The sequence below is a fragment of the Vibrio ulleungensis genome, assembly GCF_016900875.1.
GTDB lineage: Bacteria > Pseudomonadota > Gammaproteobacteria > Enterobacterales > Vibrionaceae > Vibrio > Vibrio ulleungensis.
This window is the reverse complement of the sequence record NZ_JAFEUM010000001.1, coordinates 506,589-564,259: the sequence shown is the minus strand read 5'-3', so window position 1 is coordinate 564,259 and position 57,671 is coordinate 506,589. Positions and strand designations below refer to the sequence as shown.

The 57,671-nt window shown below is 43.8% G+C and carries 52 protein-coding genes and 2 pseudogenes (2 of these 54 cut by a window edge); 18 read left to right on the top strand and 36 right to left on the bottom strand.

Going from position 1 to position 57,671, the window contains the following annotated elements; all coding sequences use genetic code 11:
* Both JQC93_RS02690 and JQC93_RS02685 read right to left on the bottom strand, forming a co-directional pair.
* On the bottom strand, window positions 1-125 hold the 5' portion of the coding sequence (locus JQC93_RS02690; RefSeq protein ID WP_205156913.1) for a malate synthase G. It extends 2,065 nt beyond the left edge of the window; only the first 125 of its 2,190 coding nucleotides appear in the window; its start codon is at window positions 123-125; its stop codon lies off the left edge, out of view.
* A 114-nt stretch (window positions 126-239) separates the two neighbouring features.
* Window positions 240-1,196: a LysR family transcriptional regulator gene (locus JQC93_RS02685; RefSeq protein ID WP_205156912.1), complete on the bottom strand. Its 957-nt coding sequence runs from the start codon at window positions 1,194-1,196 to the stop codon at window positions 240-242.
* A gap of 181 nt (window positions 1,197-1,377) precedes the next feature.
* On the opposite strand from JQC93_RS02685, the gene JQC93_RS02680 reads away from it, so the two are divergent.
* Together JQC93_RS02680 and JQC93_RS02675 are read left to right on the top strand one after the other, a co-directional pair.
* A complete protein-coding gene (locus JQC93_RS02680; RefSeq protein ID WP_205156911.1) occupies window positions 1,378-2,973 on the top strand; it encodes an isocitrate lyase in 1,596 nt (531 codons plus the stop codon).
* A gap of 138 nt (window positions 2,974-3,111) precedes the next feature.
* Complete coding sequence (locus tag JQC93_RS02675) at window positions 3,112-3,693, top strand: hypothetical protein (protein ID WP_205156910.1); 582 nt, start codon at window positions 3,112-3,114, stop codon at window positions 3,691-3,693.
* Here the strand turns inward: JQC93_RS02675 and JQC93_RS02670 are convergent.
* The 9 genes and pseudogenes from JQC93_RS02670 to JQC93_RS02630 form a co-directional block, all read right to left on the bottom strand.
* Window positions 3,690-5,060 (bottom strand): MATE family efflux transporter, encoded by a 1,371-nt coding sequence (locus JQC93_RS02670; protein ID WP_205156909.1) that lies wholly within the window; start codon window positions 5,058-5,060, stop codon window positions 3,690-3,692. The genes JQC93_RS02675 and JQC93_RS02670 overlap by 4 nt on opposite strands.
* Before the next feature lie 215 nt (window positions 5,061-5,275).
* Window positions 5,276-5,377: pseudogene (locus JQC93_RS02665) on the bottom strand (GNAT family N-acetyltransferase); the annotation flags it as partial.
* 268 nt (window positions 5,378-5,645) lie between these two features.
* Window positions 5,646-5,801, bottom strand: a complete 156-nt coding sequence (locus tag JQC93_RS02660; RefSeq protein WP_205156908.1) for a hypothetical protein — start codon at window positions 5,799-5,801, stop codon at window positions 5,646-5,648.
* A 450-nt stretch (window positions 5,802-6,251) separates the two neighbouring features.
* On the bottom strand, window positions 6,252-7,613 hold the full coding sequence (locus JQC93_RS02655; protein WP_205156907.1) for a serine hydrolase domain-containing protein: 1,362 nt from the start codon (window positions 7,611-7,613) through the stop codon (window positions 6,252-6,254).
* Between the two features lie 72 nt (window positions 7,614-7,685).
* Window positions 7,686-8,843: a DcaP family trimeric outer membrane transporter gene (locus tag JQC93_RS02650; RefSeq protein WP_236009253.1), complete on the bottom strand. Its 1,158-nt coding sequence runs from the start codon at window positions 8,841-8,843 to the stop codon at window positions 7,686-7,688.
* Between the two features lie 127 nt (window positions 8,844-8,970).
* On the bottom strand, window positions 8,971-10,341 hold the full coding sequence (locus JQC93_RS02645) for a serine hydrolase domain-containing protein (protein WP_205156906.1): 1,371 nt from the start codon (window positions 10,339-10,341) through the stop codon (window positions 8,971-8,973).
* A gap of 51 nt (window positions 10,342-10,392) precedes the next feature.
* Window positions 10,393-11,133: a hypothetical protein gene (locus JQC93_RS02640; RefSeq protein WP_205156905.1), complete on the bottom strand. Its 741-nt coding sequence runs from the start codon at window positions 11,131-11,133 to the stop codon at window positions 10,393-10,395.
* Window positions 11,134-11,386: 253 nt separating this feature from the next.
* Window positions 11,387-12,367, bottom strand: a complete 981-nt coding sequence (locus tag JQC93_RS02635; RefSeq protein ID WP_205156904.1) for a helix-turn-helix domain-containing protein — start codon at window positions 12,365-12,367, stop codon at window positions 11,387-11,389.
* A 477-nt stretch (window positions 12,368-12,844) separates the two neighbouring features.
* Complete coding sequence (locus tag JQC93_RS02630) at window positions 12,845-14,599, bottom strand: alkyl sulfatase dimerization domain-containing protein (protein WP_205156903.1); 1,755 nt, start codon at window positions 14,597-14,599, stop codon at window positions 12,845-12,847.
* 482 nt (window positions 14,600-15,081) lie between these two features.
* On the opposite strand from JQC93_RS02630, the gene JQC93_RS02625 reads away from it, so the two are divergent.
* The 7 genes from JQC93_RS02625 to JQC93_RS02595 all read left to right on the top strand — a co-directional run bounded on the left by JQC93_RS02625 (window position 15,082) and on the right by JQC93_RS02595 (window position 21,721).
* On the top strand, window positions 15,082-15,459 hold the full coding sequence (locus tag JQC93_RS02625) for a magnesium transporter (RefSeq protein ID WP_408068580.1): 378 nt from the start codon (window positions 15,082-15,084) through the stop codon (window positions 15,457-15,459).
* Window positions 15,456-16,487: an HlyD family secretion protein gene (locus JQC93_RS02620; protein ID WP_205156902.1), complete on the top strand. Its 1,032-nt coding sequence runs from the start codon at window positions 15,456-15,458 to the stop codon at window positions 16,485-16,487. The genes JQC93_RS02625 and JQC93_RS02620 overlap by 4 nt, the downstream gene beginning before the upstream one ends.
* Window positions 16,488-16,718: 231 nt before the next feature.
* Window positions 16,719-17,810 carry a calcium:proton antiporter gene (locus JQC93_RS02615; protein ID WP_205156901.1) on the top strand — a complete coding sequence of 364 codons (1,092 nt, stop codon included), beginning with the start codon at window positions 16,719-16,721 and terminating at the stop codon, window positions 17,808-17,810.
* Between the two features lie 63 nt (window positions 17,811-17,873).
* Window positions 17,874-18,530, top strand: coding sequence for a DedA family protein (locus tag JQC93_RS02610; protein ID WP_205156900.1), 657 nt, complete (start codon window positions 17,874-17,876; stop codon window positions 18,528-18,530).
* Window positions 18,531-18,564: 34 nt separating this feature from the next.
* Window positions 18,565-19,956: a magnesium transporter gene (locus JQC93_RS02605; RefSeq protein ID WP_205156899.1), complete on the top strand. Its 1,392-nt coding sequence runs from the start codon at window positions 18,565-18,567 to the stop codon at window positions 19,954-19,956.
* A gap of 23 nt (window positions 19,957-19,979) precedes the next feature.
* Window positions 19,980-20,630, top strand: a complete 651-nt coding sequence (locus JQC93_RS02600; RefSeq protein WP_205156898.1) for a MarC family NAAT transporter — start codon at window positions 19,980-19,982, stop codon at window positions 20,628-20,630.
* Between the two features lie 158 nt (window positions 20,631-20,788).
* Window positions 20,789-21,721 carry a LysR family transcriptional regulator gene (locus JQC93_RS02595; RefSeq protein ID WP_205156897.1) on the top strand — a complete coding sequence of 311 codons (933 nt, stop codon included), beginning with the start codon at window positions 20,789-20,791 and terminating at the stop codon, window positions 21,719-21,721.
* Between the two features lie 6 nt (window positions 21,722-21,727).
* Here JQC93_RS02595 and JQC93_RS02590 read toward each other — a convergent pair whose 3' ends face one another.
* The 6 genes from JQC93_RS02590 to JQC93_RS20365 form a co-directional block, all read right to left on the bottom strand.
* A complete protein-coding gene (locus tag JQC93_RS02590; protein WP_205156896.1) occupies window positions 21,728-23,401 on the bottom strand; it encodes a mechanosensitive ion channel family protein in 1,674 nt (557 codons plus the stop codon).
* A gap of 182 nt (window positions 23,402-23,583) precedes the next feature.
* Complete coding sequence (locus tag JQC93_RS02585) at window positions 23,584-23,736, bottom strand: hypothetical protein (RefSeq protein WP_205156895.1); 153 nt, start codon at window positions 23,734-23,736, stop codon at window positions 23,584-23,586.
* Between the two features lie 43 nt (window positions 23,737-23,779).
* A complete protein-coding gene (locus JQC93_RS02580) occupies window positions 23,780-24,820 on the bottom strand; it encodes an alpha/beta hydrolase (protein ID WP_205156894.1) in 1,041 nt (346 codons plus the stop codon).
* Between the two features lie 380 nt (window positions 24,821-25,200).
* The gene (gene secF / locus JQC93_RS02575) at window positions 25,201-26,148 is read right to left on the bottom strand and encodes a protein translocase subunit SecF (protein ID WP_205156893.1); all 948 of its coding nucleotides are present in this window, start codon (window positions 26,146-26,148) and stop codon (window positions 25,201-25,203) included.
* The gene (gene secD / locus JQC93_RS02570) at window positions 26,141-27,904 is read right to left on the bottom strand and encodes a protein translocase subunit SecD (protein ID WP_205156892.1); all 1,764 of its coding nucleotides are present in this window, start codon (window positions 27,902-27,904) and stop codon (window positions 26,141-26,143) included. Before secD ends, secF begins: the two co-directional genes overlap by 8 nt.
* A gap of 2 nt (window positions 27,905-27,906) precedes the next feature.
* Window positions 27,907-28,029: a hypothetical protein gene (locus tag JQC93_RS20365; protein ID WP_268980138.1), complete on the bottom strand. Its 123-nt coding sequence runs from the start codon at window positions 28,027-28,029 to the stop codon at window positions 27,907-27,909.
* Window positions 28,030-28,232: 203 nt separating this feature from the next.
* Between JQC93_RS20365 and JQC93_RS02565 the strand changes: the two genes are divergently transcribed.
* A complete protein-coding gene (locus JQC93_RS02565) occupies window positions 28,233-28,577 on the top strand; it encodes a hypothetical protein (RefSeq protein ID WP_205156891.1) in 345 nt (114 codons plus the stop codon).
* A 75-nt stretch (window positions 28,578-28,652) separates the two neighbouring features.
* A complete protein-coding gene (locus JQC93_RS02560; protein WP_205156890.1) occupies window positions 28,653-29,603 on the top strand; it encodes an SDR family NAD(P)-dependent oxidoreductase in 951 nt (316 codons plus the stop codon).
* Between the two features lie 145 nt (window positions 29,604-29,748).
* Here JQC93_RS02560 and JQC93_RS02555 read toward each other — a convergent pair whose 3' ends face one another.
* Window positions 29,749-30,087, bottom strand: a complete 339-nt coding sequence (locus JQC93_RS02555; protein ID WP_205156889.1) for a 4a-hydroxytetrahydrobiopterin dehydratase — start codon at window positions 30,085-30,087, stop codon at window positions 29,749-29,751.
* Window positions 30,077-30,871: a phenylalanine 4-monooxygenase gene (gene phhA / locus JQC93_RS02550; RefSeq protein ID WP_205156888.1), complete on the bottom strand. Its 795-nt coding sequence runs from the start codon at window positions 30,869-30,871 to the stop codon at window positions 30,077-30,079. The genes JQC93_RS02555 and phhA overlap by 11 nt, the downstream gene beginning before the upstream one ends.
* A gap of 200 nt (window positions 30,872-31,071) precedes the next feature.
* Here phhA and JQC93_RS02545 point away from each other — a divergent pair, with 200 nt between their 5' ends.
* The 3 genes from JQC93_RS02545 (at window position 31,072) to JQC93_RS02535 (ending at window position 34,611) form a co-directional block, all read left to right on the top strand.
* Window positions 31,072-33,093, top strand: a complete 2,022-nt coding sequence (locus JQC93_RS02545; RefSeq protein WP_205156887.1) for an acetoacetate--CoA ligase — start codon at window positions 31,072-31,074, stop codon at window positions 33,091-33,093.
* A 108-nt stretch (window positions 33,094-33,201) separates the two neighbouring features.
* A complete protein-coding gene (locus JQC93_RS02540) occupies window positions 33,202-34,014 on the top strand; it encodes a helix-turn-helix domain-containing protein (RefSeq protein WP_205156886.1) in 813 nt (270 codons plus the stop codon).
* Window positions 34,015-34,221: 207 nt separating this feature from the next.
* The gene (locus JQC93_RS02535; RefSeq protein ID WP_205156885.1) at window positions 34,222-34,611 is read left to right on the top strand and encodes a VOC family protein; all 390 of its coding nucleotides are present in this window, start codon (window positions 34,222-34,224) and stop codon (window positions 34,609-34,611) included.
* 238 nt (window positions 34,612-34,849) lie between these two features.
* Here JQC93_RS02535 and maiA read toward each other — a convergent pair whose 3' ends face one another.
* The 5 genes from maiA to JQC93_RS02510 form a co-directional block, all read right to left on the bottom strand.
* Window positions 34,850-35,518, bottom strand: coding sequence for a maleylacetoacetate isomerase (gene maiA, locus JQC93_RS02530; protein WP_205156884.1), 669 nt, complete (start codon window positions 35,516-35,518; stop codon window positions 34,850-34,852).
* 1 nt (window position 35,519) lies between these two features.
* The gene (locus JQC93_RS02525; RefSeq protein ID WP_205156883.1) at window positions 35,520-36,560 is read right to left on the bottom strand and encodes a fumarylacetoacetate hydrolase family protein; all 1,041 of its coding nucleotides are present in this window, start codon (window positions 36,558-36,560) and stop codon (window positions 35,520-35,522) included.
* The gene (locus tag JQC93_RS02520; RefSeq protein ID WP_205156882.1) at window positions 36,557-37,714 is read right to left on the bottom strand and encodes a homogentisate 1,2-dioxygenase; all 1,158 of its coding nucleotides are present in this window, start codon (window positions 37,712-37,714) and stop codon (window positions 36,557-36,559) included. The genes JQC93_RS02525 and JQC93_RS02520 overlap by 4 nt, the downstream gene beginning before the upstream one ends.
* Window positions 37,707-38,780 (bottom strand): 4-hydroxyphenylpyruvate dioxygenase, encoded by a 1,074-nt coding sequence (hppD, locus tag JQC93_RS02515; protein ID WP_205156881.1) that lies wholly within the window; start codon window positions 38,778-38,780, stop codon window positions 37,707-37,709. Before hppD ends, JQC93_RS02520 begins: the two co-directional genes overlap by 8 nt.
* Before the next feature lie 460 nt (window positions 38,781-39,240).
* Window positions 39,241-40,128: a LysR family transcriptional regulator gene (locus JQC93_RS02510; RefSeq protein WP_205156880.1), complete on the bottom strand. Its 888-nt coding sequence runs from the start codon at window positions 40,126-40,128 to the stop codon at window positions 39,241-39,243.
* Window positions 40,129-40,325: 197 nt separating this feature from the next.
* Here JQC93_RS02510 and JQC93_RS02505 point away from each other — a divergent pair, with 197 nt between their 5' ends.
* The 3 genes and pseudogenes from JQC93_RS02505 to JQC93_RS02495 all read left to right on the top strand — a co-directional run.
* Window positions 40,326-41,396, top strand: a complete 1,071-nt coding sequence (locus JQC93_RS02505; protein WP_205156879.1) for a linear amide C-N hydrolase — start codon at window positions 40,326-40,328, stop codon at window positions 41,394-41,396.
* A 1,147-nt stretch (window positions 41,397-42,543) separates the two neighbouring features.
* On the top strand, window positions 42,544-43,134 hold the full coding sequence (locus JQC93_RS02500; protein WP_205156878.1) for a hypothetical protein: 591 nt from the start codon (window positions 42,544-42,546) through the stop codon (window positions 43,132-43,134).
* A gap of 82 nt (window positions 43,135-43,216) precedes the next feature.
* A pseudogene (locus JQC93_RS02495) lies at window positions 43,217-43,540 on the top strand (PTS fructose transporter subunit IIC); the annotation flags it as partial.
* 259 nt (window positions 43,541-43,799) lie between these two features.
* Here the strand turns inward: JQC93_RS02495 and JQC93_RS02490 are convergent.
* On the bottom strand, window positions 43,800-44,732 hold the full coding sequence (locus JQC93_RS02490; protein ID WP_205156877.1) for an alpha/beta fold hydrolase: 933 nt from the start codon (window positions 44,730-44,732) through the stop codon (window positions 43,800-43,802).
* A gap of 134 nt (window positions 44,733-44,866) precedes the next feature.
* Here JQC93_RS02490 and JQC93_RS02485 point away from each other — a divergent pair, with 134 nt between their 5' ends.
* Window positions 44,867-45,601: a helix-turn-helix transcriptional regulator gene (locus tag JQC93_RS02485; RefSeq protein ID WP_205156876.1), complete on the top strand. Its 735-nt coding sequence runs from the start codon at window positions 44,867-44,869 to the stop codon at window positions 45,599-45,601.
* Window positions 45,602-45,658: 57 nt separating this feature from the next.
* Here JQC93_RS02485 and JQC93_RS20360 read toward each other — a convergent pair whose 3' ends face one another.
* From JQC93_RS20360 to hpfG, 11 genes are all read right to left on the bottom strand, one after another.
* A complete protein-coding gene (locus tag JQC93_RS20360) occupies window positions 45,659-45,781 on the bottom strand; it encodes a hypothetical protein (RefSeq protein ID WP_268980137.1) in 123 nt (40 codons plus the stop codon).
* Window positions 45,782-45,840: 59 nt separating this feature from the next.
* Window positions 45,841-46,098, bottom strand: a complete 258-nt coding sequence (locus tag JQC93_RS02480) for a hypothetical protein (protein ID WP_205156875.1) — start codon at window positions 46,096-46,098, stop codon at window positions 45,841-45,843.
* Between the two features lie 232 nt (window positions 46,099-46,330).
* Complete coding sequence (gene tnaA / locus JQC93_RS02475; RefSeq protein WP_205156874.1) at window positions 46,331-47,746, bottom strand: tryptophanase; 1,416 nt, start codon at window positions 47,744-47,746, stop codon at window positions 46,331-46,333.
* 507 nt (window positions 47,747-48,253) lie between these two features.
* Complete coding sequence (locus tag JQC93_RS02470) at window positions 48,254-48,970, bottom strand: class I SAM-dependent DNA methyltransferase (RefSeq protein WP_205156873.1); 717 nt, start codon at window positions 48,968-48,970, stop codon at window positions 48,254-48,256.
* Window positions 48,971-49,094: 124 nt separating this feature from the next.
* Window positions 49,095-50,033 (bottom strand): LysR family transcriptional regulator, encoded by a 939-nt coding sequence (locus JQC93_RS02465; protein ID WP_205156872.1) that lies wholly within the window; start codon window positions 50,031-50,033, stop codon window positions 49,095-49,097.
* 98 nt (window positions 50,034-50,131) lie between these two features.
* The gene (locus JQC93_RS02460) at window positions 50,132-51,619 is read right to left on the bottom strand and encodes a DUF1254 domain-containing protein (RefSeq protein WP_205156871.1); all 1,488 of its coding nucleotides are present in this window, start codon (window positions 51,617-51,619) and stop codon (window positions 50,132-50,134) included.
* Window positions 51,620-52,106: 487 nt separating this feature from the next.
* Window positions 52,107-52,544 (bottom strand): N-acetyltransferase, encoded by a 438-nt coding sequence (locus JQC93_RS02455; protein ID WP_205156870.1) that lies wholly within the window; start codon window positions 52,542-52,544, stop codon window positions 52,107-52,109.
* A 77-nt stretch (window positions 52,545-52,621) separates the two neighbouring features.
* Window positions 52,622-53,473: a helix-turn-helix domain-containing protein gene (locus tag JQC93_RS02450; protein ID WP_205156869.1), complete on the bottom strand. Its 852-nt coding sequence runs from the start codon at window positions 53,471-53,473 to the stop codon at window positions 52,622-52,624.
* Between the two features lie 104 nt (window positions 53,474-53,577).
* Window positions 53,578-54,402, bottom strand: a complete 825-nt coding sequence (locus JQC93_RS02445; RefSeq protein WP_205156868.1) for a GNAT family N-acetyltransferase — start codon at window positions 54,400-54,402, stop codon at window positions 53,578-53,580.
* A 258-nt stretch (window positions 54,403-54,660) separates the two neighbouring features.
* A complete protein-coding gene (hpfH, locus tag JQC93_RS02440) occupies window positions 54,661-55,614 on the bottom strand; it encodes a (2S)-3-sulfopropanediol dehydratase activating enzyme (protein WP_205156867.1) in 954 nt (317 codons plus the stop codon).
* 200 nt (window positions 55,615-55,814) lie between these two features.
* A protein-coding gene (hpfG, locus tag JQC93_RS02435; RefSeq protein ID WP_205156866.1) for a (2S)-3-sulfopropanediol dehydratase crosses the window boundary here: on the bottom strand, window positions 55,815-57,671 show its 3' portion. The gene runs 675 nt beyond the window's last position; the window shows 1,857 of its 2,532 coding nt (coding positions 676-2,532); its start codon lies off the right edge, out of view — the gene reads right to left on this strand; it ends in the stop codon at window positions 55,815-55,817.

Below are 57,671 nucleotides of genomic sequence, written 5' to 3'. Positions count from 1 at the left end.
ATTGACTCGAAGGATTGCCAAAACTCATCGGCATTAATGCCCGTCCCAGGAATTGCATGTTGATTAACTAAGTCAAAGAGGGTGCTATCGATGCTCAAGCTTCCCTGTTGAATTCGATTGCTCATAGAATCTCTCTTTTATAATCAAAAACTGTTCTAAAACTGTACAAAAGGCACCAAAATTAATCCAATTTATGCAATTTATATTCGTCATTCATAAAATAAATGGCTATAAATTGGTTACATTTCAACCACTCCGCTTTCAATTTCATTCGCTACGGTTTTAATTAATTGCCGCATCCATTGGTGATCGGGGTTACTTTGCAGCAGCGGACTCCAAGCCATCTTCACCTCAAAGGGCTCAATAGCAAAAGGCGCAGGTTTGATTAACAGCTTGGGATTGTTTCGCTGTGATTGAGCGGCTTTACTAGGAATGGTCAAAATAAGGTTAGGTTGCTGGGCAAACAATACGGCCGACAAATAGTGACGGGTAAACACCGTGATGTTTCGAGTTTTGCCAATGCGCATCAGTGCCTCATCGATCCAGCCGAGTTTTTGAACCTCACTCGGGTTGACCCCAACACCTGTCCCCATACCTGTTTTACTTACCCAGATATGCTGCGCTTTTAAGTAAGACCTAAGATCAAATTGCTCGGCAATTGGGTTGTCTTTACTAAATAGACACGAGAAGCCGTCGTGCCAAAGGCTGACTTGGTGGAAAGACATCGGAATATCGTCAAAGCGGTTAATAATGATGTCGACTGTGCCCTGCTCTACATCCTGATAGCTCACATCACTGGGGGTCATGATGTCGAGACGGATCTTGGGCGCGACCTGACTTAAACGTTGCAATAACGGCTGGATCAAAGTCGACTCAGCGTAGTCACTAGCCATGATCCGGAACACTCTGTTGCTATTTTCTGCATCAAATTCGTGGGTAGGTTGCAGCGCTTTTTCAACATTTGCCAGCACATTTCGGATCACTGGCTGCAGCTTCAAAGCGCGCTCTGTTGGCATCATTCCTTCGCTGGTTCTTACTAGCAATGGGTCTTCAAATAGATCCCTTAACCGTTTGAGTCCATTACTCATTGCCGGCTGAGTGATCCCCAAATGGTTGGCCGCTTGGGTGACATTTCGCATTCTTAGCAAGGTGTCTAAATACACAAGAAGATTAAGGTCAATACGACTAATATTCATATAAAAAATACCGAGTATAAAAACTATAAATTTAATAAATTATCACATAGCTGCTTATACTTTGTCCAAGGTTAGATGTTTCTACGAAGAGAGAACACTCACCGCCAGCTTACAGGAATAGTAAGCAGGAACGCCCAAGAAACTTATAAGAAAGTACCCTACAAAACTAAAGGACGAGTCTATGTCGCAAATCAATCAAGATATCGAAATGATCGAAGTAGCCAAGCGCGCCGCTGGTGCCCCTTGGGACGCAATCAACCCCGAATCTGCTGCTCGAATGCGTGCACAAAACAAATTCAAGACTGGTTTGGATATTGCGCAATACACCGCAGACATTATGCGTGCAGATATGGACGCTTTTGATAAAGATAAGACTCAGTACACCCAATCTTTGGGCTGCTGGCACGGTTTTATCGGCCAACAAAAGCTGATTTCGATTAAAAAGCACTTTGGCGGTAAAACCGACCGTCGTTACCTATACCTGTCTGGTTGGATGGTTGCGGCGCTTCGCTCAGATTTTGGTCCTCTTCCCGACCAGTCTATGCACGAGAAAACCTCGGTTGCAGGCTTGGTTGAAGAGCTATACACCTTCTTGCGCCAAGCGGATGCTCGCGAACTAGGTGGCTTGTTCCGTGCTCTTGATGCGGCTCGCGAAGCCGGTGACGTCAGTCTGCAAGATTCCATTCAAGATCAGATCGACAATCATGTGACCCATGTTGTGCCAATTATTGCCGATATCGATGCTGGATTTGGTAACGCAGAAGCGACTTACCTCATGGCTAAGCAGATGATTGAAGCCGGTGCTTGCTGTCTACAAATCGAAAACCAAGTAGCCGACGAGAAACAGTGTGGGCACCAAGATGGTAAAGTGACAGTCCCTCACGCCGATTTCCACGCCAAACTTCGCGCACTTCGTTACGCCTTCTTAGAGCTGGGCATCGACAACGGTATTATTGTTGCTCGTACCGACTCGCAAGGCGCAGGTTTGACCAAAGAGATTGCGGTGGTTAAAGAGCCAGGCGATCAGGGTGATGTATATAACTCTTACCTAGACGTTGAAGAGATTGATGTAGCAGATATGGCGGAAGGCGACGTATGCTTTAACCGCGACGGTAAACTGGTTCGTCCTAAGCGTCTACCATCAGGCTTGTACCAATTCCGTGAAGGCACGGGGGAAGATCGCTGTGTATTTGACTGTATTGAAGCCATCAATGCTGGCGCAGACCTTTTGTGGATTGAAACCGAAAAACCACACATTGGCCAGATTAAAGAGATGATGGACGGTGTACGTGAAGTTCACCCAGATGCGAAGCTGGTGTACAACAACTCACCTTCATTTAACTGGACCTTAAACTTCCGTCAGCAAACCTATGATGCAATGGTTGAAGCGGGCGAAGACGTATCAGCGTACGATCGTGACAATCTAATGAGCGCAGAGTACGACGAAACTGAGTTGTCTACACGTGCCGATGACCGCATCCGCACATTCCAAGCCGACGCATCACGTGAGGCGAATATTTTCCACCACTTGATAACACTACCGACTTACCACACGGCGGCGCTGTCTACCGACAACCTAGCCAAAGAGTACTTCGGTGACCAAGGCATGTTGGGTTACGTGGCAAACGTTCAGCGTAAAGAGATCCGTCAGGGAATCGCCTGTGTGAAACACCAAAATATGTCGGGCTCTGACATTGGTGATGATCACAAAGAGTACTTTGCCGGTGAGAACGCGCTTAAGGCCGCTGGTGAGAAAAACACCTCGAACCAGTTCTAATACCAATAATCGGATAATGAAAAGCGGCAGAGATGTCGCTTTTTTATCCTCCAACCTTTTGTACGATGAGCCTACTCATTGTTCTATTATAAAAAACGCTGAGAACGATCCTTCACTTCCTGTTTGTAGAGGCCGCTTATGACCACTCTTCCGATGTACTTACAAGATGCAAAACACCTTCTCACCGAGCATGGCTTCACCACCTCAGATGTCTGGTACCACGGTACTACATCTGCATTAGTGCCTTCCATCATGCAATCGGGGTTAAAGCGCTCTGGTGACGAGGCGTTAACCGACGCGGCCCAAAAAACAATGGCTACCATAGGCAACACCTTTACCCCCACCCAAGAGCCCGTATTTCTTACCCAAAGCAAAGAGTTAGCGTATTACTGGGCGACACAGACAGTGCGCGATCGCAGCGTTCGCTTTGAAGGCAGCGAAGAGCCTATTGTATTGGAGGTAACTCTCCCAGCAGAATCTCTTGCGAAAGTTAAGCCAGATGTCGGTGCGATGAGTCTATTAATGATGGACAGTGGCGAGCACTTTATGGCGCACCTAGCGGGCATTTACCAGCAGTGCGACTTCCCTACCCCCGACATCGACCTAAGAAGTGCCGATAGAATGGAGTATCTAAACAAATTAGGCATGGCGTACATCGACCAAGACATTGATCCACAATTTGTCTGCCAGTTACGAGAAACCGTGAGCGAACAGGCTTAACTAGTAGTTTGTGTGGCCGTTGATGCTTCAGTAGTGATTGGCGCTATTGGTGTAGCAGAAAATTGCTGTAATTTGAGCCACGCATAACCACCCGCCAAAACATTCGCTGTTGCCGCGCAGATAACTGTATTTACAACATCGCCGGTGGAGGTGCCAACCCATATCGCAGGCACATACAGCGCAAATAATCTCACCACAGACACCAGCAGCGCGCGTTTGGGCTTACCCAGTGCATTAAACGACGACACCACCAGCATACATAACCCTAATGGTCCGTAGCTAAATGGGATCACCCACAATACAGTGCTAAACCAACCCTGTATTGTTGGGTCATTGTTTATTAATGGAATGAGCAGTGACGAGCCAAAGCCCACAATTACCGCGGCTGAAAAATGAAACAGCAATAAGAACTTGCTTGTCGTGGCGAGCATTTCGTTGATTTTACTGTGCTCTCCTTGCCCTAAATAGCGCCCAATGATCGGTGGCACCGCCATGGTTAACGCCAAAGTGAACACCAACAAAAAGCCCTCAATACGAGCAAGTAAGCTCCAAAATGCAATCGCGTCAGTCCCCAAACTGGAAACAAACACCATGCACAAAAATGCGCTGACTGACGGTAAGGCTTGATTCATCGTGGTGGTCACGGTTAATGCAGCCAGTTGTTTGGCGTGATGTATCGCCTTGAGTGCTCGGCCAATTGGGCTGAACCAATGCTTTTTCCCAGAACTTAGCAGCATATACAAAGTACACGACAAGTAGCCTATGCTAGTGGCTAAAGCGGCCCCTATGATCCCCAAATCCAATCCAAAGATCAGAATCGGATCCAATACCAGGTTCATCAAACTGGCGTAAAGAAACATTTTTCCTGTGGACTTAGAATCTTCGTTGGCCCGAAACACACAAGACACTAGGTACAACGCCGCCACAGAGGTTGCGCTAAACAACCAAAACGGCCAGTAGCGGTTAAAAATAGATTGCAGAACAACATAGTGTTCGCGAGACGCTTCTCCAGAAAGAAATGCATCCAACAAAGGCGCTTTAAGGAGGTACAACACCACACTCAATAGCGCGATAAATATCGTCCCTCCGACTACAGAAAGCGTTGCGATGTTACTGGCTCTAACAGAGTCTTGTGCCCCACTCGCCTGAGAAATGAGCGATGTAGCCGCCACCCCCAGCCCCACTTGGACCCCAATAAACGCAGCTTGGAACGGCAAGGTAATACCATGGATCGCCAATTCATCCACACCAAGCCGACCAATAAAGATTGAGTCCACCAACTGCACCATCATCGTGGCAAATAGCCCAACCGTTAATGGCAAGGTTCGTTGGATAACCAGTCGTAGTGAGGGTGAAATAACAGGCATTAAGGCAGACCTTCTCGAGTATGAATGAGCAAGTGATAACTTGACAGGCTGAGAGTATAACGAGATTAAAACTATTGATAATTAGGCGCGTGGTTGAATCAGTTTTAAGTTTTGCTAGATAATCAGGCAGTATCAATGCTCGCCTATACGGAAACGCCCAAAGTTATTAGCTTTGGGCGTTTCTTCTAACCAACTTGGTTACGACAAACCGAGCTTTAAAGTGTCATATGCAGAATTGGAAAAGGTTTTCCCATATCATCAAGTGGTGAGCGCGAAACAACTTTGAACCCCATATGCTCGTAGAAGCCCACGGCCTCTTATTGAATATTCGCATGGTCGTTGGCTCACCATTATTAAGAAGAAGCTCAACTCTCGAAAATCGAAAATATGCGATGTCCTGTGGCAGGCCGTACTTAGAGTAATCAAAACTAATGACTATAGAATCGTCACTCAATTGTGATGCTCTCACCAAAGATAGGTCATAGCTATTTGCATAGTTTCTAAGACGATACTCTGTTTTGGTAAACCTCTCTATTTCTGCGATAACATTCGCACCACCAACTAATTGTTCAGGACAATACCGATTTAAAGGTCAATATTGACCTTTAAATCGGTATCTTTTACTAGGAACACCGTTGACTCACGAACCTCTTCTCCGAATTGCCAACGGCGACTGGCATGCTCGACTAAGTGCTCGCCTTGTAATAAGGAAGTCATGGCAAGCTTGGGGGATGCTTTCATCGATTCCACAATGAGAAAATACTTCTTTCCCAGTGACTACTTCACGATCAAACACTTTGTTGTTCGTTGAACTAGCAGCGAATGACATATTGGAGAGGAAAAATAACGGGAAGAGCACAAGTGCACTCAATTTACTAAGGGTATTCATATCACATTGAACCTTAGTCTTTGGCAATATTCGAGACCTTTTGACTACAACCATTTTCTTAACTCGCAAACTCTCCTCTGTTCACGACAAAATTGACCAATCGAAAACCACACTGCGTTAGAAGCAACTAGGACACTAAACACACTCTCTCGGCGACTCCCTAGCAAACAGCATTGTTAGTTTTGGTAAGTTCTAAACAAGGTGGCTCACCTCGGAGAGCCACCTCACTGGGTACTAGGCATGCAGCACTATGATTAATACCATTGGTATAGCATTTGATCTATCAGTTCTGTCGCCGATCTTTATTTGATCGCTTGGACAATTGCTCTAGCCATCGACTCTTCTTGGTTTTCACCATCACCCGTTGAGAACCACGCAACAACGGTGTCTGTTGAAGGTGAAATATAAACACCTTGGCCACCGACTCCAGCTTTATACATGTCGCCTTCGGAAGTTACTGCATCCCACTGATAGCGGTTACTGATGTTACCTGCATCGTCTGCAAAGTTTTTAGTCAGTTTTTTACCTAAGTAGCCATCAGGGTACTGATCGAGGTATTTACGGTCGTGGATCTTCGCCATAATTTCATCAGAAACGATTTCTTCGCCCGCAATTTGCTCAACGCTTGGGGTAAATGCCATACCAAATCGAGCTAGGTCACGAAGAGTAGAGTTCACACCCATAAAACCAAGAGTATTACCTGCTGGGCTGCTCACGTAGTAAGCGTCGTGCTCCATACCTAGCTTGCTCCAGATGCGCTCTGCAAAAAGCTCTGACAATGGTTTGCCAGACACATGCTCTACAATGCGGTTGATTACAAACGTGTTAATAGAGTTGTATTCAAACAGTTGATGGCCCGGAGTTTTGCGCTCCATTGAAGTCAAAACATCTACCCAGCTTTCGTCACGGCCGCGCACGTCAGGTGCCATGCTTACCATGTCGGTTGCGGCCCAACGGAACCAGATTTGGTCAGGGTTTGTACGTGAATCTGGTGTCGGCTCATCGTGCTCTGTGCCGTTTAGGCCAGAAGCCATATCCAAAGATTCTTCAACCTTTACTGTATCCCAAACCGAACCTTTTAACTCTGGAAGGTAGTGGCTGACAGGTTTTTGTACATCAATTTTGCCTTCTTGTTCAAGCATCGCCAGAACCGTAGAGCCTGTTACTTTTGATACTGACATCCACAAATGTTTGTCTTGTGGGCGCATAGTTTTGTAACGCTCAAATACGATTTTGCCATCTTTAACCACGACCATTGCGTCAATCGGTTTGGTTTCAAAGTGCTCATCTACTGAGATTTCCTTTTCAGAGCGGTAGTTCATGTATTTAACATCGTTGATGTCTGCATTGATCGCATAAGGAAGTTCAGAAACTTCACCACTACGTGGCACTTGAACCGTTGGGTAAAACTTAGACATGTTTACCCAAGCAAACTCAGTTTCAGCAGAAGGAAACTGAATTTTCACTTTGTTTTCAGGTTGATTAAAGAACGCGCTAATGGCGTTAATTTCGTCGACCGTGCGTGACGTACTTAGTTCGCTTGTCTGTGCTAATGTTGGACCATTTGGGTTGATTTCAGTTTCTGCAAACACAGCTGAAGAAAATACCAACGCACTGCCTAGTGCGATTGCTGATGATAATTTATTTAGGTTAAAAGTTTTCATAATTGCTCCTATGAGGAGAGACGCCCATTTTCATAACATCTCATTTCTCATGTTGGTTAATTAAATAGATGCTTAAAATTGATAATCGATTGCGAAGATCAAACGGTGGTTATCACGACTATCTGATATCGAACGATCGTAAGTGGTGTAGTTGTATTCTACCCCTAACACGAGGTTTTCACGTGCCGTCCACTTCAGGTTTGCCAAGGCAAATTCAGTTTGCGTGAATGTATCTGCTTGCCATTCAAATTCATCGGCTTGCCATACCCCATAGCTAAACGTCGACTTAAGAGTGTCTGTCCACGAATGGCCTATCGCACCCCACAGCGATTGCGATTCACGAAGATGGAACTCGCCTGTTTCTTGAGTAAAGAGTGGTCCAGTTTGGCTAGTACCCAACACATATCGGTCATTGCCGCGACTGTTGTAATACGCCAATTGGAAATGATCTTTTTCGTTGAGCTTGATGCCACCAGATAGATGGACAGCCCAACCATTGTCACTATAGGTATCATTGCTACGCACATCTTTAGTCGTAATGTGATTCACGACGCCAGACAATCTAAGCCAATAGTGATCGGTGTTTTGCTGAACACCCACAATGAAATCAGGATAATCTGAGGTATTGTCGAGCACAGTGTCTGTGTCTTCAGTTGTGACACGATTTGAGCCGCTTTCTAATGCCACATCATAACGAAACGTTCCAAATGACTGTGACCAACGAACCATTGGTTGACGGGTAAAGACCACCCCGCTCAATGTTGGCTCTAACAATGAATCTGGGAAACGGTTCAGATCCATCAATGTCGACCATGTTTGGCCAACAAGCAGTGAGCCATTGCCGATTCGCCAATTTACATAGGCTTCGCGCATGCGCAGATCCATTTTGCCGCTATTCGTGCCATTGAAGTCGAAAGACACGAAGGATTTAAGTGACTCATCGCCTTCAAGTTCAGTTTGGGTCCCAAAGTTCAGGCGCGTCAGTGTTGTATCAATCGCGATGTTTGCGTCATCACTTTTGCCCAGTAGTCCATTTGGAAGGTTGTTATTCCCCATACCGGACACATCACTATCCGCAATCAGCGCTCCAACAATCTTGCCTGAAAGGTCCATACTAGTGCGATCTGTCACCTCAAAAGAGTTTGCCAACGCAGAAGTCGAAAGACCGACTGACGCAGTGATTCCCATCGCTATGAGACTCTTTTTAAGCATCGGATTTTGTTGATTCATACCATGACACTCGATAAAAATAGGTTTTGCGAGATGTACGAGGCCCTTCTTCGTTTTTGTGAAGAAACTCATTACATCGATTAAAAGTGTTTTTAGATGCCCTCCCCGAATGAGGAGGGCTTACAAGTTATTTGTCAGCGAGCTGTTTAGCTGCTTCGCGTAGGTAACCTGGAACCAAGTCTGGTGTTAGGTAGACCGGAGAGGTAGAGAAGGCTACACCCACAACATCACGTGCTGGGTCGACATAGATGCTTTGATATAGGTTGCCATGTTTAAACAGCGCACCATCTTCCCAAGCCGCATCCCATTGGTGCGTATTGTAGATTGGCATATCTTTACCAAATGACGCTTTAACCCATGAGTGGTCCGTAAAATCACCCGCCATGTAAGCCTCGTGGTTACCTCCTTTTTGCATTTTCTCAAGCACTTCGTTTGAAACAACTTGCTCTTTAGCAACTTTGTCCCAGCTAGGAGTAAATAGCAGACCGTAACGAGCTAAATCGTCTAAACGGCTATTCACGGTACCGTATGCCATAGCGTGACCGGCTGGTGTCACATTAATTTGTGCAGATGCGCGAGCACCAATTTTAGACCAAATACGCTCTTCAAATACCTCGGTATATGGTTGCTGTGTGATGTTTTCAATCGCAACACCAAGCACTTTGGTAACTGTTGAGCTGTAGCGTGCCACTTCACCAGATGGTTCTCCTTCAAGAGGAAGTACATCGCGCAGTACTTTCATCTCGTCTTCAATCACACCATCAGCATTAACAACATTGAAGTCGGCTGACAGCATACGTTGGAATACCGAGCGTGGATTTAGGGTATTTTCTGCGTTTTCACTGATGTCCAAACCAGAAGCCATGTTCATCGCATCAAGCATGATGACATTATCCCACTCAGTACCTTTTAACTCAGGTACGTACTCAGTGACCGACTTAGACATATCAACCTTGCCTTCCACTTCTAGCATGGTTAACAGTGTACCCACTGATGATTTTGCTACTGACGCCCAGATGTGAGAGTCTTCTGGGTTCATGCCAGGAAACGCTTCATAGACCACTTCACCACCTTTCAGGATCATGATGCCTTGTACGCGTGTTTTCTCATCGTGAATGTATTGTTCCATTGAAACCGACTCGCTGCCGTCACCCATAGTAAAGGTAAGATCGTTAAGAGAATCGTTGATGTTGCGTTTTAAAACACTTACTTCACCGTGCGGCATCGCCAATTCTGCTGGCAAGAACTTCGTCATGTTCAGAGTGTAGTAAAGAGCGTGGTCACCCCCCATCTGCATGTGGAAGTTACCAAAAGCGGCATTGGCTTCATCAATAAACGTTTTGTCAAATCCTTCTTTAACTTGAGTAACAGGGATGTTTGGTTTTGCACCTGGTACAGCCAGCGCTTTCTCAAGTGGTGACTCTGCTACTGCTGCACCCGCAGTAAGCGTAGTTGCAACAAGAAGTGCGATGTTACGTAGTTTAAATGTAGTTTTCATAATAGTTACCCGTCTAAATTTGATTAAGCTTAACGCTGATATCAGGCTGAATTAGAAGTAAAATTTGTAGTTTGCCCATACCACGGTGTCGTTGACTTTTTCATCAACGAAACTGTTTTTGACCGTTGTGTTTGTGTTGGTGATTTTGATTTGGCCCCAACGCGTTTTGTCGTTACTTAGCGGTGTCGACATTAGGAAGTTGGTATTCAAAACAGACATATCGACATCACCTGACAGGTAGTTGTACTCAGGGTACAAGCCGAAATACGTGCCGTCGTCGCCAGCGGTATAGAACATGTATAGAGCAGCTGAACCACCGACTGCTTTTTCGTCAGTGATGTTAGCCATAGCTTTCACGTCATCAGAGAACTCACCACCTAGCACGCCAACACGAGGGAAAATGTTTAGACCTTTCACACCGGAGTTAATGGCCAAAGTCACACCCGGAGACGCTGAGGTAAAGAGAGCGTTGTCCAATACATCCAATGACGCTGCCACTTTGGGTACAAATGAGTTTTGCGTGGTCATCACGTGGAAGTACTGAAGACGACTGTCAGTGTAGTTGCCTTGATTATCGATGGCTGCTTCCACAGTCATCATGCCAGTCTGGCCATTGTCAAACGTCATGTCACCAGAGATAGAAGCTTTAAAGCCACCTTTATTGCTCATACCTACGTATGCTGACGTGTTTGTCTCGGTTAGATCTGAAGGATCAGGTGCTTTTTCTGCTGCAAAAGCGGGTAGTGATGTTGCTAGAGCAAGCAGTACCGCGATTGATTTCGTATTTGTCATCGTCAAATCTCATAGTTATCGATGTAAGTAATACAAAATCCGTTTGTAAGACCTTCAGCAGAAAGCACTGCGCTTTATGACTGAAGCTAAAGTTCCTTTCGATGACGGCTATATTAAGTGACTTGACAACATTTACAGAGGTCATTTACGGACATTAAACAGGTCACAAAAGGACATTAACTGATGATTTTAGGTAAGTGGTAAAAGATGAAAGGGAGAGTCTCAAGTTGAAAATGGGGATGTGGGCGCTGAGTTATCCACTTGCACCCTCTCTGAAGGCTAGTCTCAATTGGGCGGGCGTGCTTCCACTCATCGTCTTAATTGCACGGTTGAAATTTGAGACATCTTTGTAACCCATTTGATAGGCGATGTTGCTCACGGGTTCGTCAGTGTCGCGAATCAGCTGTTCACTGCGTTCAAGTACCGCACTCTTTTTAATCTCTTTGAATGAGGTGTCGTGATCTTTGAAATAGCGATAGAGAGTTTTACTTGTCACACCAAATAAAGCGGCTAGCCAATCCAAGGTAAAGTGTGGCAAATGACAGTAGCTCTCAGCGAGTAGACGAACTTCACTAATATCTCTGGACTTCAATGAGCGGTTGGTCATGGCTTCAAGTGCATCTACGCCCGTCAGTTCCATACTCATGAACGGTTGTCCATAGCGAATATTGGTATCCGGCAGTAGAATATCACCGTACTTTTTGCCTTGATGTTCTTCTGTTAGAGCGTTCAAGCGTGATGGCACCCAGTCTTGACCTAGCCACTGGCGACATATCTGAAGTAACAGTGCTACACGAAACCACTCATTAATTTGCGAGCCGGGGTAAGATGGCTTAAGTGCGCCGCGATGGCACCAACACCACGCACCTGAAATCTGTTCGAGCCAGTAATTATTCTGTCGACTCCAGCGGTGTTCATTGGTCATTAAGGATTGCAAAATCGCCTTAAACGATTGCTCCTTAGCAATAACCCCCCACCGCCCCTCAACAACACTTTTGCCAACTGTTTTGCCAACCACGAGAGGCATCTCTGTATCGCAAAAAGCCGACATTTTATTAAGAAACAAGCAATAACTTGTTACTGGGATCCATGCTTCAGCTTTGGGCTTATCAGTAGGTAGATCGAACTCTTCCGCAACTCCTCGCCACTGAATACCGTGACTTTCGAAGTAAGGAATGAAATACCACATAGATTCAGCAGACGTCAGAATTAAGTTGTCATGTAATCGGCGCATTTTTCATTTTAACAGTGTTGTTGTCTTCCTATTAGAATAGTCTACGAATGCATTGGGTTTCAATCATGCAACTGTGCCTATATACAGATATGTGTTTAATCCAAATATGAGTTCGCGCAATTGGCTTGCAGTTGTACACAACTTGAGCATACTCAGTCTGCTGGGCAATACATCTTGACTAGAAACCGTGAACAATGAAAGTGCTGAGCTCATGGCACCAACTTGTCCCATAAATCTGCAAAAGCCTGCTGACCGATAATTTTTATTAACGTTTTCTGTGTTCTAAACACACAATGGGGCATAAATGAGCTAGAGTTAAGCGGGCTAGAACGTCTCTGGACAGAGGTTTGTTAGGGTAATTAATTAAATTAGGAAGGTGCAGATTAGGATTAGTATGAGAAAACCTCTAATCTAGTGGTCAAATTTGGTTGACCACTAGATGGAGACTCTTATCTTATCAATTTCAGATTTCTATCACTAGAGACTCAGTACTTCATCAAATATTACTAAAGTAGAGTTCAGTTTACTGAATTGTGTGTTGCCTAATACAACGTCACTCCATTCTTCGTGCGATAACTCTACGGTTACACCTTCGTTAAGTTTCGAACCAACTTGGATAATTCCATTGCGTAATTCAATACTAAATACAGCATCACTATCTGTCATTTTCAGATTGAACATTGAGTGTAACCCTTCAGCTTTACGCGTATCAACGAGGTAGCGAATGTACTCGACATTAGATTCAATGGGTGAATTCGCGAGTTTTTCTTTATCCATTGCTCCCATCATTTGGCTTAAAGTTGCAAAGTTTTCAATTTCTAGTTCTCCTAACGATAGTTTCCCTTCATGGAGTAAAGCTTCTGATATATAAAACCCACGTGCATTTGCAGAGCTAGTACGCTGCCCCAGAGCGCGGGCCGCTTCAGCGCGAAGCTGTTTTATTGCAGCATTATCTGATTCCACTTCTAATAATTGGGAAGTTAGGTAGAGTGACCACTGCCAACCTTCTATGGTTTGTTTACTATTTGAAGATTGCACCATCTTGGTTGCTTCTTCGACACCTCCAATACTATCGATATACATGGTTGCAAATTCATTGGTACGGAGCGGGTTAATATCGTAAACGTCCCAACCATTCCATCCAACAATGCCGTTATAGACTTGTTTTACATGACTTTCTACTTGTCCATAGGTTTCTTTATCCTTTCTTATGTCTAGCGGCATATACACAAATTCAGCCGCTCCTTGTGCGTCCTTTCCTAAACTAATAGCCCTAATGGTTTGGTCGTGAATTAACTGCATAGAATCACGGAAACCATGGATCGAAGTTAATGCATCTTCCCTAGTAGTATTTGCCCCACCATGAATATCAACGTGATAGTTAAAATCGTATTCTAGAAGCAAATCAGCCGCATCAACTAGGCGAATAGGATCACGGTATCGATCACCTCGTAAGGTATACAAATTAAAAATACTACTGCCACCGTTGATAGCATTTGTCACCATCAAGCTTTTCTCGGGAAAGTAATACGCCACGCTATCGGTCACATCAGTTGGGCTTGGTAACACAATTACTTCCGTGCCTGCTATCTGGTGAGTCTCAATCTCATTATGAGTAAACGTGATATCTGGTGACAAGTAGCCCTTTTCACCAGACAGCTTGTCTAAAGAGAAGCCCAATTGATTTGGAAAAGCGTCTGGACCACTTTCAGGATGAAGCATACCAAACTGAATCATCGCTCTAGCATTAAAGTTGCCTGCTAGTGGACTCACACCGTTGTCGGCGAACAAATGTTTTTCCATCCATTCATGAGCATAGACTTTAGTCTCTTCGCCCTGCCATGCTGCTGAACCAAAAACATAGTGAGAGTGAGTGTACAAAATCGCTTGTACGTCTAGTGTTTCATTTAGCACATTCTCCAGTGCTGCACGCTGTTCTTTGGCAACAGTAACACTGTCGCCAGTATCAACAATAATCCAACCTTCCGGTGCGTGGACAGCAATGATATTACCAATTCCCCACCCTCCAATTCGATAAACACCCTCAGTTATTTGCGTAACGGACTTTTTGTCCACGTTCCACTCTTTATCAACGTTCGCCGCAGGTGTAGTCGTTATAACTCCATTTTTCATCAATATAGGTTCATAGTTTAAAGATAGGTTGTATTGGTCTGCCACTGCAAAAAAAGAAGTTGTGAGTAATAAACTGCTGCCAAAGAGTTTTCTGTACATATTTAAAGCCTTCTGTGTTGGACATGACATCATTTAAGTCGTGTTTTGTTGTGTTAGTTAAATCCATTTATCCAACTTAAGTCGATGAATTAGAGAAAGTCATATGTGCTAATTCATACTGCCCAATACTGCAAAAACAATCGTCAAATATGCATTTCTCTAATTCATAGCTTTAAAACTTTCACGTCATTACTTTACTCATTAAATGGCTCCCAAGGAGTTGGCTGCTTTCTCACTTATTCGTTGATGGACTCAGACGAATTATGTGTCGATCTACGGCTAAAGCTAACATCGCACCCAAATTTAGCCTTAATTTACTGAGGTACTAGGTTATGCCTAAAACACATAGGTTTAAAAAAACAGCACCGCGGAGAAAATGGTTTTCTGCTGAGTTTCATTTTTATGCAAAGCGGCTCTTCACAGGGTCAATATTCGCATCCCTTTTGCTCTTTCTTTCCTACATTCTTTCCAAACTAGGTCGTGTGCATGGCACAGATTTACCTGAAGAGCATTTTATAAATGGCTACCCTTCTATCATTCAACTCATTGACTCACAGTACTTTCTAGGGGCCATTGCCTGTGCAACTATTTTGATCACCATTTATGTCTTATCTCTATTTTGGAAACTGCATGAAATAGCGGTTCATAAAGCTCAATCAATGGCTTCTGCGCATACTCAAATAGTATTCGCTCTATCTTTGTGTGGTCTTTTTATTGACAAAATGTGGTGGGTACTCGCAATCATTGTTGCCTTCACGCGCTGGGACTTAGTGTCACGCTCTTTCTCTCAGATTATTAGCACTGGTATTAACCCGAATAAAGAGCCGCAGGGTCATACTCAACCGGAGCCAAAATTATGAAAGAGATCATGCTCCCCTACATGTTAATTTGCTGGTTATTGGTAAAAACAGGCGTTGTAAGTTGGACGCTACGTAATGCTGTAGCCATGGTGGGTATAGGGTTGGTTTTAAGCTCGATCTTATTTTCTGCACATCGTTTTTTCTCGCCAGCCGATTTAACAAATAGTACTACGGTAAAAGCCCCCCATGCGGTTTTAAGCCCATTAGTCGGACAGGAGGTGCAGGAAGTCATGATTCATCACAACCAATTGGTTACAAAAGGTGATTTACTTTACTCGCTTAAATCCAAGGATACTGGGGCTCAAATACAAGGTTTAAACGCACAAAAATCCGCTGCTGAAGCAGAAATCGTCGCGTTAAGACATCAAATTAAAAATGATGAAAGAACGCTAGAACGATTAAACAAATTGAGTCAGTTTGCCAATGAATCACAAAGAGATGACGTGCGAACACGCATTGATTCAAACATAGCAAAAGTGGCTTCCGTATTTGCTCAAATAAAGTCCATTGAAGCTCAAATTGTAACCGCTGAGTGGCAGAATGATCGTCGCGAAATTCGAGCTCCGTTTGATGGACAAGTGTCAACGGTTAATATTACTGAAGGCACTCGTGTAGGTAATATGCACCTGTATGATATCAACAAAAAATTCGTTGAAATGCGCATCGCAGACCAGACGTATAAGAGAATTAAACCAGGGCAATTTGCGGAGTTTTATGTCAATGCTTACCCTGGTGAGATATTCAGAGGTCGAGTACATAGCGTTACGCCGGGTACTGGTGAAGCGCACCTTTCTGTTGTGAATGGCGACCAGCATGTAAGGCAGCACATGGTGAACAATTCAACTAATCACGGGCGAACAGTGATTATAGAATTTGATGAACCCGAGGGGTATGCGATTCCGATCGGCTCGACAGGCTCGGGATGGATATCCGCAGAAAAGCCACACTCTTTGTTAGGTTTTATGGACATTATTGGCGCCGCTACAGTTAGGATTAATGCTTACAAGGCGTTCTTGTTCGCCATTTGACCATTTCAATTAGCTCAGTCCCCATTTCAAAGGGGGCTGAGTTTCTACCGCTTCAAAACTAAATTTTTGCAATTAAGCGAATTCCAAATATGCATTTCTCTAATTCATAGCGCCTAATAACGATGAACTTTATCGTTGTTACATAAACAGCAACTAAGGGATAAGTCGCTACGTTCACCCACACTCTCGATAACGGATATTAGCGAGCAGTGGGCAAATTAGAGGCTCATCATGCTCAAATCATTCAAGCAAGAATACAAAATGCTCATTGGTATCTTAGCCATTCTATTTTTTAAGTTAGTTGGTGATAATTTACTTGCAAGCGGAATGTCGACCGTTTCGTATGTGATCCTCACCGGCGTACTTTTCTATGTTGTCATGACAGCGATTTTTTCTGTTGTTCGTCACTCTGACGCCTTAGCCATTAAACTTGGCGACCCCATGGGCACGTTGATTCTTACTCTATCAGTGGTATTACTAGAAGTGATTATGGTCTCTTCCGTTATGTTAACGGGAGATTCTAACCCAGTACTTGCGCGCGATACGATGTTTGCCGTGGTCATGGCAGTGCTCAATGGTTTTGTGGGTATTACACTTCTTATTGGTGGGCTTAAATATCATACTCAAACGTACAACTTAGATGGTATCAAAGCCTATTTAGTTGCCATCATCCCTCTAGCAATGCTTTGTCTAGTGCTACCTAACTTCACCAGTACTGACGCATTCGGCAACATGTCTTTATCTATGACTTGGACATTGGTTATTGCCTCTGTGGCACTGTATGCCGTGTTTTTGTTTGTCCAAACTCGAAGCCATACTCACTTTTTCATTGATTCTGAAAACAAAGATGATCATGAGCACCATGGGCCACTACAAAGTAATCTGTTCCATACCATTATGCTTGTGGCTTACTTACTTGTCGTTATTTTGTTGGCTAAAAGTCTAGCTCTACCTATCAACGATGGTATTACCGAAATGGGTGCACCTGCTGCACTGGGTGGGTTAATTGTTGCCCTAATTATCCTTGCTCCTGAAGCCGTTGGTGCGATAAAAGCTGCAATTACCAATCAACTCCAACGAGCGATGAACCTGTTCTTCGGGTCTGTTCTAGCGACAATCGCACTTACGGTTCCTGCTGTACTGTTAATTTCTGATGTGATGAATGAACCTATTCAACTGGGGCTTGCTCCTGCAGAGATGGTACTTCTTGTTGCCACACTAATGATGACAAGTGTCAGCTTTAGTAGTGGTCGAACAAACTCACTTAATGGCGCTACTCACCTTATCTTGTTCTTCGCTTACATCATCTTGATGTTTGATTAACCAGCCTTACTACGTGTCCAAGTTTATCAACTAAACCTGAGCATCCAAAAATGGAGTTTCATTATGCAAGAAATCCTTTCAGCCATATGGGTTCAAGACTTTAATGCATTGTTACAAGTAAATTCACTTCATATCTTACTTTTACTATTAGGCATAGTTCTATTTCTAGAGTCTAGTTTCGTGTTTCTTCCATTACCTGGCGACGGGCTGGTTCTTTTCGTTGGCGGATTAATCGGTATAGGTGCAATTGAGTTTTCTCATGCTCTGATTCTATTGTCATCTGCGGCATTTACCGGGTCGATAGTTGCTTACCTACAAGGACGTTGGTTACAAGGCACCTCTTTTATCAAACGGACAGAAAGAACCTTACCTGACGATGCTTTAGCAAAAACAAAGCGATTGCTTTCTAAATATGGATTTCTCGCATTGTTTGTCTCTCGATTTATTCCATTCGTCAGGGTTTTAACACCAATGCTGATGGGAATATCTAAATTGAATCTACTACGAACCGTCGTGACGAGTTTAACCAGCGCAATTACATGGGTGCTGACGCTACTCCTTACAGGGAAGTATTTAATGAGACACCCCTTTATTGCAGATCATCAAGACATGATCACGAAGTGGTTTTTAATCGGTAGTTTCTTACTCATGCTCAGCGCATTCATTGCTCTGTTCATTCGATTTTTCCGTGCGAAGAACAATCCACAGCATCTTGCATAGCCTTTATAACAATCACGAAAATATCGAGAGATTTATGATTTTACTCAATACGAATGACAGCCCAAACAGTGCTGAAAGCCTCTATTCAGAAGTGATAAGTTACCTAGAAGAGATGGACATACAACAGTTGATTCAGTGTATTAAAACGGCTGATATGATGTCTATTTCGCCTGTCCTGAGGCAATTGACAGAACACGAACGAATACTTACGTTTGGCATTTTAGCAAACGTAGAACCTCAGCTTGCAGCGAATTTACTGGATCATTATAGCGACTCTGAAATACGCTCACTATTGGCTCATCTACCGAAAACAACCACTCAGGACATATTCAGGTTTCTACGCTCTGCAGATAGACGCATGATTATCAGACACTTTTCACAAGAGCAAGGAGAGTATTTAAATTCCGCTTTTCCAGAAGTGTGGATTGAAGAAGAAAAAGCCTCACTCAATTACGATGTTAACAGCGCAGGTGGAATCTGCAAAAATGAAATTCTCAAACTCAGCAGAGCGGCGACCGTATCGCATATTACGGGTATTCTCGCTGATGACGAACAAAATTATGAGCATCAAGAATGGCGTTATATCTACTTACATAATGAAGATGGAAGCTATTTGGGTGCAATAAAACTCAAAGATATCTTTAGCTTACCTTATGGTAGTTATGTCAAAGATTACCTAGATGAAACCGTACCAGTAGCAACCGCTGATATAAGTTTGTTTTCACTTAAGAGTATTCTCGATACAACTCCTCATTCGATTATTCCAGTCGTTGATCAAGATGGATTTCAAATCGGAATTGTTGGGTTTAAACAGCTCAATGAAGCGTTATATCGAGAGTCAAAAACACAGCTGCTCGAGCAATCAGGTGTATTTGGTGGTGATGAATTTCGTACCATGCCGACTGTAAAGCGGAATATTCGGCGTTTGACCTTTCTGTTGCCCTCTGTAGTTCTCAGTTATGCCGCAGTATCGATAATTGCACAATTTGAATCTATTATTTCTCAATTCGCGTTACTGGCTGCCATATTACCTTTAGTCGCTAATTTATCTGGTGCAGCTGGCAATCAGGCTGTTGCGGTGTCTATTCGAGAGCTGTCAGTTGGCAGCCTTACACCAAAAGATGTCCTTTATGTCATCTTAAAAGAGCTTCCCATCGGCATTATAAACGGTGTCATCATCGGGGCCGTGTTATCCATTTTATCGTTCATTACATATGGTAGCGAACTAATAACTTTGCCTATTTTAGTGAGCTTTGCCTACGTAATTTCATCCACATTTGCTGTTGTTATTGGTGGTGCATTACCACTCACTCTTAAGCGCCTAAATTTAGACCCCGCAATGCTTTCAAGCCCACTACTCACCACTTTAACTGATGCAATGTCATTCTTCAGCGTACTTTACTTAGCCCAACTGTTTTTACTTTAAATAACTTATATATTGGAACCCTTATGAACATAGAAATGTTACTTACCTATTTAAGCCTTACGGTGCTTGGCTTGTTGCCTATTATGAACCCACCAGCCGCAGCCACAGTGTTACTGGGGTTAAGTAAAGGTAAGGACAAAAGCTACATTGTACGACAAGCGAAAACCGTTGGTCTTTACCTGTTTGTTGCGCTTTGCATCACCTTTTTCATCGGCTCTTCGGTACTCGAGCTATTTAGCATTTCCATACCGAGTTTGCGACTAGGCGGTGGCATCATTATTGTCGCAATTGGCTTTAATATGCTATTCCCTAAGAATGAAGAGAGCAGCTCTACACCAAAACAAGATTCTATTGCTCTGGTGCCACTAACCATTCCTTCATTATGCGGTCCAGGTACCATGGCTCTTATTATCAGTTTAGCTGCTGAGCTGGCTATACACGGAGATGAACTGCATATGCCAAGTGTTTACAGCGGTGTGATAGCAGGATTCGCCGTTGTTGCTACTGTTGCCGCGTTTACGTTAAGCATGGCCTACCCTCTTCTCAAGGCTCTTGGACAAAATGGCATTAATGCATTTACTCGTATTATGGGCTTTTTATTGATTTGCATGGGGGTGCAGTTTTTCACAGTCGGCATCACTGAGATTGTCCAAGAAATCAGTCTCATAATTTAGTTAACTGCAATACCAGTTTTTGTTTTCCTACCAAGTTACTTTTCAAATTCAACAACTTTTAGCGTCACATAGCTAAAAGTTGTTGAACAATCTACCAATTCACATAACCTAGTAAACAGAGTAATCGAGTTAGCATTATCTATGCCTAAGGACGAACAGTGAGAGAACTTCGTGATTTAGATTTAAATCTACTAAAAATCCTGCAAGCTGTTGTAGAAACGCGCAACACACATTTGGCTGCAGAAAAGTTAGGGATCTCTCAAACCAGCGTTAGCCGTGGAATGGCAAAACTTAGAGATACATTTGGCGATCAGTTGTTTATTCGAAAAGCTCATGGCGTAGAACCTTCTGAACTCGCTGAAAAACTCGCTGAAGCGGCTGATGAGATGATTAACCCCATCATCAAAGTTGTTGAATCATATAAAAATTTCGACCCACTGACATTTGATGGTGAAATTTCAATTGCGATGAATATTTTTATTCTTGAGCTATATGGCGAGGGTATTTTTACCGCTTTAAGAGAAAGCCTTCCTAACGCGAAATTTAAAATGACTTACTGGCAAGAACAAAGTTTACCAGACATGTTAAACGGACAAATTGATTACATGTTACAAATTGCCGGTCTGCCTATCCCTCAAGATATTTACCAACATAAACTAAAAGAAGTAGAGCTTTGTCTGATTGCACGAAGTGAACATCCTGTTTTAAGTAAAAGTAGTAACTGGGAAGACATTAATACTTTGCCAATCGCTAGAATCTTAATTGATGGGTTAAACAGTAAACGTTCTGCAATTGAAGAGCTTTACCGAATCAAGGGCTATAGTGCCAATATCGCTCTAACTACACACAGCTTGTCGGTATTGCTAAATAAACTAAAAAACTCCGATGCCATGATGTTTGGAAGCAGTTACATAGTTGAATGGGATGCAGACCTTCAAAGCTATCCACTGCCTCTTCTACCGAAAGAAGCTCGCCAAATTCAAATTGACGGCGGTTACCTGCAATCCAAAAGAGGTTTTCCATTAAACCAACTGCTCCATCAAATTATACAAAGCCATTTTGATTCTATTTCTCAGCCGCAATTTGATTAGAGTGTGTCAACTTATCGATTTTTGCCGAACTGCTGAAGTGGTCGTTGGGTACAAAATGGTATCCTTGATATCATATTTGTATTCAGCGCTAAAATCTGGGAATGGGAAATTTTGATCGCTATGCCACTGTTCTACAGTTTGGCTAGCATTAAGTATGTGCTCTGCACTTGGTTGAGTGCTTGTATCCATTAATTGGTATTGAGTTGAATGGGCTATTTTTGCACCAACATTAGAGACTTGATTAATTGCACTAAAGAGTATGTCTTCTTGTACTGCCATAAACTCTTCATTATCACGGCACCTGATGTAGGCCATAATATTGATATTAATCGAGTACTCCCCCAACCCCATTAGCCTAACCCTAACAGGATCCGACTCTATCATCGGATGCTGTAATAAAGCTCGGCGAATATTGACGATAACTACCCGCAGTTGATCGAGCGTTACTTCAGATCGCAACCGGAGAACATGTTCCATACGACGTTTATCACGCCGCTCTAAATTGTCAATTTCCATATTGGCAAACTCTGAATTAGGGATAGTTATGAGCGAGCGCTCTAAAGTACGAATTCGCGTTGAGCGCAATCCGATACTTTCAATGATGCCGAGCTTGTCTCCATAGCGGCAAAGTTCGCCTATTTTGATGCCACCGTCCGCGTATAGAGTCAGTCCGTTGATAACATTTTCAAGTAACGGCCTAATTGCAAGCGCTACAGCTAAACCACCCACACCTAAGCCAGCCACTATAGGTGAGATAGAAAACCCCATATATCCAATGACATAAATACCTAGAACCGCGATAGTTAATCCACCAAAGATTCTCGCTAATACTGTGATTAACGATGAATCAACGTGTTTACCATTGTGTTTTTTAAACGCATAAATTTCTGCAAGATAGTTGAAAGTCGCCATAATGAGCAGCGATAACGAAATGAACTGAGCCAATAGAAAAAGCGTGGTAAAGATTTGATATACACTTCCTGTTATCCAAATACCATCATCGATAAGTTTTCTTGCAAGTCTTAGTATCCCGACGACACCGATTAACGAGAACATTCGGCCCGTTCTCCACGTCAGTCCTTTGCTTTCCCATCGGCTATTCCAACGCCTACCCAATACAAAACTTATTTTTATCAGTATTCGGCAAAGAATAATTACACTCAGTACAGCAAACCATTGCCATAAGGGCAACGGACCATATAGTTGGTTCATAAATGCTGGAAGAGATGCAACAAAAGTCTTTGAGAACAAAGGGCCTGGGCTTCTCAAAAAGTCTTGATAATAATCTATGCGGTTATCGTTATAGTAAGGCAATACCGACATTGAGCGATACCACCTAGGTAGGCTTTGAAGTGTCGTTGCGCTAAATAGAAATTGGTCGGCTTTATCCCCAAACTCTTGACGAGCAATAACGATATCGGTGTTAGCAAATCTCCACTGGCGCAATTCGTTTTGGTTAACTTCGCTCAATTTGGGGGCATTTGCATGTACTGAGTCGCTAAGCCTATCGAGTACTTCTCGCAACAATATCGTCTTTTCCATGATCACGACAGTGCGGCTTCGATTAGGCACCAACGAAAGATCAAGTGTTCTAATTACTTGTGCATAGGCATGTTGCGCTTGGGGTAAATGTAATTGTTCTTTTTCCCAATATTCAATCAGTAACTCTGAGTTGATCATAAAACTTTCTAAGGTTTTATGGGGGCTAGATGTATTCGCTAATCTTAATTTTCCGTCAGCGAGTGTAAAACTACTGGCCAGCAGCAAAGCAATACATGAACATGTTATTAAAATTCGTCGTAACAAACCGTAGCTCCTAACCAGTACCAAGTGGGTGAATTCATCGTGTCGTGTTGGTAAACCTATTTATCTTTAGGGGGACTTTCTAGTGTATCCACAGGAATTGGATTTGCTGAGTAGCCATGGTCTTGCAAAGATTGGTGCCATGAGTAGTGTTGACTAACAAGATTGAGTGTAATGATACGCTGATAAGTTGACGTTACGAACTTGCGCATGTTGACCTCCAAGAAGAAAGAAGTCACATCCCTGTGACCAAAATTAATTGATGTATTTATTAAAGAATGATTCGATTTCTTTTATTGCATCGTCTGATTCTGGCACATCACTGAGCAAGCTATTCAAATAGTCTCCGTGTGATTGACCATCATAAATATGGAGCTGTGCATCGACGTCTGCCGCTCTTAATAGTCTGTGCATTCGTACTGTGTCACTAAGTAACAGGTCACGAGTGCCTGAAATCAGAATAGTTGGTGGGAAGCTGTCAATCTCTGCGTATATTGGAGAAATTAAGGGGTTATCTAGATTTTCACCAGCAGAGTACACCTCAAATGCACCGTTGATCAAACCTTCGCGTTGTCCAAGGGGATCGAGCCCCTTCAGGGTATGCCATGTATCTGACGTCTCTTTTAGATCGACCGCTGGAGTTCCAACAAAGAGCGCACCTGGCGTTGGCAAACCAAGTTCTTGAATTTTAAGTGTGGTTGCTAGTGTTAAATTTCCGCCTGCTGACGTACCAAATATTGCTGTAGACTCAGGAGCTTGAGTCTTAGTTAGCTCTTTCCAGACTGCAACTGTATCGTCAATAGCAGCAGGGAAAGGATGCAATGGTGGTTGACGATAATCGACAGATATCACTTGAGCCCCTAACCCGTTGGCTAACCAAATCGCTTCGCGTAGTGCTGAATCTGCTCCTCCAAAAACAAACGCGCCACCATGAATATGAATTAACCATTTATCTTTATATTCAGGAGAGATCGTTTCTGGTGTAACAAAAAACGTATCCACCCCCGCGTATTGCTTTGCTTCATAGGTTACATTCAGGCGCTCAAGTGCTGCATGCGCCATCTCATTTCCTGATGCATCAAATGCCTGTTGAATGGCATGCCACTCTTGATTGTTAGTCGGAGTAGGTAGCGCTGGTGGTATTTGTCGATTTTCTATTATCTGCGCTAACTCAGCTGAGATACCTGTTGGTGTTGGTATATTTTTTTCTACAACGGAAAGGTTTGCAAATGCAGCACTACTACTAACCGTTAAGAGAATCGCTGGAATTATCGTATTGAGTTTTTTCAATTTCATGATGACCTCAGTGTTGTTTTTTTAACTCATGGGTAAGTTGTTGAGGCCATTATTCATTGCAGCAGTCCAATGATCGATGAATTAGAGGAATTCATATACGAATCAAGCCTTAAGCCAAATATGAATTTGTCTAATTCCTTCAAAACTATTTGAGCAAATGGGATAACAACAAAAAGGAGGTAATTTATGAAATACATACCGCTTAGTCTTGTTTTATCTGGGTATTTGGTCTTCTTTGTCTTTTTGGTATCGAGATTAAATCTGCCAGTTTACTAAACTAATTACGCTAAATTCTATTTAATGAATTAAGGCTTAAAGTAATAAAAAGCCTCGCCTAAATCTAAACCGATTACGGCGAGGCTTTTTGTATGTGTTCAGAATCAAGTGTGGATTGGATTCCCAGCCTCATCTAGAACAGCGGCTTGTTTTTTGTAGTGACGAGGAGATAGGTTCAGGAGTTCCGGGATTGAGGTGCCAATCACCAATGATGACCATGTACCCACTAAAATTCCACTAAATAACGCAAAAGCGAACCCGTCTAAAACGCCACCTGCTATTATCCAAATACTGCTTACAGTAACCAACGACGTGCCAGACGTGACAAACGTTCTGAACAGTGAGCTTCGAATTGCCATATCGGTCGAGTGCAGCACAGACTGATTAGGGAAGCGTTTTAAATACTCTCTTGTTCTATCTGCAACAACAATAGAATCATTAAGAGAGTATCCGACAACTGCCAACACAGCCGCGAGTGACGCAAGGTTAAATTCCATACCAGTCACGCTAAATAACGCCAATACAATCACTACATCGTGTACAAGCGCCGCTACTGCACCAAATGCCAACCTCCATTCAAAACGGATCGCTAGATACGTTAAAATTGCTAGAGTTGCAAACAGTAAAGCTAAGCTCCCTTGTTCAATAAGCTGCTCGCCAACTTGAGCCCCAACAAACGCACTCGACAACAGCGTGAAATTTGTTCCTAACTCCGCCTCTAAGCTCGACAACCAAACTTGTAATTGCGGCTGAGTTACGCCAGCATCAACAGCAAACTGAAATTGCCATTGAGTGCGTGAAATATCAGGTGTCAATTGGGGATTTATAGCAAACCATTGTTCCACCGCTGACTGCATGGTTTCAAGCTCAATTGGTTGACTGAATAACACCTGATAAGTGATCCCCCCCGTAAACTCTAAACCTAAGTTAAGTCCATTAAAGGTGATATAGATTCCACTCAAAATCATCAAAATGAAAGAAAAGTATAACCCCACCTTACGGTATTGACTCCACGCTAGTTTAGCGGCCCTAATTTTCAGAGTATTACGCATTGTGGCGACCTCGCGGTGACGTTTTTTTCATCCATAGTTGGCTAACAATTAGCCCTGTAAATAAGCTGGTTACAATACCGATGCCCAGTGTAACTGCGAAGCCCTTAACCGCCCCATACCCAACCACAAATAGTACGATTGCGGTTATTAGAGACGTTAAGTTCGCATCAATAATGGTTGAGTAAGACTCTTTATAACCACGTGAAATGGCTTTTGCATCTGGGATTCCTTGCTTACGCAGTTCTTTGATTCTTTCGAACACTAGAACATTGCAATCTACCGCCATCCCCATTGTCAGAACTAAACCGGCAATACCGGGCAAAGTAAGCGCGACGCCTGGTATTATCGAGAGTAAACCGACAATCATCACCATATTCACACTTAGTGCGCCGCAAGCAACCAACCCAAACTTCCCGTAAAGCGTTGCCATAGCCACAAACGTTAGAGCTAAGCCCAATACAACGGCAATTAAACCATTTTTAATGTTTTGCTCACCAAGAGTTGGACCTATGATTTGTTCGTCAATAATTGATACAGGAACGGTCAGCGCACCGGATCGAAGAACAGAAGCAAGCTCTTGCGCTTCTCGTAAATCTCCGACCCCTGTCACTCGAAATCTAGAACCAAACTGAGACTGAATAGTTGCGACACTAATCACTTCGTGAGCTTGCTCAAGCTCACCTTGTTGATTCGCATGATATTCACTAAACAATGTCGCCATTGGTTGACCGATATTGCTACGCGAATGTTGAGACATTTTGTTTCCGCCAGTTCTGTTCAGAACTATATTGACTTCAGGTTGTCCAAACTCTCCAATGGTTGCGGAGGAATCAATAATATCCTCTCCTGTTACGATCGGATGATTTGCAAGGCGAACGTTTTCACCTCTTGAATCAAAGTAATTGTTACCCGATTTTTGCGGGGCCACAACGTCATAAAAAGCGATGCTGGTGGTTGCTCCAATCAAAGATTTAGCCGCATCTGGATCTTGTACACCCGGAAGCTCGATGCGAATAAAATTTCGACCGTGTTGTTGAATGTTGGCTTCTGTAATACCCAGACTTTCAACGCGTTGTCGCATAACAGATAAGGTTTGTTGCATCGCCTGACGCTCAAGTCTTTCAACTGTATCCGAGTCTAAGGAAAACAGAATGTCTGATTCTGAACGCGACAACTCCCATTCATTATTACCAACCAACAATTCTTTAAAATTAACATCATTTCCATAGGTATTTTCGATTGAAATCACAGACTCATTAATCGATATGTTCCCTAATGGCTTTCTAACATCAACGGGTAGTTGCCTGTTGAAATGCCTAATTTCAGCTACAAAGGAATCTATATATCCTTGATAACTCTTGGATGATTCTACATTTAGAGTAAGCTGAACCCCACCTCTTAGGTCTAACCCTAGATTCATTGGCTCCAACTTTATGTTTTTCATCCAATTTGGGTGTGTAGAATGAAGCAATAGAGTCGTAGATAAAGCTCCTAGCGACGTAAAGTGGCTATGAGCAACACTTTGGTCTTTAGCACTATTAAACTGAATCAAAATCTCTTGTTCATTGAGTTCAACACTTCTAGGCTTGATTTTTAGTTGAGATAGTTGCTCATGAAAACTCTCTAGAGTTAAGGACTCGTTTCCATTTTTACTACTCAAGCTTAATGATGGATACTCAGGGTAGATGTTTGGTAAGGCAAAAAGTGCAAGCAGAATAATGAGCATATAAACGGTCGTACGTTGTAAAATGCTCATTACTATTTACCTGAATATAGAGGCAACATCTTGGCAAGAAATAGAATCGCCCCTCCATAACCAAACATCATGGCGACTATTAATTTAATTTCTATTTTACGGTAAAGAATCAATGCTTTAGTCATTGTAAAGACCTTTGAGTTTCGAATTGTAAGGTCATTATTTACTCTTTCATTGGCGTCAACTATGAATTAGAGAAATTCATTATTGTAGTTAGAAGTAAGAAAGAGCCTTCAAATTTGAATTTCTCAAACTCGTATCCAGGATGTTTACCAAGCAATATGATTCTCCTCGTCAACTATATGAGGGGATTACCAAGGAAAACACCGTGAAAAAGGCAAAAACCACACTTGGAATATTGGCATCATTATTGGCGTTCTCTACGGTCGCTTCGCAACATGTTTCATTTTCTGACTCACATGGCCTCTACTCAGCAGCAGAAGTTGGATATGGCAACGAGGGCTTTGATTTTGGTCTCCAAGTGGGACTTGCTACATCAAATAATTATGGAGTGATTTTTGGCTACGTTGCGAAAGAAGATCTTGATACACATAACTATTACGGAGAACTCGTTAGTTTAAATGGTGGCTTAGGTTATCGACTCAACTACGAATATGGCCGCCATCTGACCGATCCCCACAAATTAGCACCAACCGTAAAATCGATAAGTTAAGTTTTGAAATGTATAAGTAACAACACGGTTGATTTTTTACTATGACATCGTTGTTAAATGACAGAGAACAAAACTATGCCACTACTCGATGATAAAACTCGAATCTTGCTCAAATTATTTGTCCCCCAAAGAAGAGTTCCCAATACGCAATATGCAGTTCCTGAGATGGACAAAGACTTATTAGGAAAAACCATTGTGTTTACCGGTGGCACAGACGGTATTGGCCAAGTAGCCGTTGAAATGCTTTACGAGATGGGAGCAAACATCGTGCTTCTTAGCCGAAACCCAGAAAAAGCAAATGCACAGATTCAATCGCTTCATGTTTCTCCATCAGCAGGAAATATTACGCTAGAGATATGTGATCTTGCATCAATGGACAGCGTCAAAGCATGTGCAGAACGTATTCTGGCTAATCACACTAAGATAGATATCTTGGTCAATAATGCGGGTATTAACATGACTAAACCCGTAGTCACTAGTGATGGCTTTGAAACTAACTGGGCTATTAACTACTTTGGCCCCCGATTGCTCACTGAACTGCTTTTAGAGCGAATTAAGGCGTCGGCGCCTGCGCGCATCGTTAACCTGACAACTAACACTGAGTTTATTGCCAACATCGATTTTGACGATATTCAGTCTAGAGCTAACTTTGTTTCGGATAACAGCTACGTGGAGTCAAAGCTCTCTATGAATATGTTTACTATCGATCTGGCTAATGAGTTGGCTAATATAGAGGTCACAGTTAACTCGCTTTGCCCTGGTCACATACGCTCTAATCTTCTTAATCATTTAGAGGGAACAGAGAAGATAATGAAGTACGTGATGCACTATGCAGCGTCACCAACTGTGGTAGGTGCCGATCGCATAGTAAGGCTAGCAATCTCATCGCATTTTAATAATGCCTCTGGTATCTATGTGTGTGAAGATAAGATCAAGTCCCACCACTCTGAGGCCCAAAACGCCATCAAACGAGCACAGGCTCGAAAGATGACAAAAATTGCGCTAGCTCCTTGGTTAAATGGGTAATACTCACCTGTATGATTTTTCTTCAATCACTTTGCTATTAGGTAACACAAGGCGAATGGGCACAAAAACAAATATTCGGGCCACGCCCATTGCAAGCCCAGAAGCAACACTGTTTTTGTTTTCATACGCATAATCAAGCTAAAATTTACTCACCCTCAACCAAAGCATCACAACGTGAGGCGCAGATAAAGTCGTTCTTATGCAGGCCCTTAATCGAGTGGCTCCACCACGTCACGGTGACTTTACCCCACTCCAACAATATCGAAGGGTGATGAAACTCGTCTTCCGCTAATTCGGCTATTCTATTGCTGAATGCCCACGCCAGCTTAAAGTTTTTAAACGTATACACTTTTTCAAGCTGCGAGATGCCCTCTCTATCCATTATCTGCCATTCAGATAGCTCCAATAACAACGATTGTTGCTCCTCATTGTTGAGAGCAATTGCATCGATACTGCAGGCTTCGCATTTTAGTTCATTCAACATGTACTGATTCCTTAGGTTCAAAAAGTGGTGGTAGTAATCCTGCTTCAATCGCGAGATCCGTTTGCTGTAATAGGTTGCACTGGCTGATCTTAAACAGGTCAGACAGCGTCTCTATCACATAATATTTAGGTTGTATGATATCGATGCGATAAGGGGTCCTTAGAACAGTTTGAATATCAAACTCATCACGGATAGCAGCGCTGCCTTCGAGCGCATAAAGGGTTTCTGCTGGAGACGACAAAATGCCACCTCCATAAATTTTCAGTGCATGCTCTTCTTTGACTAAGCCAAACTCAACCGTAAACCAGTACAAACGAGCCAGATAAGCGCGCTGTTTGGGCGTCGCCAATTGCCCTAGTTTTCCATAGTGCTCGGTAAAAGCAGCGAAGTCGGTATTGGTTAACATTGCGCAATGCCCAAAGATTTCATGAAAGAAGTCCGGCTCCTGTAAATAATCGAATTCGTCTCGCGTTCGTAAAAAGGTCGCCACGGGAAATCGTTTGTTGGCAAGCAAATCAAAAAAACGGTCAAAGTCTATCAACGCAGGAACTGGCTCTACTTGCCAACCTGTCGTTTCATTTAGCACTTTGTTTATCTCTGGTAACTGAGGCACTCGGTCCGTTGGTAGATCGAGTAAAGTCAAACCCTGCAAATACGCGTCACAAGCGCGCCCTTCTACAATGGCCAGCTGCTTTGTCACCAAATCGTGCCAAATGGCGTCGTCTTCACGACTCCACTCTACCCACCCCTCTTTGCTCACGGGTTTAGATTGATATTGCGTCACTAAACATCTCCTTATGCATGTCTCCCTTTAAAACTATCCTGACTTTTTTATAAGTGCCATTTCGAAGCGTTTTTTGCAAACCGCCGATCTGTAACATTTTGTTTACACTCTTTTGCTGAATGCTTATTTCATTAGGCTTTTGACTTTCTAATGCCGACATACCAGACTGAAAAAGTTAAAGTTTTGTTAAAGAGAGCGGAATGTACCAAAGTAGAGAGCCCATTTGGCAACCAAGTAGTCAGCGTATTGAACAAGCCAACCTAACCAAATTTATGCATAGCCTTGAACGGCAGGGTGTTGAATTCAGCAGTGCACTGTTGCGTTACCAAGATCTTCATCAATGGTCTGTGCAGCAGCCAGAAGCGTTTTGGCAAAATGTTTGGCAGTTCACTGAAATGATTGGCTTGCAAGGTGACAGGGTATTAACCCAAGGCGAAAGCCGCTGGAAGCAGCCACAGTCGCATCGCGATTCGCTGTGGTTCCCAAATGCTCAAGTTAATTATGCCGAAAACTTACTGAATGCAAGTAAGGCATCGCCAGCTGATAGTGCGATATGGTTTGAAAATGAACGGGGCGAGAAGCAAGTATATTCCTGGCAAGCGCTAAGAGAGAAAGTCTCGTGTGTACAGCAGTGGCTCAAAGAGTGTGGCGTACAACAAGGCGATGTGGTTGCAGCCTATACCCCTTATCTCCCACAAACCGTGATCGCTATGCTGGCCACTACCAGCTTAGGAGCGACTTGGACATCCACATCACCAGACTTTGGTGTAGAGAGTGTCATTGAACGATTTGGCCAAGTGAAACCCAAGGTACTGTTTACCTGCGATGGCTACACTTTTAATGGCAAGACGTTCGATATGGCCAACAAAAATCAGCAAATTATTGCACAGTTAAATGAGCTGCAGCATGTTTGCACTATCCCTTACCTAACACAGGAGACTTATCAGGAGCAGAGTGTTGAATTGAAACTGGGTAGCGAACAACCCAGCTCACACACCCAATACTGGCCACAGATCCTCCACCTCTTTGAACCACAGCCGCTGCAATTTACCCGAGTTGACTTCAATAGCGCTCTGTTTGTTCTCTATTCTTCCGGTACAACAGGTAAGCCCAAATGCATTGTCCATTCCGTCGGCGGGACCACGCTTAACCATTTAAAAGAGCACCAGCTGCATTGTGACATTAAACCGAATGATCGCGTATTTTACTACACCACTTGTGGTTGGATGATGTGGAATTGGCACGTTTCTGCGCTTGCGAGCGGTGCCTGTTTGGTGATCTTTGATGGTAGCCCTGTGTATCCGCAAGCAAACGTCTTGTGGGATTTAGCGCAGCGCGCCGAAGTATCTACATTTGGAACGTCAGCCAAGTATTTAGAAGCGATTGAAAAAGCTCAACTTTCTCCTATCAACAGCCATTCACTTCCTCACTTAAAAACTCTCTGCTCGACAGGGTCTGTGCTCTATCCCGAGCAGTTTGATTACGTCTACAAGCATATCAAACAAGATCTGCACTTAGCGTCTATTTCGGGTGGCACCGATATTTGCGGCTGCTTTGTTTTAGGTAACCCTATATCCCCAGTTTATCGCGGCGAATGCCAGCAAGCGGGGCTAGGTATTGATGTTAAAGTCTTCAATGCCGACGGCCTCCCAGTCAAACAACAACGAGGTGAACTGGTATGCGCAAACTCCCTGCCTAACTTCCCAACAGGTTTTTGGAACGACAGCGGCGAGCGCTATCACAGCACCTATTGGGATAAGTTCGACAATGTTTGGCACCATAGTGACGAGGTAGAGCACAGCGTCAACGGAGGCTACCTGTTTTATGGTCGAGGCGACACCACGCTTAACCCTGGCGGAATAAGAATCGGCACAGCCGAAATCTATCAGCAAGTAAACACCATAGAAGGCGTTGTCGATTCCATCGCCGTCGGTAAAGAAATCGACCGCAACGAGCAAATTTGGTTGTTTGTGCAACTGCAGCAAGGCATAACCTTAAGTGATGAAATACGCACAGCCATTAAAAGCAAGCTCAAATCATGTTGCTCACCAAGGCATGTGCCTAGTCAGATATTCGCGATCAGTGACGTGCCAAAAACGCGTTCGGGCAAGCTGGTAGAACTGGCGGCAAAGCAGGTGGTTAATGGTAAAAGTGTTGAAAACCTTGGCGCTATCGCTAACGCAGAGGTGCTGCAAGAGATTGAGCAGATTATTGCCATCTAGTGTCGATTCTCACTTTTGCTTAGTTTACCAACAGTCGCTGGGTTAACAACCTGATAGCATTGATAGAGAATCACGTGGCGTCATTGAAACGTAGGAGAAAGTACAACTATGGATTATCAAACCTTTCAACCACACCCAGACCTAGAGCCGCTAATCAGTTGCTACTGGACCTTGAAAGTCCCTAAAACGGATCATCCGGAAAAACAACGTATTATTCCTGACGGCACCATCGAAATGGCGTTCATACTTGGCGATGACATCAAAAGATACACTTCACAAGGCGATGTCATAATACAACCCAGAGCGTTGATTTTGGGGCACACCATCGAGCCTTTTTTTATAGAGCCTACTGGGTCTGTGGATACATTTGCGATCCGATTCTACCCTTATGGATTTGCCAACTTTGTGAGCGTGCCTATTAACGCATTGGCAAATACTGAGACCCCTTTAGCGCAATTATTTGACGAAGTAACAGCCAATAAACTCGAGCAAGACATCATCCACGCCAAAAATACCGAGCAGCGAATAGAGATCATTGAGTCATTTCTAATCGACAAACTCAATGACAGCACAACCATTGATACCATCGTCAAATCAACGCTAGACACGCTCTTCGCCTCCAATGGCAGCACGCCCATTAACACTATACTCAAAGATAACCTATCCAAAAGAAGGCAACTTGAGCGCAAGTTCATCAAACAGATTGGTGTTAGCCCAAAACAGTTAGGTAAATTGATTCGCCTTCAAAGTGCGTTAAAGGCAATGCTTAACGAGGGTGAAGACTTAACGCAAATTGCGCATCAGAACAGTTATTACGATCAATCGCATTTCATTAAAGATTTCAAAGAGTTTACTGGAGTGAGTCCAAAAGAGTTTGTGGGCAATGAAAGCATGGCTCTGTCTTCACTATTTTATAAATAGGTTCGTCTGTCGCATTTTTACAATTCCTCTTTCTGTCGCCTGAGTAATCTTTACTTCAATGCAGTCAGTTGCTGTCGATGAGACGAGCTAAATCGTAATACAGCGGACCACCGCTATTTGGGAAATAAGCAACGATGATTATTAGCCATCGTTTCTACTCTCGTACATAAATGAACTAGGTAAACTAAGGAAAAAGGAGACTCAGCGATGAGCGAAAATGGACAAGATGTGAATAGCTATGTGTCGATTTTTGAAATCCCAGCATTGGATATTTCAAGAGCGATCAATTTCTACCAAGCGATCCTGAACATCAATATAGAGAAATTTGAGATGCCCGGTATGGAAATGGGTGTCTTCCCTTATGAAAACCAGGCTGTCGTTGGCCTAATCTTAAAACAAGACGGGCTTAGCCCTTCCTCCAATGGCGTAACGCTATACTTAAATGGTGGCGACAATCTCTCGAGTATTCTTGATGAGGTGGTAAAAAATGGTGGTAAGATCATTACCCCCAAAACGCCCCATGCAGACGAAAGCGGTTATTTTGCTATTTTCCACGACTGCGAAGGAAACCGAATGGGTTTGAATTCACCGAACTAACCAAGCACGGAAAATGACAGCCTGCCTTGGTGATGAGTCTTGCTTCTTGTCGTTCCTAATAGAGTCAGAAAAGAACAAGGAAGAACTGGCCTCAAAACGGCTGTTATCTTGATCAGTTCGTTAAACCCGTTAGGCACTTCAAGAATGAAAAGCAGAAGTGCCTACCCGGGGCGTTGGCTACCCAAGGTATTCCAAGGTATTGGATAAACCAGTTGAGTGCAGCCACTTGCCTCAGTTGTTAAGCTTGCGCATCTTCTTGACTTTCAGGTATTGCATCAACAAAAGATGGCAACTGATTGCAGGCTTCAACAATCGAGTTAATCAATGGATACGGTGACATATCGACAGCAAAACGCTGCGCGTTATAGACTTGCGGCACCAAGCAGACGTCAACAATACTTGGTGAGTCCGTCAGGCTAAAAATGGTATCACCCTGAGTGTTACGGTGATTGCTAAGCTTCGCTTCTAGCGCAGCAAACCCTTGGTGGATCCAGTGATGGATCCACGCCATTTTTGCCTCTTGCTTACAAGACATTTCCCTCTCCAAATACTGCAGCACTCGCAGATTATTAAGAGGATGGATCTCCATCGCAATATCTTGCGCCATGGCTAAAGCCGTATATCGCAAGGGCGATTTTTCGGGGATCAGTGGGACTTTGGGGTAGTGCTCATCAAGATATTGTAGAATGGCTAATGACTGATTCAGTCTCACCTCGCCATCCACCAAAACCGGCACCAACTCACTGGCATTGAGCCGCTGAAAACTGGCGCCGTGCTGCTCGCCACCATTTCTCACAAGATGCACCGACTTAGACTGGTAGGTAAGTTGCTTTATATTCAACCCAATACGCACTCGGTAAGCGGCGGACGAACGCCAATAGCCATAGAGTATCCTTGTCTCACTCATATCATCGTTGCTCTTGGTACTGGCTAACTTGTTGGTCTATTGCGCCAAAAATGGAATCACCTTGTTCGTCAAACATTTCTAACCGAATTGTGTCACCAAACGACATAAATTGAGTCGATGGTTTGCCGTCTCGGATAGTCTCAATCATCCTCACCTCAGCAATGCATGAGTACCCCACTCCACCTTCCGCAATAGAAGTGCCGTGATCAGTACCTTGTTTGTTCGACACCGTTCCCGAGCCAATAATCGAGCCTGCGGAAAGTGGACGAGTCTTAGCAGCATGCACCACCAACTCGGCAAAGTTGAACGTCATATCTACAGCTGCATTTGGGCACCCAAAAGCAGCGCCATTGTAGGTCGATACCAGTGGTAAATGCAGTTTACTATCTTGCCACTTTTCACCCAGTTCATCGGGCGTAACTGCCACCGGAGAGAACGCTGAAGAAGGCTTAGATTGGAAGAAGCCAAACCCTTTTGCCAACTCTGCTGGGATAAGTCCGCGCAGCGATACATCGTTCACTAACATCAACAACCGAATTGAGTCTTGCGCCTGTGCCACACTCGCGCCCATTGGCACGTCACCAGTCACAATCGCGACCTCGCCTTCAAAATCGATGCCCCATTCGTCGCTGGCAAACTCAATGTTGTCACAAGGGCCAATAAATGCGTCTGAGCCACCTTGATACATTAATGGGTCAACCCAAAAGCTTTCTGGCATCTCAGCGCCACGCGCCTTGCGGACCAGTTCAACGTGGTTCACATACGCACTGCCGTCAGCCCATTGATACGCGCGTGGCAAAGGCGACTCACAGAACTGAGCGGTAAAGGGTTCGCTGCCCGCCACTTGGCCGTGATTTAAACCAATGTAGAGCTCTTGTAATTGAGAGTACACTCTATCCCAGTTATCCATCGCCACTTGCATGGTTGGAGCAAGATGCAACCCATGGAAAATATCCGTAGTCGCTACACACTGTTTGAGATCTTTGCTCACCACCATCAATAAACCATCACGAGTGCCATTTTTTTTGGTTGCTAGTTTCATTGTGCTCCCTCGCTTTCGTTACCAGAAGTCTCTTTCCAACTGTAGACATAATCCTTGTTCTCAACGCTGTCGAGTTCATCAGAGAAGTGAAGCGCATGGCGAGTATCGATCATGACCGCCACCTCATCAGTGAACTTTTTGGTGTTTGCCTGCCCCGCTTTGAAGGCTTTTGGATGAGGTCCATGAGTAAATCCTGCCGGATGGAACGTCACCATACCCGCTTCGATGTTGTCGCGACTGAAGAAATCCCCAGCGTGGTAGAAAAGCACTTCATCGTAATCATCATTGTTATGATAAAACGGCACTTTTAGTGCGCCAGGATCGCTTTCAATCGGACGAGGTACAAAGGTACACACCACAAAGCCTGCCCCTACAAACGTTGTGTGTGCAGATGGAGGTAAGTGGTAGCGGTGAGACATCAGCGGCCTAATGTCACGCCAGTTCACTTTTACCACGGCTAAATCGCCATGCCAGCCAATCGCATCTAGCGGGTTGAACGGATAGGTGATCACGCTGACGGTATCGTGACGTTTTACCTGAACCTGAGTTGGGGTTTCTGAATACTGAGCGCGGAAGCTGTCATTGATCGAAGGAATATCGAGAACAGCTGGATCAAACACAGCGTGATTGCCGACCATGCCTTTTTCTGGCAATGAGTAGGCCGCATCGGTGTTTTCGATCATCAATATAAACATCGGCTCACTTGGCTCTAAGCGCCAGTTGGTTGAGCGCGGGATCATCACATAATCCCCTTCACTTACCGCCAAGTGGCCATAATCACAATACAGATCCGCGCTGCCTTGGTGAATAAATAGCAGCTCATCCCCATCGGAGTTTCGCGCTAAAAAGTCCATTTTCTCATCCATTCGCCACACGCGGATTTTACAGTCCGCATTGTGTAAAAGGTGAGGAACCGCCCACGGCGATATCTGACTGGCTTTTTCAATTAACGTAAAATCATAAGCGCGGGGGCGTAAATCTCCCTCCCACTCAGACCAACCGGTTGGGGCGTGCTGGTGATGAAAGTGAGCAGCCGGGCCAAAGAAACCGCTGCGCCCTGCTTCTCGTTCGTAGATTGCCTCTTTGGGGAAGTCGGCATGCGCTTGTTTGGAGCACACGCCCTCCCGATGAGGAAAGGAGATCCATTTATGCATCGTCCAATACTCCCCGACGAATCTGGTCCTCTTCAATCGATTCAAACAACGCCTTAAAGTTACCTTCGCCAAAGCCTTCGTTACCTTTGCGTTGAATGAATTCAAAGAACACCGGCCCGATGACCGTTTGGGTGAAAATTTGCAGCAAGATACCGTCTTTGGTAGGTGCGCCATCGATAAGGACGCGCAGGTCTCGCAGTAACTCGGTATCTTCGCCATGACCTTTGACGCGTTGATCGACTTTCTCGTAGTAGGTATCGGGGGTTGGCATAAAGTCCATACCGCGATCACGCAGGGTTTTCACCGTTTTATAGATGTCATCCGTCGCCAGCGCAATGTGCTGGATACCTTCGCCATTGTATTCACGAATAAACTCTTCGATTTGTGATTTGTCGTCCGAAGACTCATTAATTGGAATTCGGATCTTGCCACAAGGTGATGTCATGGCTCGACTGACAAGCCCTGTCAGTTTGCCTTCAATGTCGAAGTAACGAATCTCTCTAAAGTTGCCAAGACGCTCATAGAACCCAGACCACACGTCCATATTGCCTTGCTTAACGTTGTGGGTAAGGTGGTCGATTTCAAACAGGCCCGCATCGGCTTTTTCCATGCGATCGTTCGCGTCGTCATAGAATCGAAAATCCACATCATAAATGCTCTGCTTACCATAGCGATCGACAAAATAAAGTAGGCTTTCTCCAATACCGTAAATGGCAGGAATGCTTAGCTCCATTGGCCCAATCTCGGTCTTATACTCTTTACCGCCGCTGCTAAACGCCTGCTCCATTGCGGGCGTGGCTTCATGAACACGAAAAGCCATGCCACACACCGAGGGACCATGCACCTTAGCAAACGCTTCGGCTTGACTGTGTGGTTGCGCATTAACGATAAAGTTGATGTCACCTTGTCGATACAGCCAAGCCTCTTTTGAGCGGTGCTTGGCTATTTCAGCAAAACCAAGTGACACAAACAGCGCCTTAAGTTGCTCAATTCCCTTGTGGTCAACGGCTGTATATTCAACAAACTCGAATCCATCCGTACCAAGCGGGTTGTATGTATCCACCATGAACTTTCTCCTTGTGCTTATGCGTGTTATTTGCTCTTGAATAAATTTGGCCTACAAGCGGAGATAATGGAATACAAGGTGAAAAATGGGCAATTTCGATGAACGCCCGTTAAATTGTAAACAAAATGTTACGGGAGAGGGGTTTTAGTAAAAAAATGAGTGCTATCAAAAGGTTGAAAGGTCTCGATTTCATTTACACCCTGACAATAGATGTTAATAATTTGTGACAGGTACTTTTTTGGTGAAAATATCGCTTAGAGAACAGCGTCGTTAATGGTTAAAACGCTTTAGGAATTAAAAAATAGAGTTATGGAATCAAGTAACGCACATTGAACAGTACATTCTTAGAATAATCATTATGGTAAAAAAACGGATCACTCTGTGTAATGGAAATTCTAACAGTGGCCTGCACGCTCCTAATGGTGCAGGAAAACTAAGTAGCCTTTCATGTTTTATAGGCTTACCGATCAGGCAGTTTAGCTAACTCGTCAATCACATAGTTCATCACTGCATTTCGAGGCTTCGCTGTTAGCCAACTGATTTCAGTAGACCACTGATTTGGCCGTTCAGATGCCGTAGGTGATATATACATTTTATCGAGTCTGCCAGTTTCAATATCTTCCCGGCAAATAAACTCAGGTAACATCGCCCAAGCCTGGATATGCTTTAGCACTTCATTGGAATTACGTAAGCTGTTACTGTAAATTGTTCGCGAGCTGAGATTATGGGTATCTTCACGAGCTATCTGCTTCATGAAAAGTGCCGATACCTGAAGCATTCCCCTTACTTTTTCTAAAGTGACTAACTTCTCTCGACAATGTAACTGTGGTGATGCAGCAAACACCACATTGAACGAGTAACCATCGGCCACAGTCAATTCGTGATGACCGCTAAACAACGCTATACCAAAGCCGATATCTGCCTGTTCATTCAAAACATGACTTCGCACCTGCATTGTGTCAACGGCAATAATCTTGAGTTCAATTGAGGGAAACGCTGAGACCATCTTTGAACAGATATTAGCAATGTCTGGCCCCATCAAGTCATTGTCTACAGCAATAGTGAATCTTGATGGTAGGCCCTCTAATAAACTGTTCGCCTTCACATCTAATAAATCACACTCTCGAATCACAGACTGGGCATAGCGATAGATTTCAGAACCTTGAGGGGTAATCTCTAAAGAGCGCGGTTTACGAATGAACAGATCCATCCCCAATTCAGCTTCTAAGTTAGCAATGAGCCCACTGACCGTGGACTTATGTTTACCTAACCGAATACTAGCTTGCTTGAAGCTCCCTTTGTCCACGGTTTCTACAAATGCGTTCAGTTGCTCCAGTGTAATAGCCAATTCGTTTACCTTCGATTCGAAATACGTTGATATCAATATAACATAAGGTAGGGGTATTACCGCCCTTGAGGACGTTAAGGTTCCAATCCAAATCCTACATAATGCACACATCAACTGGCAAGGCGATTAAGAAAACTCTTTATACGATTGCCCCGATGTCACGCTCAACTTAATAACTTATTGTAGGAATAAACCACATGAAAAACTTTAAACTAAATAAATTCGTAGTAGCTGCAATTGCAGCAGCATCACTAGCAACTGTCGCAACTACAGCGAGTGCATGTTCACGTTTAATCATGGATGGTGGTGAAACTCACGGTGTCACTGTTGCACGTTCTTTCGACTGGGGTGGGTCTGAATTACAATCAATCGCAAAAGCATACCCAGCGGGTGTTGCTGTTGAAGCTTACAATGTACCGGAGTACAAAAATGCTGCTTCTTGGACGGTAAAGCACCACACTGTTGATTACGTTGAAGTAGAAACATTCCACGGCACATCAGGTGAAGCTATTAACGACAAGGGTTTATCAGCGTCTATACTTTACCAAAACCCGTCAGTTGAATTCGTAAAAGATGCAGCAGACAACGGTACTCCAGCAGTACACATGTCACAAATCGTAAACTACCTAGCAACTCAGTTCGCAACCGTTGAAGAAGCCGTTAAAGCGTTCAATGCAGGTGAATTCCAAACCGCGTGGAAAACCGGTATCGGTGGTCACCAACACGGTTTCCACTTTTCTGTTCAAGATAAGTCTGGCGACATCGCCCTATTCCAGTTGAACGAAGGTGGCGAAATGCGTGTACACCGCGGTGACATCGACAGTGATCTGCGTGTAATGTCGAACATGCCTTTACGTCAAGACATTCTAGCTCATGCGGAAAACTTTGACCTAGACAATGCAGAAGACCTTCCGAGCGACATCAGCTCTCCATCTCGCTACCTACGTGGTTACCACGTTACAGCGAACGCCAAGTTAGATCCCAAGGCTGACTGGGTAGATACTCGTGGCAAGATGAAAGGTATATTCGATTTTGGTAACAAGGTGCCACAAGAATTGATTGACCCGACTAACGGTGCATCTTACGCAACATGGGAGACCTTCATCTACAACTTAGAGACAGGTAACACAACCTACTACAACGAAGGTAACGGTTCACAGCTAGACATCAACTTCGCTGATACGCAAGCATTCACTAAGACCATGTGCGCAGACATGTTCCAACAAGCACGCGCTGGAGAAAAAATCACTTGGGGTGAGTGTAAGTAACTTGACTTAATACCAGAGACTGAAATAGCTCGCGTACATTGCGCGAGCTTTTTAGTGTCGCACTATACTTGCATGGTTCCCCAAACTGCGAATACTGACCAAGGGATCACCATCCTAAATGCTATAGTAATTGTACCAAGCACAATGTACTGGTTATGGGTTTCTCCTAGCTCTCAAATGATTGGTTAGGGCAATGTAGTTGACATCCAAAACAATGATTACTACTACCGTACAGTGAACAACCCGGACATCCGCAAAGTTGACTTAAATAAGATTGATTTTGATACTATTGAATACTCAGCACAAGACATCTACGATCAAGTACCAACATTCACAGAAGCAACTTTTTCCAATTAGTTACTGCAGCTAGCTTATCCTCACTCTAAATACGGGGTGAGGGCAAGCATCTTTGTACCTTCTTAAGCCTTCTTAACAGATCAAAAACAGATCCTCTCATCTAGATTTCGCGAGCTGCCGGTCTAGCCTTAAGAAAAGTCATTGCTAATAAAACAATACATCCGCATAGGAATATCTAGTGGAATGAGAAGTCAGTTCGAATTTCAGGTATGGGAATTAAGCGTTGGAACGAATAACAACATTGTGGGCAAAGGCGGTTTGCAGCAATCTGTTATGGCGTTTCTGTGGACAGAAAGCTTGTGAGCCAGCGACTCAATCATTCTTTGTTTCGCGACACCTTGCGCTGTAGCATCTATATTAAAAAGCAACTTACCCATAATGATAGCTGCGTGCGAATACCCTTCTTCTCAGTACCTTTGTTGGTTATCCAAAATCAACTTTCCAAATTATCAATTCAAACCTGGTCACGAACGAATCCATTACCTTATTGTGGTAGGTAGCGGTCAAGCATTCACTGAACGCGTTAGCTCGAAAGTACTTTGAAATGCTAGAGTTGATGTAGCTTGCAGCTTTAAACATCAGTTAAACTAATGTTCTCAAGCCGGCTAGAGACAATACTTGATTAAAGCACTATGCTCGTCAGCCTAATCAGACCTGACTCCGTTTGGTATTCGTCCTATGAGTATGCTGCTTAAGGTGAGGTTTATTCTAAAAGTTTTGACTATACATTTTCATTGCCTGCTAAATCAGTCAAAATGCAACAGCGCATCACCGTAAAGGACAATAAATAATGAGTGAGTTAACTCCTCAGCAAGAACAAGCCATTGCAACATTTAAAGCCAATATGCATTTCCCAAAAAACGGTTTTCATGAGCTGATTCTTGAGCTGTGTAAAACCTATCAACTACCTTTCCAACAAGTGCGTAAGGTTGTGATGAGTTCACAGATAAAGCTCGAGAAAAAGATTCGCCTTCAATTCGATACTCTTGATAGCAATGAGCTCACACAACACGCTTGGCTAGAAAGTGTTGAGGTAGAGTTAATCGAAATGGCCAAAAAAAATGTCCCTGTAATGACTGCATTGCAGGGTAATAGCCACTACCTCAAAGCGACGACAGCTTTAAAAGCGACTATTCAAAGTGAAGACGAGCGGGAAGAAGTCTTAGACTGCTTATTCTTAGCCTATGAAAAAGAGGTATTTAAACCTCTGCTGGCGATGCTAAGAACCACTAAGACCTACTGGCAACTGATGCTTGCAGATGAAATAGGTAAAATGACACCTGATTACCAACAAAAATTCAGTGATTATCCGCAATACATGGAAGCCGCAAACCATCTATTTCAGTTGGAGGCTCAAGTAAAAGCATTGATTCTAGAATAGAACGCTCCTACCTGTAATTCACTTAACCGACAGCCCTACAATTTCGGACAACATTACTATACGAATCAACCACAAATGATTTGAAGCTGGTAAAGCAGCAGGCGCAATGGGGCTGGTGGGTATATCAGAAGGGGCCATTCCATTTGCGGCTCAAGATCCACTCTCCGTTATTCCGGCAAACGTCGTCGGCTCAATGGTAACAGCAGTGTTAGCATTCTCGTTCGGCATTACCAATAGCGTTGCTCACGGTGGTCCAGTCGTTGCTTTACTGGGTGCGATGAACAAACCGTTCTTGGCACTATTGTGTATGGCTGCAGGTACGGTAGTGACTGCCCTAGTCTGCCTCAGCTTGAAAAAGCTTCGTGCTGAGAAAGCGGAAGGCTCTCTACAAAGTGTTACCAACTAGCGATTAAAACAGTTACCTTAAATATCCTTACCCTACTTACCCATATGCGGGTAAGTAGGCGTTTAAAGGTCTGCGTTTTCATCTTGTTAGTGGGATTTTAAAGCAAGCGAACGACAGACATAGACTAGAAAATAAAAGCGTACGAGCCAACAAAGATGGTGAGTGCGCTTTTTTATTAACTAAGGGCGTCGCCTCTAAGTGCTTCAGCGAATGGCTCTCTAGAGCATTCCTCTGTCGGCTCAACCTTAATCCATCAAAGTTACTTTTTTAGCCACTCCAAAATGCAGCGATTGGTATCATCTGGCTTCTCTTGCTGGATCCAATGACCACAATCTATGCTCACAATGTCCACGTTAGGCACGAAGCTTGGAAGGCTGTCCGATCTTGGAATGACATCTTTCTCGCCGTAAATCATAAGGGTTGGATGATGAACAATAGGATCCACATTAGCTAAAAGGTGCCAATTTCTGTTGAGGTTTCTGTACCAGTTGATGCTTGCAGTAAACCCAGACGACTCGAATGAAGTAACATACACCTTTCGTTCACTGTCACTCATAATAGGGAGCCCTTTAGGTTGCTCAGATTTGGCTAGATTAATCATCATCATGCCCGGCTCAGGCGCACTGTCTTGTGAGACTGTTCTATATAAATTATTGAAAAATTGCTCTGTATTACTCTCTAGTATCGCGTCAGCAACGCCGGGCTGTTTGTTGAAATGGACAAAATAGTACTCTTCACCCAAAAACTGCTCCATGACATCTATCCAAGGCCTATCTCCACGCTCTTGATAAGGCAAACTTAGATTGATTATCTTGCTCACACTACTGGGATGCAGCAGCGCAAGACCCCAAACCACCATCGCACCCCAATCGTGGCCAACGAAAATAGCGTCTTTGTACCCGTAATGAGCCAAAAGCGCGGTTAAATCTCCGGTTAGATGTTCAATGTCGTACGCTTCGACGTCAGTTGGACATGAGGACTGCCCAAAACCGCGTTGGTTGGGCACAATGACATGATAACCTGCTTCCACTAGCGGCTGAATTTGGTGTCGCCAAGCGTAGGCAACTTCAGGCCAACCGTGACACAGCACAATGGGGTTGCCATAGTTTTTCTCGCCCGCTTCAAACACTTCTAGTATCACATCATTTACAGGGATCATCTTCGCGCTTGGGAATTGGTGTTGTTCAAACATAGGAGGACTCCGAGGGTTTTTAAATTCTAAAGTAGCGGCAAATCCATCCAAATAAACTTTGCCGACTAGTGAAACCCTGTTATATCCTTTAAAGGTGTCAAATTGTGGCACCTTTAAAGGATTAAAAGCCAACAATGACTGTTCGCCAACGACATGATTCAATTATCCGTTTTCTCCGGCGTAAAGGCACAACGACCATTGCGGAGCTTACCCAAGAGGTGGGAATATCACGACGCACCGTATTGCGCGATCTCTCTAAACTACGCGATGAAGGCTTTGTTATCCATTCTGAGCCCGGTCGTGGAGGAGGTCTTCAGCTAGACCAGAGGTCAGTACAAACAACCGTGCGACTCTCTGTCGCAGAAGTATTTTCATTGGTGATCAGTGTATCTACCGTCTACGCTATGGGTCGCGTCCCCTTTACCACCCTTGCCGACACGGCTTTAGCTAAGATCGAGAAGTCTCTACCTTCCGACAAGCTCAATGACCTACGACGACTTTTAGATTGCCTATATATTGGCACTTTGTCCCAGCAAGTTAACCTTTCTAATATGAGAGCTGTAGACACTTCCCTACTACCAGAATTTGAAACGGCCTTTTTAAATCAATGCCCTTTGAAGTTTCGATACCAAGATGTAAATGGCAAGAAGTCGCAGCGACAGGTTGAGCCTCAGGCAATGCTAATATTGCCTCCACTTTGGTACTTGGTGGCATGGGATCCATCAAGGCAAGATTTTAGACATTTTAGAATGGATAGGATCAGTGACCCTGAAGTGATTGAAGGTGAGACCTTTCTCCGTCGCCATGTTGCTTTTGATCAGCAAGTGTCTCCGGTTCGAAATTTTGCTCACGGCTACAAGTCGGTGTAGGAAGAATGTTGTATTAGTATCCTTGTCAGTGGACTCTGTAATTCCTAAAAGAATGGCTTATTTGTTATCCTGATGATCGCTGTATTTTTTTGCAATCCACTGATGCAAATGAAGTCCTGTTTTACGCTTAAGGAGTACATCGACTCCGGCTAAAATCAAAAGCCCAATTATTGTTCCCATTATCCTCTCCAAGTTTATGGTTTGTAAGTTGTTTAAATCATCGCAAGAAAAACAAAAACTTAATCCATTGATTTCATTAACTTATCAATATTCATTCCACCAAGTTCTTCTAGGTTACTTTTGATCTCTTCATCTATGGAAAGCTGGCGCTCAACTACCTGTAGTTCTTTCTCAAGGAATTGTTCAACTTCTTGAGATACGTTGAACATCTGTCCCTGTTCACGTGCCGCTTTTCTGGCTCGTTTAAGTCGAAAATCTAAGTCTGACGAAATCTTAATGTTTAGTGATACTTTGGGTTGTTTTCTCTGTAACGGCATATCGATTCTCACTTCAACCTTAATAACACTATATACTTTTCTACCTTTTTAGAAAGAAAAATAAGCACAAACTGTGACTAAAATAGACCCTAAGCCAATAATTGGTTTGCAAGCAAATTAAAAGGATTAACGCCTTGATGAAAAACGACCTTTAGGAAGCCCAGAATGTCTCTACACAGCCGTTAAAATATGAAGAACCACCTTGTAAAGTGGTTCTTCCCTTGCTTGGATATTAGACTTCTTTCAACCTAGCAGTGAAGTGACGTAATACAGGTGGCTCGTAAACAAACTCAAGACCTTTAACTTGAGCCGCTCGCTCTTTCACCTTCTCAAACGCTTCAATAATGAAGTCCATGTGACTTTGCGTGTAGGTAGCCCGAGGGATGGTTAATCGCAATAACTCCGCTGGGCATGGGTACTGCTTACCGGTTTCAGGATCTCGCCCTTGCAGCAATGACCCAATCTCGACAGCTCGAATTCCAGCGACTTTATACAGCTCACAGGCTAGTGCATGGGCTGGGAACTGATGAGGGGGGACATGAGGAAGTAACTTCCCTGCATCAACAAACGCGGCGTGGCCACCAGCCTGTTGGCAAACTACACCAATTTCATCAAGCCCATCAACCAGATACTTCACCTGAGCAATTCGGTACGCCAACCATTCTTGTCGCATTCCGTCATAAAGACCTACGGCTAGACGCTCCATTGCGCCACCTTCCAGACCGCCGTACGTTGGGAAGCCTTCTTGCACAACGCAAAGCGTTCGACATTCATTGTAGGCGTCTAAGAATTTTTCATTCTTAAAGCACAATAAACCGCCCATCTGTACCATGGCATCTTTTTTGGCAGACATCGCCAGACCATCAGCATACTTGTAGGTTTCGCGCGTAATCGCCTCTATCGTCCAGTCTTGATAGCCAGGTTCACGCTGCTGAATAAAGTACGCATTTTCTGCAAAGCGTGCTGAGTCCATAATCACAGGGATGTCGTATCGCTGGGCAATTTCATACACCGCTTTTAAGTTCGCAATAGAAACGGGCTGACCACCAGCCGAGTTACAGGTAATGGTACTCACGATATAAGGTACGTTCTTTGGACCCGCTTCTTGAATTGCGTATTCAAGCTTGTCCAAATCAAAGTTACCTTTGAAGTCTGCATTAACACTAGTATCAAATGCATCTTCAATGTAAGCATTCTTCGCTTTACAGCAGTTCACCTGAGTATGGCCTTGGGTGGTATCGAAAAAATAGTTAGAAATAGCGACCATTTTACTTCGCTCTAAGCCTTTTTCTTTTTCACGCATACTGATCAAAACCGGTATGTAGATTTGCTCGGCGCCGCGTCCCTGGTGCGTAGGAATCGTGAACTCATAACCAAAAATATCTTTTACCGCATTCGCAAGCGCATGATAACTACGACTTCCGCTATAGGCTTCATCGCCTCGTAGCATTGCGGCTTGCATATCTTGGGTTACTGCCCCCGTTCCACTGTCTGTCAGCAGATCAATAAACACATCTTCGCTATCAAGCAAAAATGGGTTCATGCCCGACTCTAGTATCGCTTTTTCACGATATTCATTGGTTGTTGTTTTTACGGGTTCTACGACACGAATACGAAACGGTTCAGGTAAATGCTTAAAGTTTTCCATGATAATGTCCTATCAATCTCGATCAGCAGATCATCACTCGTCTTCACATGAAATCTTTAGAGTGATCTGCTAATGCTTTTATTTGAATATCACGACAAATACCGATAGCAACATTAGGCGTCACTTTTAGGAAATTCTATCGTGTAAAAGAAAGCGCTCTGGGCAAGGGCCCAGACGAATTGAAGAGGATTAAGCGTCGAGCTTAGAAAGGATTGATAACGTGTAGTCGTGGGTGTACCAAGCTGTTGAGCTTGATCGCCATCCATTTTTGTTTTTCACTTGTGTATTCATATCCATGCAATACCAATCTAAGTTATATGTGCGCTGTTCTAGTTAGGTATCAGATACCATCAACAGCTACCGTTAAATATTGTCGTTTTGCCGACGAAAGTAAAACCTTCTTAGCCACAAATGTGAACCTTAGTAAGTCGAGAAACTAAGATGTGATGGGGATCTTGAAGTAGAAACGATCTAAAGATGAATTAAAATAGTCTCAGTTTTTAGTATTTATTCTTTCCGACATTTTATAAATATGAAGTTTGGATTGTTAGAAAGATATTCGTAAGCTTTCTTATCCATCTGTTCTACTTTTTTATCTACTTCACCTTCTGAAATTTGTGTAATGGCTAAGCCATTTAGTGTTAGTGCGTTAGCTATCTCGGTTAGGGAGCGTCGATAGAACTTAACCTGAATGGGCTGACCCACGGTGTCCCACTCTTGCTCCACCAACTCGCGCGCAAAGTAGTTTCCTGACTGGGAATACTCAAAATCAGCAAATGGGTGATGAGTAGAAAATACAAATGAGCCGCCAGGCTTTAAAACTCGGTACACGTCAGTAAAAAGCGGGGTTAGGTTCTCTATATAGTGGATCATGAGAGGGGCAATTATCAAATCAGCACTTGCTGTGGATTCGTTTGGCAACCCTTTAGCTAGGTCCTGTGCATAAGCATTGACTCTATCTGTCACCCCAGCTTGTTGCGCTTTTCTGGCAACCAATTGAACCATCTCTTCTGCGTAGTCAATGCATGTCACTTTACTAGCCCCTTGCGCAAGAAGATATTGAGCGTAAACACCCGAACCGCACCCAAGATCGACGACATTAAGGTTTTTAAGCTGCGGCAACATTGCCTGAAGAGTTGGGCGTTCTAAGTGGGCATTGTAAATATTATCTTGTATGGCTAAGTCATACTCTGATGAAAAGGTCGAATACATGTCAGATTGCATTTTTCTCGCTCATGTCATAAAAGATTACAGGGTGGACAACTCTATATTGGACTCAACCCAATCTCGATAAGTATTTAGTTTCAGCAAAAGCGTGTGACTCAGACCCCTTCTGATGTTGAGCCAATCACAGATACAATTTTGCCGACGCCGAAATTTTGTTGGCCAACCATTGATGCGCCGCAGAGTTAAAGGTACGTTGCTGCTGAATTAAGTATAGCTCTACGTGGTACTGCGGCTGGTCTTTGAAGTCATAAATGGCCACAAAATCATCGACAAAACCTGGCATAGTGCTCAGCGCATTGAGGCCAAAAATCACAGCTTCCGATTTGGCGGCAATATCAATAAGCACTTGAGTTTGAGTACTTCGCAGTTTGGGACGTTTCTCGCTTTGCAACGAGGCAAAAATACGTTGCAATGGCGTATTAAACGCTTGTTTATGATCTTCTTCAATATTCATCGCTAAGACAGGGTATTGCATAATTTCGTTAAGGCTTGCCTGACTATTAACGAGTGGGTGCTCTCTTCTCACAAACAACACTGGATAGATACTAGCAATTTTGGTAGTACGGTATTTTAGCTCAGACGAATGAGAGTAATAGATGGCGAAATCTAGTTTACCCTTATCGAGCAGATCATAAGGGTTTGTTTTTGCCGACATCTCTACAAGATTGACGTCAGGCGCCTCACTAAAAAGCTCTAACGCGAGATTTGGCAACATAGTACTGCCTAGAAAGCTCGGTAGCGCTAAAGTAAAGGTGTTGTTGCACTGTAAAGGATTGAACGAATCTTTTTGAAACAGTGCAGTGAGCTTTGGCAAAATATCGTGCAGCTCTTCACCAAGTTCAAGAGCTTTAGCCGTTGGCGTAAGCCCGGTTGCCGTTCGAACAAAAAGCGGATCATCGAAGGTATCGCGTAAGCGTTTTAGGCTGCGACTCATTGCCGATTGAGAAACAAACATTGCTTGCGCGGCATTGGTAACATTGAGCTCTTTAAGCAGAAAATCCAGAGCGACCAGTAAATTTAGGTCAACGCGATGTAGTTGATTGGTGGTTGTATTGGCCATGCTACGCACTCTTTGAGATTCTCGTGTGTTCAGTTTACCTTAACACACAAAAAAGCACTCAAATAAGAGTGCTTTTTCAGAGAGTTACCCCACAACTATCATTTTACTTCGATAAAGTCACTTGGCTTCCAAGAATTGTCAAACCAAGCTTCGGTAGGCGAATACATTCTGAAAATGATATTAAAGCCCTTCCCTTCGGTGGTTTGAACCCAGTTCCCTTCGTGGCCTTTTGGTGCTTGGGGAGAGAAGTGGATTGTGATCGAACCATCTTCATTTTTTTGAATATCTTCGCTTAAACCATCAATTCCCGCAGACTTCTGATCCGTCTCAAGCATCGAACGAGTTTGATTGTCATAAATCATGAACGACCAGAACTTTTCAACCGGAGCGTTAGGTGGCAGCGTCACCGTATAATGCTTACTTCCATCTAGTATGTTTTCATTAGCATCACGAGTTGCTAGCAGGTAATCCGACCCTTGTCCTACCGTTTTCGTGACCATGTCAGGTGTGATACCTGTTGCCATAAAGTGGAACGTGGCACGCATGTCGGCATCAATAACGCCATTGTTATCTTTAAACTCATGACCCGAAACTAGTGGCGTAAACCACTGACGGTCGCTGTAACGAAACATCTCTTGTTTTGGATGAAAGTACGTTGAGCGCGCCTCCGCAGTCGCTATTTTTGCAGCTTCCGCAAGGATCAGTTGCATACGCTCGTCAGGGGCAAACTCTTTGCCTTTTTCTATGCCAATGTCTTTTGCCAAGGAGAGCCATTCTGGGTCAAAAATGGCCGTAGGCTCATATTGAATCAGGGCGTTAATCTCATCGTAAAACTCTGCATCCATCGCGTGAATGGTGTTGTAATCAATACCAGAAAGATCCTTAAACTCTGTCTTATTTTCTTGCCCATAAGGGTAGAGTTTAGTGCCCGCTTTAAGCGTCTCTATGTTCTGTTTCATGGTGTCTGGCGAGCTTACTAACCTTAATAGCAACCAGTGCTGGTAACCTTCACTGACGACTTCAATATACCCTTCTGGAATTTCCCCTTCCCAAGACGCGTGACGAATAAAATATTTGCCTTTCTTTGCTGCATTTTCTGGGTGCGTTACACCTATGCGGTCTACAAACTTAAACGCTGCATCGTCAAGAAGCCCCAGTACAGGCGCTGAGATTTCAAGAACCACAGGACCATTTTTTACGTCAATCTCAGAGGTAATGTACGGCGTTGTGGTATTTGCAGTGAGCCATAAACTATTTGCATCTAGGTTGTCCTCTGAAATGCCGATAGTTTGGTTTGGTACCATACCGATACTTTCGTGCCCAAGTAACATGCCTTGTATCGACGCAACAGGAATGCCGGATAGGAATACTCGAACAGCGTTAGATACTTGCACAAAATCTTGCACTTTAGCATGCGTCTCAACTGATGGCGCGCCATCAACGTAGTTGAGTTCGCCAAGATAGACAGACGAAACCGAGTTTGGGGTGATAATGCTATTAGGCACCTCAGCGCTGTACTTAGGCTGCGCGATCGCATATGAAGTCATACTAAGGGTGATGAGTGAAGCAATAATGGCTCTTTTCATAGTTAACAATTCTCTTAATGTGTTATGAGACGTCCTGTTCACAATGAGTATCCCTGTGTGGAATCAATATAGTGGATCGCTTTAAATGTGTGAAACGACTTGTACTCATAATCAATTATTCGAATTGTGGATAATGGTCACGACTTCAGAGAGGTGGGTAAGTTGTGTCTATTACGATTCTAATCCAGTGATGGATGGATATGCGATAGTGGCGTTGAGGTGATGAAAAAGGCAATAGCGCAACTTAATGCCGCTTTATGAAGTCACGCGTACGAGGTAGTACCGCATTACCGTATTAATGGAGGTTAAGATCGAGCCTATATCAGCTGTATTTTGGCCGTTGCTAAGCTCGAACTTTTAAAGACTACCGTTATCTAGGGAGTCACCAATGACAACAATCATTTCATGGTAAATGGAACACGTTCAAAGATTCAAATAGCGCTCTCAATAAGCACCAAGTCACACTTTACGTTAAATAACTGGGTAGCTAGGTAACTTCAGCATTTTCCCAACACATTTCCATTTGTTGTTTTCCCGTGTGGTCACAAATGCATTTATCCAAGTCAATGAAACCATGATGTTGATAAAATCGATAGGTGTTTTCATTGTCTACATAAACCGTCAGTGTCAGTTTGTTATACATGCTCTTCACATGATTTAGCAGTTGTGTGCCTACCCCACGCGATTGACAATCTGGGTCGACAAAAATCGCCGGTATGCTTCCTTCATAATAAGAGACAAAGCCAATGAGTTTTCCTTCCGATTCGTATACCCACGATTCACAATTAGGCAGGTACAGCTCGCGCATGTTCTGTTTTTGAGAAGACCAGAATTCTTCAGAAATAAAGTTGTGGGCTTTAATCGACGCCTCAAACCAGATAGACACAGCGTTATCTATGTCTTCTGTGCGTAATTTTCGGATCATAATTATTCTCGAGTTCAAAAGTTAGTGAGTGAACAATAGCGAAATCTTGAAGCTCTTAATTGAACATTTCCGACAATTTATACAGAGCTAACACCACCATAAACATCTATGGTTAGGCCGCGCTGTTTTTCGTAAACCTTGGGCGTAATGCCGATCTGTTTCTTTAAGTAGCGGATGAGGTGAGGCTGATCGCTAAATCCAAACTGAAAGGCGATCTCTACCCAATCGATATCGGCAGAGTCACGTTGATACAGGTACTCAAGCATAGCCTCGAGTTTTTTCATGGACTGGCATTGCTTTAACGTCAAACCCGTCACCCTGTTAAAGCTTCTTTCTAATGTTCGTTGCGAGCAATACAGCTGCTTGCCTATATCGGAAATGGGCGTTGATTCAACAGCTTGAACCGCTTTTCGGGTTATCTGGCTGTGAGCATCCTCATGACTGCTGAGCGCCCAAGGCAAGAACAACCGATCCAATTCATTGCAACACTTGTTTGGGTTAGAGCGTGCCAGGTTAATCAGCGCAGCAGTGCTAACGCTTTCCCCGGTGATCAACTCAGAAAACAGTTCACTAAATTGGACCTGCTCTACACAATCGAGCGTTGGCTGCTGCTCTGCGAAGTGTTTAAACGAATAGAGCGCACCAACCTGAAACTTAACACCTAGGTGGACAAAAGGTTTCGAATGGTCGAGTTGCAGCGTTTGATGATGTGGAAAGAGCCAATGCGTTCCTTTACCATCAATCGCACTCGGATTCATATCATAATGATAGCTCTGATTGTCAGGCGAAATAATCAGATGAGCCGAGGGATCCGGGTTTAATTTTGGAAAGTTAAAACTCTCGGAGTCAGCTTCTTTTTCAATCAGCCAATAGCACTCAATGTACTTTGCGACTTCAGGTTTGCTTGAATGCTTAAGCCATTGGATCATATCACTCTCAATCTATTCTTAGCTTCAACCATCACTATAAGCTAGGTTCGCTCTTTCACCAATTCGCCCTCACCAAATAGAGGTAAGAGCGTTTACAATAAATGCTAATTGTTTTGCTCAAACTCTACTTGGACTAAGCGGTTTAGCGGCTTTAGGCCAGCGCGCTGAATAGCCTTTTGCGCGCCCAAGTTACCATTTTCTGTCGAGCACATAGGCGTTAAACCACGTTCATTAGCCATAGTTATTAGCCTGCTTAATACGCGAGTGGCGACACCGAGCCCCCGCTCTGACTCGGCGACAATCATCCCTAGATCCGCATATTGAGTCTGATGTTCATCAAACAAGCGACACTCACCGGATGCGATAAGACGACCGTCTCTCCAGTAACCCCAAAGCTCCCCCCGACCTATCAAATTGCCAAAGTAACCCGACAACCACTCTGCAGGAGCGCCAATACTTTCAACAGCAAACGCTACAAAATCAGCCAGTTGTTCGTGACTAGCAAGCGTCAGCTCTAAATCCCCAGCAGCGCTAGAAATGGATGATGTAATTTGCTGATACATCAACGCATTGACGGTCACTGACGATGCGTTATCTAAGCACAAAGATAGATATTGAGGTTCGGCAGTACTGGCAAAGGCGCCTTTGACGGTACCGAACACCGAACTATTTTGCTCAGCAATCAAAGTAAACAGATCTTTAGCTTGCGTCTCAGCGTCTTGTGACAAATAGAATTGCAACATGTAGCCATCACCGTTAATGCAGCAATAGCCAACGAGAGCATCATTTTCATAAAACCCGAAGTGACTCGACATCGGCACAAAGCCAAAATGCCACATACCATCAAGTGGTGCTGTAGATTCTTCAAAATACTGTGTTTTTAGCTCTGCGAGTTCTTTTAGTGATTCGATTGGTTTAATTTCTAACATGGCTATTTTCCTGGCTATCTGGGTAGCGTGGTTTTGATTAAGAGGTCTTCGTCTGAGATGTCTTATCTCTTTCTGTGCCGAGAATAGTAGGAGATGTTAGAAATGAAAGATTGAACAAAAACGACAACATAAAGCAGCGATTAACCTGTTACAACTGACGTTATGGTAGATACATAAACGCACCAATTTGCCTAATTACGGCATTGCACGGGCTATAAGGTGGGATATTAACAGGGCTTTGGTAGCTGGTAGTAATGCTTATCCAGCACTCTCTTTGGTCCCCACCAAACAATGGATCCCTCGCTGGTTAAAGTACTTGGCCAATTGATTCACTCGGTTTTGAAACTCAATACGATCAAACTCTAAGTTACGCATCGGGTAATCAAGGCCTAGTGAAGCATACTTTTCTTCGCCTAAACGCATGAAACTCAAAAGCTGCAGCGTTCTTACCCTACCGCCCATTTCATTGAGAATAAAATCTGCGGTCGCTTCTGCGTTACCAAGATCATCATTGACGAACGGGATCACAGGGATGCGAAGTATAAGCGGTTTGTCTGTAGTAGAAAGTCGTTTAAGGTTGTCGAGTATCTTGTGATTGTCGACACCAGTGTGCTTTTTGTGTTTTGCTGAATCCATCAGCTTAATATCGGAAATAAACAGATCGGTAACAGGAAGCAGTGCGTCAATTTTGCTCCAGTGGGCGAAAAAACTAGACTCTAGACAGGTATGGATCCCTTCTTTTTGGCACACTTTGAATAAGTCATAAACAAAGTCACTTTGCAGCAGTGGCTCTCCACCAGATACTGTCACTCCTCCGCCAGAGCGCTCGTAAAAACCGCGGTCTTTTTTAGTCACTTCCACGCACTGCTCTATCGACATCTCACTTCCCCACTGCTTAATCGCTTCTGAGGGGCACTCTTGCGCGCAGCCTAAACAGCTTGTGCATGCACTTCTATCGATCTTTTGTAATGCTGCATCGGAAAAGATGAGCATATTTGGCTGCTCACACACATCACTACATTCGCTGCACTTATCTGTGGTGAGACATTTGTTTTGATAAACACCGACTTCCGCTTTTCGATTGAAGCTTTCTGGGTTGCCACACCAATCACAGCGCAGTGGGCAGCCTTTTAGAAAGAACTCTGTTCGTATTCCAGGGCCATCGTGTAAAGTGAACCTTTGGACGTTAAGAACCGTTGCTTGGTTTGACACAATAAACCTCAAAGTGAGTCGCGACGCGAGAAATGGGCATGAACTTACCGAAACAAACTCGATGCCCAATAGGGTTGTTTAATAACAAGGTCTAATTCTTAGGCCATAAAAAGCGCTAAGAATTAGACGCTTAACAGCTGTAATTCAAACCCTTCAACATAAATTATGCAGCTTAGAATCTTAAGTTTAGAACCTTTAGTTTAGAACCTAAGCTCAGTACGTTGAATCAAATCGTCTTGCAGCGGCTTACCCAGCTCTACAAAGTAGGCGCTGTATCCCGCAACTCGAACCAACATATCTCTATACATCTCAGGATTCTTTTGCGCCGCTTTCATCTTCTCGGAACTCATGATGTTAAATTGAACATGCATGCCTTGCTTAGCGATGTACTCATCGACAAAGCTCACTAAAATGTCACGGCCTTCAACACCAGAGACTGCGTCTTCAGGGAACCTTAGGTTAAGCAACGTACCATTGGTGGCTAAACTGTGATCCACTTTGGTGACAGAGTTTACGATGGCTGTTGGACCCGAAATATCGTGCGAGCCACCGGCAGTATGAACCGGACCCATGTTGTCTGAAATGGGCTCGGCGTTTTTACGGCCATCTAGTGTTGCGTTGGTGTATAACCCCATGCCTACGTTAGCGTTTACAGTGTAAACTCCAGGACTAAATTTACCGCCGCGAGGGTTTTTACGACCTTTGATGTGTTTACAGAAACATTCGAACATAAAGGTAAACAGCTCGTCTGCTTCGTCTATATCGTTGCCGTAGTGCGGGATCTTTGAGCTATTGACCAAAGCATACAGTTTCTCATGCCCTTCCCAGTTGTCTCGTACGGCGTCTAATAGCTGTTTGCCTGAATACTTCTTGTCATCAAACATCAGTTTTTTGATGCTGGCTAATGAGTCTGCACAGGTTGCAATGCCTGCCGCTTGTGGCGCTGTGCCGTTATATTTAACGCCGCCATAGGTCATGTCTTTACCCGACTCTATACAGCCGTCAAAAAACGCAGAAATATAAGGGGTCGGTTTTATCATGCGGTGCACTTTGTCGGTCACGTTGAGACAGCTACACAACTGATCGCACCAATAAGCAAACTGTTTGTTAACGCTTTCTAGTACTTCTTCAAACGATGTATAGGTCTCTAGGCTTCCTGTATCAGGCCCTAGTTGTAAGCCTGCGTTAGGTCCAGAAAGAATGCGCCCACCATTGATCACCATTTCCATCATTTTCGCCGTATTCACGTACCCTGCATCAAGCCAGCCATGCTCTTTACCTGGAATCGTTGGCTCTACGCAACCCACGACTGCGTAATCTCTTGCCTCTTCAATACTTAAGCCTTTGCTGTACATTGCTTTAATTGCAGGGCCGTCATTGAATAACTTAGGATGACCGTAGCCTGCGCGAATGCACTCAATGGTTTTGATTTTAAGCTCATAAGGCGTATTTTCGTGTAAGCGCACACACACCCAAGGGTTCATCATTCGAGTATGCACAGACGCTTCTAACATCAGCATTGTGAGATCATTAGTCGCATCATCGCCGTGTGCGTCAACCCCACCAATGGTTAAGCTCTCGCCGCCAAAACCGCGGCCGTTACGCACTTTTACTGTGCCTTTGTCTTTAAGTTTGGTTGGGTTATTCATTTTGACGTAAAGCACTTCAATCAGCTCAAGAATGAAGTCTTTCGACACAGCACGCTCTTTCACGTCTTTTTCGTAAAATGGGAACAACCACTGATCCATACGACCGTACGAAATTGAATGGCCATTACCTTCAATTTGAGTAAGCGTCACAGCAAAGTTAAACAATTGAACCGCTTGCCAAAAGTTTTGCGGAGCGCCTCCTGCAATTTGAGCGCAGTTGGCTGACATAGTCTGCAATTCTTGTTTGCGCTTGCTGTCTATTTCAGTGCTGGCCAGTTCATTGGCAAACTTTGCGTAGCGAGCGATGTACTTTTTCGCCGCTTCCAACGAAATGATGGTGGCTTTGTAATAGTCTCGCTTATCACTAAATTCGGGATCTTGCTTAGATAACTTTTCGAATGCGCTCTT

What these genes read in the sequence shown, in the direction of transcription:
- JQC93_RS02685 (WP_205156912.1), bottom strand. Translation starts at nt 1,196, where the DNA reads ATGAATATTAGTCGTATTGACCTTAATCTTCTTGTGTATTTAGACACC.
- JQC93_RS02680 (WP_205156911.1), top strand. Translation starts at nt 1,378, where the DNA reads ATGTCGCAAATCAATCAAGATATCGAAATGATCGAAGTAGCCAAGCGC.
- JQC93_RS02675 (WP_205156910.1), top strand. Translation starts at nt 3,112, where the DNA reads ATGACCACTCTTCCGATGTACTTACAAGATGCAAAACACCTTCTCACC.
- JQC93_RS02670 (WP_205156909.1), bottom strand. Translation starts at nt 5,060, where the DNA reads ATGCCTGTTATTTCACCCTCACTACGACTGGTTATCCAACGAACCTTG.
- JQC93_RS02660 (WP_205156908.1), bottom strand. Translation starts at nt 5,801, where the DNA reads ATGAAAGCATCCCCCAAGCTTGCCATGACTTCCTTATTACAAGGCGAG.
- JQC93_RS02655 (WP_205156907.1), bottom strand. Translation starts at nt 7,613, where the DNA reads ATGAAAACTTTTAACCTAAATAAATTATCATCAGCAATCGCACTAGGC.
- JQC93_RS02650 (WP_236009253.1), bottom strand. Translation starts at nt 8,843, where the DNA reads ATGAATCAACAAAATCCGATGCTTAAAAAGAGTCTCATAGCGATGGGA.
- JQC93_RS02645 (WP_205156906.1), bottom strand. Translation starts at nt 10,341, where the DNA reads ATGAAAACTACATTTAAACTACGTAACATCGCACTTCTTGTTGCAACT.
- JQC93_RS02640 (WP_205156905.1), bottom strand. Translation starts at nt 11,133, where the DNA reads ATGACAAATACGAAATCAATCGCGGTACTGCTTGCTCTAGCAACATCA.
- JQC93_RS02635 (WP_205156904.1), bottom strand. Translation starts at nt 12,367, where the DNA reads ATGCGCCGATTACATGACAACTTAATTCTGACGTCTGCTGAATCTATG.
- JQC93_RS02630 (WP_205156903.1), bottom strand. Translation starts at nt 14,599, where the DNA reads ATGTACAGAAAACTCTTTGGCAGCAGTTTATTACTCACAACTTCTTTT.
- JQC93_RS02620 (WP_205156902.1), top strand. Translation starts at nt 15,456, where the DNA reads ATGAAAGAGATCATGCTCCCCTACATGTTAATTTGCTGGTTATTGGTA.
- JQC93_RS02615 (WP_205156901.1), top strand. Translation starts at nt 16,719, where the DNA reads ATGCTCAAATCATTCAAGCAAGAATACAAAATGCTCATTGGTATCTTA.
- JQC93_RS02610 (WP_205156900.1), top strand. Translation starts at nt 17,874, where the DNA reads ATGCAAGAAATCCTTTCAGCCATATGGGTTCAAGACTTTAATGCATTG.
- JQC93_RS02605 (WP_205156899.1), top strand. Translation starts at nt 18,565, where the DNA reads ATGATTTTACTCAATACGAATGACAGCCCAAACAGTGCTGAAAGCCTC.
- JQC93_RS02600 (WP_205156898.1), top strand. Translation starts at nt 19,980, where the DNA reads ATGAACATAGAAATGTTACTTACCTATTTAAGCCTTACGGTGCTTGGC.
- JQC93_RS02590 (WP_205156896.1), bottom strand. Translation starts at nt 23,401, where the DNA reads ATGATCAACTCAGAGTTACTGATTGAATATTGGGAAAAAGAACAATTA.
- JQC93_RS02585 (WP_205156895.1), bottom strand. Translation starts at nt 23,736, where the DNA reads ATGCGCAAGTTCGTAACGTCAACTTATCAGCGTATCATTACACTCAAT.
- JQC93_RS02580 (WP_205156894.1), bottom strand. Translation starts at nt 24,820, where the DNA reads ATGAAATTGAAAAAACTCAATACGATAATTCCAGCGATTCTCTTAACG.
- secF (WP_205156893.1), bottom strand. Translation starts at nt 26,148, where the DNA reads ATGCGTAATACTCTGAAAATTAGGGCCGCTAAACTAGCGTGGAGTCAA.
- secD (WP_205156892.1), bottom strand. Translation starts at nt 27,904, where the DNA reads ATGAGCATTTTACAACGTACGACCGTTTATATGCTCATTATTCTGCTT.
- JQC93_RS20365 (WP_268980138.1), bottom strand. Translation starts at nt 28,029, where the DNA reads ATGACTAAAGCATTGATTCTTTACCGTAAAATAGAAATTAAATTAATA.
- JQC93_RS02560 (WP_205156890.1), top strand. Translation starts at nt 28,653, where the DNA reads ATGCCACTACTCGATGATAAAACTCGAATCTTGCTCAAATTATTTGTC.
- JQC93_RS02555 (WP_205156889.1), bottom strand. Translation starts at nt 30,087, where the DNA reads ATGTTGAATGAACTAAAATGCGAAGCCTGCAGTATCGATGCAATTGCT.
- JQC93_RS02545 (WP_205156887.1), top strand. Translation starts at nt 31,072, where the DNA reads ATGTACCAAAGTAGAGAGCCCATTTGGCAACCAAGTAGTCAGCGTATT.
- JQC93_RS02540 (WP_205156886.1), top strand. Translation starts at nt 33,202, where the DNA reads ATGGATTATCAAACCTTTCAACCACACCCAGACCTAGAGCCGCTAATC.
- JQC93_RS02535 (WP_205156885.1), top strand. Translation starts at nt 34,222, where the DNA reads ATGAGCGAAAATGGACAAGATGTGAATAGCTATGTGTCGATTTTTGAA.
- maiA (WP_205156884.1), bottom strand. Translation starts at nt 35,518, where the DNA reads ATGAGTGAGACAAGGATACTCTATGGCTATTGGCGTTCGTCCGCCGCT.
- JQC93_RS02525 (WP_205156883.1), bottom strand. Translation starts at nt 36,560, where the DNA reads ATGAAACTAGCAACCAAAAAAAATGGCACTCGTGATGGTTTATTGATG.
- JQC93_RS02520 (WP_205156882.1), bottom strand. Translation starts at nt 37,714, where the DNA reads ATGCATAAATGGATCTCCTTTCCTCATCGGGAGGGCGTGTGCTCCAAA.
- hppD (WP_205156881.1), bottom strand. Translation starts at nt 38,780, where the DNA reads ATGGTGGATACATACAACCCGCTTGGTACGGATGGATTCGAGTTTGTT.
- JQC93_RS02505 (WP_205156879.1), top strand. Translation starts at nt 40,326, where the DNA reads ATGAAAAACTTTAAACTAAATAAATTCGTAGTAGCTGCAATTGCAGCA.
- JQC93_RS02500 (WP_205156878.1), top strand. Translation starts at nt 42,544, where the DNA reads ATGAGTGAGTTAACTCCTCAGCAAGAACAAGCCATTGCAACATTTAAA.
- JQC93_RS02490 (WP_205156877.1), bottom strand. Translation starts at nt 44,732, where the DNA reads ATGTTTGAACAACACCAATTCCCAAGCGCGAAGATGATCCCTGTAAAT.
- JQC93_RS02485 (WP_205156876.1), top strand. Translation starts at nt 44,867, where the DNA reads ATGACTGTTCGCCAACGACATGATTCAATTATCCGTTTTCTCCGGCGT.
- JQC93_RS20360 (WP_268980137.1), bottom strand. Translation starts at nt 45,781, where the DNA reads ATGGGAACAATAATTGGGCTTTTGATTTTAGCCGGAGTCGATGTACTC.
- JQC93_RS02480 (WP_205156875.1), bottom strand. Translation starts at nt 46,098, where the DNA reads ATGCCGTTACAGAGAAAACAACCCAAAGTATCACTAAACATTAAGATT.
- tnaA (WP_205156874.1), bottom strand. Translation starts at nt 47,746, where the DNA reads ATGGAAAACTTTAAGCATTTACCTGAACCGTTTCGTATTCGTGTCGTA.
- JQC93_RS02470 (WP_205156873.1), bottom strand. Translation starts at nt 48,970, where the DNA reads ATGCAATCTGACATGTATTCGACCTTTTCATCAGAGTATGACTTAGCC.
- JQC93_RS02465 (WP_205156872.1), bottom strand. Translation starts at nt 50,033, where the DNA reads ATGGCCAATACAACCACCAATCAACTACATCGCGTTGACCTAAATTTA.
- JQC93_RS02460 (WP_205156871.1), bottom strand. Translation starts at nt 51,619, where the DNA reads ATGAAAAGAGCCATTATTGCTTCACTCATCACCCTTAGTATGACTTCA.
- JQC93_RS02455 (WP_205156870.1), bottom strand. Translation starts at nt 52,544, where the DNA reads ATGATCCGAAAATTACGCACAGAAGACATAGATAACGCTGTGTCTATC.
- JQC93_RS02450 (WP_205156869.1), bottom strand. Translation starts at nt 53,473, where the DNA reads ATGATCCAATGGCTTAAGCATTCAAGCAAACCTGAAGTCGCAAAGTAC.
- JQC93_RS02445 (WP_205156868.1), bottom strand. Translation starts at nt 54,402, where the DNA reads ATGTTAGAAATTAAACCAATCGAATCACTAAAAGAACTCGCAGAGCTA.